This is a genomic window from Actinoplanes sp. NPDC024001 (assembly GCF_040638955.1).
In the GTDB taxonomy this organism is placed as follows: domain Bacteria; phylum Actinomycetota; class Actinomycetes; order Mycobacteriales; family Micromonosporaceae; genus Actinoplanes.
This window is the reverse complement of sequence record NZ_JBEZZB010000082.1, coordinates 1-45,023: the sequence shown is the minus strand read 5'-3', so window position 1 is coordinate 45,023 and position 45,023 is coordinate 1. Positions and strand designations below refer to the sequence as shown.

At 71.4% G+C, this 45,023-nt stretch carries 39 protein-coding genes, 1 pseudogene and 1 riboswitch; of the genes and pseudogenes, 29 read left to right on the top strand and 11 right to left on the bottom strand.

The window, feature by feature from the left end; translation table 11 throughout:
- The 3 genes from AB0F81_RS28805 to AB0F81_RS28795 form a co-directional block, all read left to right on the top strand.
- Positions 1–488: methyltransferase domain-containing protein (locus AB0F81_RS28805; RefSeq protein ID WP_360202189.1), on the top strand; the 488-nt coding region annotated here is incomplete at its 5' end.
- Positions 489–576: 88 nt separating this feature from the next.
- The gene (locus AB0F81_RS28800; protein ID WP_360202188.1) at positions 577–1,755 is read left to right on the top strand and encodes a nucleotide pyrophosphatase/phosphodiesterase family protein; all 1,179 of its coding nucleotides are present in this window, start codon (positions 577–579) and stop codon (positions 1,753–1,755) included.
- A gap of 243 nt (positions 1,756–1,998) precedes the next feature.
- Complete coding sequence (locus tag AB0F81_RS28795) at positions 1,999–2,385, top strand: DUF3040 domain-containing protein (protein ID WP_360202187.1); 387 nt, start codon at positions 1,999–2,001, stop codon at positions 2,383–2,385.
- A gap of 81 nt (positions 2,386–2,466) precedes the next feature.
- Here AB0F81_RS28795 and AB0F81_RS28790 read toward each other — a convergent pair whose 3' ends face one another.
- From AB0F81_RS28790 to AB0F81_RS28780, 3 genes are read right to left on the bottom strand one after another with little or no spacing between them, the layout of a single operon-like run.
- On the bottom strand, positions 2,467–4,917 hold the full coding sequence (locus AB0F81_RS28790) for a DUF3488 and transglutaminase-like domain-containing protein (protein WP_360202185.1): 2,451 nt from the start codon (positions 4,915–4,917) through the stop codon (positions 2,467–2,469).
- Positions 4,914–6,212, bottom strand: a complete 1,299-nt coding sequence (locus tag AB0F81_RS28785) for a DUF58 domain-containing protein (protein WP_360202202.1) — start codon at positions 6,210–6,212, stop codon at positions 4,914–4,916. Before AB0F81_RS28785 ends, AB0F81_RS28790 begins: the two co-directional genes overlap by 4 nt.
- 2 nt (positions 6,213–6,214) lie before the next feature.
- Positions 6,215–7,180, bottom strand: coding sequence for a MoxR family ATPase (locus AB0F81_RS28780; protein WP_360202201.1), 966 nt, complete (start codon positions 7,178–7,180; stop codon positions 6,215–6,217).
- A 448-nt stretch (positions 7,181–7,628) separates the two neighbouring features.
- Between AB0F81_RS28780 and leuS the strand changes: the two genes are divergently transcribed.
- Entirely contained in the window at positions 7,629–10,442 is a 2,814-nt protein-coding gene (gene leuS, locus AB0F81_RS28775; RefSeq protein WP_360202183.1) for a leucine--tRNA ligase, read from the top strand.
- 40 nt (positions 10,443–10,482) lie between these two features.
- Positions 10,483–11,241, top strand: a complete 759-nt coding sequence (locus AB0F81_RS28770; protein ID WP_360202181.1) for a nucleotidyltransferase domain-containing protein — start codon at positions 10,483–10,485, stop codon at positions 11,239–11,241.
- A 190-nt stretch (positions 11,242–11,431) separates the two neighbouring features.
- On the opposite strand, the gene AB0F81_RS28765 is transcribed toward AB0F81_RS28770, so the two are convergent.
- From AB0F81_RS28765 to AB0F81_RS28735, 7 genes are all read right to left on the bottom strand, one after another.
- On the bottom strand, positions 11,432–12,025 hold the full coding sequence (locus AB0F81_RS28765; protein WP_360202179.1) for a DUF6346 domain-containing protein: 594 nt from the start codon (positions 12,023–12,025) through the stop codon (positions 11,432–11,434).
- 14 nt (positions 12,026–12,039) lie between these two features.
- On the bottom strand, positions 12,040–12,942 hold the full coding sequence (locus AB0F81_RS28760; RefSeq protein WP_360202177.1) for a hypothetical protein: 903 nt from the start codon (positions 12,940–12,942) through the stop codon (positions 12,040–12,042).
- A 102-nt stretch (positions 12,943–13,044) separates the two neighbouring features.
- A complete protein-coding gene (locus AB0F81_RS28755) occupies positions 13,045–13,353 on the bottom strand; it encodes a type VII secretion target (protein WP_360202175.1) in 309 nt (102 codons plus the stop codon).
- Complete coding sequence (locus tag AB0F81_RS28750) at positions 13,350–13,733, bottom strand: YbaB/EbfC family nucleoid-associated protein (RefSeq protein ID WP_360202173.1); 384 nt, start codon at positions 13,731–13,733, stop codon at positions 13,350–13,352. Before AB0F81_RS28750 ends, AB0F81_RS28755 begins: the two co-directional genes overlap by 4 nt.
- 160 nt (positions 13,734–13,893) lie before the next feature.
- Positions 13,894–14,625 (bottom strand): VTT domain-containing protein, encoded by a 732-nt coding sequence (locus AB0F81_RS28745; protein ID WP_360202171.1) that lies wholly within the window; start codon positions 14,623–14,625, stop codon positions 13,894–13,896.
- 39 nt (positions 14,626–14,664) lie between these two features.
- On the bottom strand, positions 14,665–15,378 hold the full coding sequence (locus tag AB0F81_RS28740) for a glutamine amidotransferase (protein ID WP_360202169.1): 714 nt from the start codon (positions 15,376–15,378) through the stop codon (positions 14,665–14,667).
- Entirely contained in the window at positions 15,368–16,588 is a 1,221-nt protein-coding gene (locus AB0F81_RS28735; protein ID WP_360202199.1) for a MurT ligase domain-containing protein, read from the bottom strand. Before AB0F81_RS28735 ends, AB0F81_RS28740 begins: the two co-directional genes overlap by 11 nt.
- Positions 16,589–16,968: 380 nt before the next feature.
- Positions 16,969–17,156, top strand: a riboswitch (cyclic di-AMP (ydaO/yuaA leader).
- Between the two features lie 39 nt (positions 17,157–17,195).
- Here AB0F81_RS28735 and AB0F81_RS28730 point away from each other — a divergent pair.
- Entirely contained in the window at positions 17,196–17,978 is a 783-nt protein-coding gene (locus AB0F81_RS28730) for a C40 family peptidase (RefSeq protein ID WP_360202167.1), read from the top strand.
- A gap of 596 nt (positions 17,979–18,574) precedes the next feature.
- On the opposite strand, the gene AB0F81_RS28725 is transcribed toward AB0F81_RS28730, so the two are convergent.
- Entirely contained in the window at positions 18,575–19,837 is a 1,263-nt protein-coding gene (locus tag AB0F81_RS28725) for an IS256 family transposase (RefSeq protein WP_360202197.1), read from the bottom strand.
- A 1,601-nt stretch (positions 19,838–21,438) separates the two neighbouring features.
- On the opposite strand from AB0F81_RS28725, the gene mraZ reads away from it, so the two are divergent.
- The 23 genes and pseudogenes from mraZ to AB0F81_RS28610 form a co-directional block, all read left to right on the top strand.
- The gene (gene mraZ, locus AB0F81_RS28720; RefSeq protein ID WP_360202165.1) at positions 21,439–21,870 is read left to right on the top strand and encodes a division/cell wall cluster transcriptional repressor MraZ; all 432 of its coding nucleotides are present in this window, start codon (positions 21,439–21,441) and stop codon (positions 21,868–21,870) included.
- Between the two features lie 230 nt (positions 21,871–22,100).
- Positions 22,101–23,156 (top strand): 16S rRNA (cytosine(1402)-N(4))-methyltransferase RsmH, encoded by a 1,056-nt coding sequence (rsmH, locus tag AB0F81_RS28715; RefSeq protein WP_360202163.1) that lies wholly within the window; start codon positions 22,101–22,103, stop codon positions 23,154–23,156.
- Between the two features lie 193 nt (positions 23,157–23,349).
- A complete protein-coding gene (locus AB0F81_RS28710; RefSeq protein WP_360202162.1) occupies positions 23,350–24,144 on the top strand; it encodes a hypothetical protein in 795 nt (264 codons plus the stop codon).
- Between the two features lie 5 nt (positions 24,145–24,149).
- Positions 24,150–26,477 (top strand): penicillin-binding transpeptidase domain-containing protein, encoded by a 2,328-nt coding sequence (locus AB0F81_RS28705; RefSeq protein WP_360202160.1) that lies wholly within the window; start codon positions 24,150–24,152, stop codon positions 26,475–26,477.
- A 99-nt stretch (positions 26,478–26,576) separates the two neighbouring features.
- The gene (locus AB0F81_RS28700) at positions 26,577–28,040 is read left to right on the top strand and encodes a UDP-N-acetylmuramoyl-L-alanyl-D-glutamate--2,6-diaminopimelate ligase (RefSeq protein WP_360202195.1); all 1,464 of its coding nucleotides are present in this window, start codon (positions 26,577–26,579) and stop codon (positions 28,038–28,040) included.
- Positions 28,037–29,428 (top strand): UDP-N-acetylmuramoyl-tripeptide--D-alanyl-D-alanine ligase, encoded by a 1,392-nt coding sequence (murF, locus tag AB0F81_RS28695; protein WP_360202158.1) that lies wholly within the window; start codon positions 28,037–28,039, stop codon positions 29,426–29,428. The genes AB0F81_RS28700 and murF overlap by 4 nt, the downstream gene beginning before the upstream one ends.
- A complete protein-coding gene (gene mraY, locus AB0F81_RS28690) occupies positions 29,425–30,543 on the top strand; it encodes a phospho-N-acetylmuramoyl-pentapeptide-transferase (RefSeq protein WP_360202156.1) in 1,119 nt (372 codons plus the stop codon). Before murF ends, mraY begins: the two co-directional genes overlap by 4 nt.
- Before the next feature lie 63 nt (positions 30,544–30,606).
- Positions 30,607–31,986 carry a putative peptidoglycan glycosyltransferase FtsW gene (locus tag AB0F81_RS28685; protein WP_360202155.1) on the top strand — a complete coding sequence of 460 codons (1,380 nt, stop codon included), beginning with the start codon at positions 30,607–30,609 and terminating at the stop codon, positions 31,984–31,986.
- Positions 31,986–33,089, top strand: coding sequence for an undecaprenyldiphospho-muramoylpentapeptide beta-N-acetylglucosaminyltransferase (gene murG / locus AB0F81_RS28680; RefSeq protein ID WP_360202153.1), 1,104 nt, complete (start codon positions 31,986–31,988; stop codon positions 33,087–33,089). Before AB0F81_RS28685 ends, murG begins: the two co-directional genes overlap by 1 nt.
- Before the next feature lie 58 nt (positions 33,090–33,147).
- Positions 33,148–34,551, top strand: a complete 1,404-nt coding sequence (gene murC, locus AB0F81_RS28675) for a UDP-N-acetylmuramate--L-alanine ligase (protein ID WP_360202193.1) — start codon at positions 33,148–33,150, stop codon at positions 34,549–34,551.
- A gap of 5 nt (positions 34,552–34,556) precedes the next feature.
- A complete protein-coding gene (locus AB0F81_RS28670; RefSeq protein WP_360202151.1) occupies positions 34,557–35,327 on the top strand; it encodes an FtsQ-type POTRA domain-containing protein in 771 nt (256 codons plus the stop codon).
- A gap of 297 nt (positions 35,328–35,624) precedes the next feature.
- On the top strand, positions 35,625–36,758 hold the full coding sequence (gene ftsZ / locus AB0F81_RS28665) for a cell division protein FtsZ (RefSeq protein ID WP_360202149.1): 1,134 nt from the start codon (positions 35,625–35,627) through the stop codon (positions 36,756–36,758).
- Between the two features lie 9 nt (positions 36,759–36,767).
- Entirely contained in the window at positions 36,768–37,478 is a 711-nt protein-coding gene (locus tag AB0F81_RS28660; protein ID WP_360202147.1) for a YggS family pyridoxal phosphate-dependent enzyme, read from the top strand.
- 214 nt (positions 37,479–37,692) lie between these two features.
- A complete protein-coding gene (locus tag AB0F81_RS28655) occupies positions 37,693–38,427 on the top strand; it encodes a cell division protein SepF (protein WP_360202145.1) in 735 nt (244 codons plus the stop codon).
- Between the two features lie 42 nt (positions 38,428–38,469).
- Positions 38,470–38,775, top strand: a complete 306-nt coding sequence (locus AB0F81_RS28650) for a YggT family protein (protein ID WP_328467121.1) — start codon at positions 38,470–38,472, stop codon at positions 38,773–38,775.
- A gap of 48 nt (positions 38,776–38,823) precedes the next feature.
- Positions 38,824–39,639, top strand: coding sequence for a DivIVA domain-containing protein (locus AB0F81_RS28645; protein WP_360202143.1), 816 nt, complete (start codon positions 38,824–38,826; stop codon positions 39,637–39,639).
- A 233-nt stretch (positions 39,640–39,872) separates the two neighbouring features.
- The gene (locus AB0F81_RS28640) at positions 39,873–40,562 is read left to right on the top strand and encodes a hypothetical protein (RefSeq protein ID WP_360202191.1); all 690 of its coding nucleotides are present in this window, start codon (positions 39,873–39,875) and stop codon (positions 40,560–40,562) included.
- A gap of 11 nt (positions 40,563–40,573) precedes the next feature.
- On the top strand, positions 40,574–40,861 hold the full coding sequence (locus AB0F81_RS28635) for a DUF167 domain-containing protein (RefSeq protein WP_360202141.1): 288 nt from the start codon (positions 40,574–40,576) through the stop codon (positions 40,859–40,861).
- A gap of 350 nt (positions 40,862–41,211) precedes the next feature.
- The gene (locus AB0F81_RS28630; RefSeq protein WP_360202139.1) at positions 41,212–41,634 is read left to right on the top strand and encodes a TraR/DksA family transcriptional regulator; all 423 of its coding nucleotides are present in this window, start codon (positions 41,212–41,214) and stop codon (positions 41,632–41,634) included.
- A gap of 20 nt (positions 41,635–41,654) precedes the next feature.
- Entirely contained in the window at positions 41,655–42,227 is a 573-nt protein-coding gene (gene lspA, locus AB0F81_RS28625; protein WP_360202137.1) for a signal peptidase II, read from the top strand.
- A 73-nt stretch (positions 42,228–42,300) separates the two neighbouring features.
- A complete protein-coding gene (locus tag AB0F81_RS28620) occupies positions 42,301–43,230 on the top strand; it encodes an RluA family pseudouridine synthase (RefSeq protein ID WP_360202135.1) in 930 nt (309 codons plus the stop codon).
- 16 nt (positions 43,231–43,246) lie between these two features.
- The gene (locus AB0F81_RS28615; RefSeq protein ID WP_360202134.1) at positions 43,247–44,254 is read left to right on the top strand and encodes a hypothetical protein; all 1,008 of its coding nucleotides are present in this window, start codon (positions 43,247–43,249) and stop codon (positions 44,252–44,254) included.
- Between the two features lie 197 nt (positions 44,255–44,451).
- A pseudogene (locus AB0F81_RS28610) lies at positions 44,452–45,023 on the top strand (ATPase); the annotation flags it as partial.

The following is a 45,023-nucleotide window of genomic DNA, read 5'->3' as shown; positions in this document are numbered from 1 at the left end:
GCGCCGTGCAGGGCGACGGCGACGCGCTCGCCAGCCTGGTCGAGCCGGGCAGCGCCGACCTGATCCTGTGCCACTCGGTGCTCGAGGTGGTCGACGAGCCGGCCCGGGTGGTGGCGTCGATCGCGGCCGCCCTGCGGCCGGGCGGCGCGGTCAGCCTGCTGGTGGCGAGCCGCGCGGCCGCGATCCTGGGCCGGGCGATCAACGGCCACCTGCGCGCCGCGGCCGCCCTGGTCACCGACCCGGCGGGCCGCGCCGGGCCGCGCGACACCCTGCTGCGCCGGTATGACGCGGACGGCGCCACCACGCTGCTGCAGGCCGCCGGCCTGACCGTGGAGGAGGTCCACGGGGTGCGCGTGGTCGCCGACCTGCTGCCGGCCGCGGTGCTCGAGGAGGACCCGCAGGCGGCGCTGGAGCTGGAACTTCAGCTGAGCGCCCGCCCGCCGTTCCGGGACATCGCCTCCCAGCTGCACCTGTTCGCCCGGTCATGACCGCCTGCACCGAGCGGCACCCGGCCGCACCGGCGGACGGCCTGGCAGGCGAGGGCCAGAAGGGCATGACCCGGAAAGCTCAGCTCTCATGAGCATGCCCGAGGACGGCCTCCACCCGGACGCGCTGCGGATCCTGCCGCCCGCGTACGGCTCGGGCAGCCTGGCCGACCTGCTGCCCAGCGTGTGTGCCGTGCTCGGCGTGCCCGGCGCGGTGGACGTCCTCGGCCTCGGTGCCCGGCTGGACGGGATCGACCGCATCGGCGTGCTGCTCGTCGACGGGCTCGGCGCCTACCAGCTGCCGCTGGCCGCGCCGCACGCGCCTGTCCTCGCCGACCTCGCGGCCGGCGGCCGGGGGCACGCCGGCACGCTCACCGCCGGCTTTCCCTCGACCACGCCGGTCAGCCTGGTCACCCTCGGCACCGGCGTGCCGCCGGGCGCGCACGGCATTCTCGGTTTCACCGTACGACGGCCGGACGGTCAGGTGCTCACCCACATCTACTGGGGCGACGACCCGGACCCCCGGTTGTGGCAGCCGGTGCCGACCTGGATGGAGACGGCCTCGGCCGCCGGCGTGCGGGTCACCGTGGTCAGCCGGCCCGCCTTCGAGGGCAGTGGTCTCAGCCTGGCGGCGAACCGTGGCGGCGCCTACCACGGCGCCGGTGACGGTCCCGCCGTCGCCGCCGGCATGCTGGCGGCGCTGCGCGAGGCGCCCGGCCCCGCCCTGGTCTACGGCTACCACCCCGACCTCGACCACTTCGGGCACGAGGACGGCGTCGGCTCGGAGACCTGGCGCCGTGCCGCCCGCGGCGTGGACCGGCTGCTCGACGAGGTGGTGCACAACCTCCCGCCGGGCGCCGCGCTGCTGGTGGTCGCCGACCACGGCCAGCTCAACATCCCGGACGGCGGCCGCTACGACATGGCCGACATCCCGGCCCTGCGCGACGGCGTGGTCGCGGTGGCCGGCGAGCCCCGCGCCCGCTACCTGTACGCCGCCGACGGCGCCCTGGACAGCGTCCTGGCGAACTGGCGCGGGGTGTTCGGCGCCGACGCCCGGGTGATGACCCGCGACGAGGCGATCAGCGAGGGCTGGTACGGCCCGGTTCCGCCGGCCCACGCGGACCGGATCGGCGACGTCGTGGTGATCTGTCAGGGCCGGGCCGTGGCGGTCGCCTCCGGGTGGGAGCCGGACAAGGCCGGGCGCCTCGTCGCGTATCACGGTTCCGTCACCGCCGCCGAGATGACCGTGCCGTTGTTGATCGTTCGCTGAACGTGATCAGGGCAACTTCCACGGGTTATGGGGCACCGCAGCACCCGGCCAGCCGGTCTTTTGGGACGAACCGATCTTCCGCGCACTGAAAATCACCCGCACTCGGCCGTCGTCCGGCTTTCCGACCCGCCAACCCGCTCGTAGACTTGCGTGATAAGGCAGCCGACGGCTGCCCCGAATGACCACACCTGCACCACCCCCGACCCCGCCGCGGGGCCGGACATGCGCCCGGGGAGGAATGCCGTGCCGCTCTCGGAGCACGAGCAGCGGCTGTTCGATCAGATCGAGCGGTCGCTTGCCGAGGACCCCAAGTTCGCCTCGGCTGTGCGGGCCAACGACCCGCGTTTCCACGCACGGCGCCGGCTCCTCATCGCCGCGTTCGTGATCGTCCTTGGTCTTGCTCTCGTCGTCTACGGGACCGTGAGTCAGACCACGTGGCTCGGCGTGGCCGGCTTCGTCGTGATGCTCGGCTCGGCCGCCTTCGCGATGCAGTCGCGACGCCGCGGCCAGGCCCCCGATCTGAAATCGGTCGGTGGCACCGCGACGCGGCGCACACGGCAAAGCCGTAAGGGCGGCCTGATCGACCGGCTCGAGGACCGATGGCGGCAGCGCCCGGAAGGGCATCGCTGACCGGCTCGGCCGGCGACAGATCGGCAATGACGACGAAGGCGGCCGGAGATCCGGCCGCCTTCGTGATATTCCGGTCCGCGCTCAGCGCGCCCGGCTGAGCAACCGCCGCGGGCTGAACCGGCTCGCCGAGTCCCGCAGCCGGGTCAGGGTCTCCGCGGTGCGCGTCGACCACTCGGACAGCGACATCCGCCAGTGCAGCAGCACCGACGGCGGCAGGAGCAGCGCCTGCATCCGGGTCCGGAACGAGGCCGAGGCGGCCAGCCCGGAGCGCACCCGGCCCGCCGCCGAGGCGAGTTCCGCACCCTGCAACGGCTGCCGTGCGTACCGCGCCCGTTCCTCGGCCGTGCCCAGCAGGGTCGCGGCCTCGGCGGACTCGCCGGTGAGCAGGGTGTCGTGGATCAGCCGCTGCGCGGTGTGCCGCGGCGTCTCCGTCGGATCGACCGGCACCCGGAAATCGACCATCGTGTCGATCAGCTCGTCCCAGGCGGCGTGCGCGTCCGCGCGGGCGCGCACCGAGTCGCTGGTGACGACGATGTCGGTGACCGTGCCGGCCGGGCCGGGATCGTGCTCGGCGACGGCGGCCGTGGACAGGCCCACGGTTGCCGACTTCCGGCGGCGGCGCAGCAGGATCCGGCGCATCGCCGGGATCAGCAGCAGCGCGATCGCCAGCACCACGCCACCGGCCACCATCGCGCCGGTCCAGGAGCCGTCGTCCGGGACGACCCCGTCACCGGCCAGCGAGCCGCCGCCGTCGTTGCCCTGCTCCGGGCGGTTCGGCACGGTCGGCGCCGCCGAGGAGTCCGCACTCGGGTCGGTGGTGCCGGTCGAGGCGGAGGCGGTCGGCTCGGGACGGTCGACGTCCTGGGCCCACGCGGTCCGGGTGGAGCCGGCCACCCCGGCGGCGGGCGTGGCGTCGAACGGCACCCAGCCGAAGCCGTCGAGGTAGACCTCGGTCCACGCGTGCGCGTTCTTGTTGGTGATCTGGTAGCTGCCGTTGCCGAGCGAGGCGCCCCGGGTGAACCCGAACGCCACCCGGGCCGGGATGTCGGCGGCGCGGACCATCCACGCCATCGCGGCCGCGTACTGCTGGCAGTAGCCGACCTTGTTCTTCAGGAAGGCCGCGATGTCGGTGGCGTTGCCGGTCGACTGGGTCGCCAGGTCGTAGCGGAAGCCGTTCTTCGCCGAGAACGACTCGTAGATCGCCCGGACCTTGTCGTACTCCGAATCCGCGTCGCGGGTCAGCCGGTCCACCAGAGCCTGCACCGACGCGTCCTCGGGCGCCTCGGTGAACTTGCGCAGCGGGTTGTCGCGGCTCAGCGGCTGGGCGGCGCGCAGCTGGTTGCGGGTGTACTTGGCCCGCTGGTAGGTGAACGAGTACTTCTGCTCCCCGGTCGTCGAACGCCCGGAGAACAGCACCTGCTGACTCGGGTCGTACGACCAGTTGCCGGAGAGATCGTCCACCTGGGCCGGGTAGGTGTAGAGCGGCACCATGCTCTGCCGCAGCGCGTCGCTGATCTCCACCTCGGCCCGGAACTGCGCGAACGTCGCCTCCGAGGCCGTCTGGCGCGGATCGGGCAGCCCGGCGGTCAGCGACCGGCCCTTCGGCGCCTCGTTGCTGAAACCGTCGGTGGTCAGCACGTCGGCGACCGCGAACCGCAGGTAGAACGGCTCCGGCTCGTTCGTGGTCACCTTGATGATGTTGACCGTGGCGGTCTGGTTCAGCTGGCCGCTGAGCGCCGCGAACAGGTTGATCCGCCCGCCGCCGGGGCCACCGATGCCGGGGCCGGCGCCGGGACCGCTCTGGGTCAGCCGGGAGAGCAGCCCGCCGCTGACGGTCGGCACGGCGAGCGGCAGCAGCACCGCGACCAGCACGCCGACCACACCGATCCGGCGCCCGGCCGCGGCGAGCGGCGACGGCTCCCAGACGTCCACGTCGCGGCCGTCGCCGGTGAAGCGGCGGCCGAACCGGCGGACCCGGTCGACGTTGTCCGCCACCAGCAGCCACATGTAGCCGGCCGCGCCGATGATGAACGGGACGACCGGCACGCTGTCCAGGTAGACCGCGACCGGGATGGAGTAGATCGCCAGCATCGGCAGGCCGGCCAGCGCCGGGCGGCGGAACACCGCGGTCAGCAGGTCCACCACGATCGCGACGGCGCCGATGCCCAGCACGGTGACGAAGTGCAGGCCGTCCCGGTCGGGGACCGGCACGCCGTACGACCGGGTGTCCTCGCCGGCCTGCCGGATCAGGTCCGCGAAGTGCGCGAACGTGGCCGGCTGCGGGATCAGGATCTCCTTGCCGCTCGGGAAGATCCAGGTGAGCGCCAGCGCGAGCGCCGCGATCATGCACAGGGTCTGCGCCCAGGTGGGGAACCGCAGCGTCCGTGCGCCGACCGCGGCGCCGGCGATCAGCAGCACCGTGAGCAGGCTCTGCAGCAGCCAGGTCCAGGATTCGAAGATCGCCGAGAGCGGGGCGGCGGCCAGCAGTGTGGCGGCCGCCGCGACCAGCCCGAGACGCCGCCGGCCGGTCATCGGGTCACCCCGCTCACGGTCTCGGCCATCGCCGCCCGGTAGGCGAAGCCCTGCGAGCCCCGGCCCACCGAGGGCCAGAGCGCCGGCAGGGTGTCGCCGTGAGCCACCGGCACCGAACGCCAGCCGCTGCGGACCAGCGCCAGCGAGGCGGCCGTGGTCTCCCGGTCGGCCTCCTGCCGGTCCCCGGAGGTCAGCGGCATCCAGGTGGAGCTGTCGATGGCGAACCCGATGCAGCTGGCGCCGTTGCCGCGCAGCCCGCTGAGCAGCTCGGCCTCGGCCACGGTCAGCTCACCGAACAGGCCGATCACCAGCCCGCCGTCGTTACGGCGCCGGACGTGCTCGACGAGGGTCGACAGGTCACCGGTCTGGGACAGCTTGACGTCGGCCAGGGTGTCCAGGATCAGGCCCTCCCCACCGGCCTCGGAGGCGTCGATGTCGACGCCCGTGCCGGTGACCAGCCGCAGCTTGTAACCGGCCTGTCGCAGGTGGACCGCGATGCTGGCGGTCGCCGAGACGGCCCACTCGAAACTGGCGGTCGGGCCCTCGCCGCGGTGGGCGACCAGCCGGGTGTCGAGCACGACCGTGGCCCGGCTCTCCCAGGGCTGTTCCTCGCGGCGGACCATCAGCTCACCGGTCCGCGCGGTCGAGCGCCAGTGCACCCGGCGCAGGTCGTCGCCGCGCCGGTACTCCCGGGTCGCCGCGTCGTCCTCGCCGTGCACCGCCACCGACCGGGCCCGGCTCTCGCCGGTCCCCGCGTACTCCCCGGCGAGCCGGACCCGGGGCAGGCCGACCACCTGCGGGATCACGGTCAGCCGGTCCACGCTGGGGAAGGACCGGGTCAGCTCACACAGCCCGAACGGGTCGGTGAGCCGCACCATCAGCGGGCCGATCGGGTATCGGCCGCGCACGTCGGCCCGCACCGTGTACGCCACCGAGCTGGCCTGGTGCGCGCCGAGCCGCTCCAGCACCACCCGGGGCCGGCTGCCCAGCGCGTAGGGCAGGCGATCCTCCAGCAGCATGGTGCCGGTGGGCAGCCGGGACAGGTTCTGCAGGCGCAGGATCACCCGGGCGCTCGAGCCGACCGGGGTCCGGCCCGGCTCCAGCGACCGGGTGCACGCCAGCTTGTAGCGGGACCGGCCCACGTACCACGCGGCGAGCAGCGGCAGCGCGGCCAGCAGCACCGCGACCCGCAGCAGATCGCGTTCGCCGAGGATCAGCGCGGAGACCGCGGCGGCGATCGCCGCGGCCAGGAACGAGCGGCCGCGCGTGGTGAGTCCCCGCAGCGCCTCCCGCATGGTCACCGCCCCCGGGACTCGTACGAGCTGCGGCCGTCACGGGTGTCGTACGGGTTACGGGCGCGGTCGTGCGGCAACGGCAGCCGGTGCACGATCTCCGCGACGATCGCGTCCGTGGTGCGCCGGTTCAGCTGGGCGTCCGCGGTCGGGATGATCCGGTGGGCGAGCACCGGGACGGCCAGCGCCTGCAGGTCGTCCGGGAGCACGTAGTCGCGGCCCTCGAGCGCGGCCACCGCCTTGGCGGTGCGCAGCAGCTGCAGGGTGGACCGGGGGGACGCGCCGAGCCGGATCTCCGGGGCCTCACGGGTCGCGGTGACCAGGGCGATCGCATACTGCTGGACCGCGTCGGCGGTGTGCACGTGCCGGACCGTCTCGATCAGCCGCCGGACCAGCGCCGCGTCGGCCACCGCCCGCAGGTCGTTGAGCGGGTCGTGGTCGCCGTGCCCGCTGAGCATGGCCATCTCGGCCCGCGGGTCCGGGTAGCCCATCGCGATCCGGGCGGTGAACCGGTCGCGCTGCGCCTCGGGCAGCGGATAGGTCCCCTCCATCTCGATCGGGTTCTGCGTCGCGACCACCATGAACGGCGCCTGCAGCTCATAGGTCGTGCCGTCGACGGTGACCTGCCGCTCCTCCATGCACTCCAGCAGCGCGGACTGCGTCTTCGGCGACGCCCGGTTGATCTCGTCGCCGACCACCAGGTTGGCGAAGACCGCACCGGGCTTGAACTCGAAGTCGCGCGTCTCCTGGTTGTAGACGCTGACCCCGGTCACGTCGCTGGGCAGCAGGTCGGGCGTGAACTGGATGCGGCGCACCGAACAGTCGATGGAACGGGCGAGGGCCTTGGCGAGCTTCGTCTTACCGACGCCCGGCACGTCCTCGATGAGCAGGTGCCCCTCAGCCAGCAGCACCGCGACCGCGAGCCGGACCGTGGCGCTCTTGCCCTCGATGACCTGCTCGATGTTGGTCATGATGGCTTGCGTCGCGGCACCGAACTCGGCGCTCGTCAGCGGGCCTGCCGGCTCGCCCCAGGTCGGCGTTGTCACGGGCCTCCTCCAAGTCGTGTATGCCCCCGTGAGGTGAAACTCACCCCCCGTCGAGGGCACCGAAGGTTGCGGGCGCCCAGCGGTCCGTGGGCCTCCGGCGCTCGCCGCCCGTCCCCACAGGTTATCCCCGGAGGCAACGATCGCCGAAAGGCCGGATCGACGAAGATCCGACTCCAAGCGGGTATACCGGTCGCCGTGCGCAGGGGGTATGCGGGTATCATGCTTGCCATGGCTCGGTCCGTTCTGCTTCTTAGGCGGCCGTGCTGATCCGTCAGTCGGATCAGGCACGGCGACCCCTCCTGCGTGAGGGGCTTTTTTGTGCCCGTAACAGCACCGCCTTCGAGCAGGGCCGCCTTCAAAAAGACGAGACGAGATGGTGAAGATGAGCGAGACCGAGACCCCGCCGTTCCGGTACACCGCGGCGATGGCCGGCGAGATCGAGCTGCGCTGGCAGGCCTACTGGGCCGAGCACGGGACGTTCCACGCTCCCAACCCGGTCGGCGAGCTGGCCGACCCCACGCACCCCCGGGCCGGTGCGCCCAAGCTGCACGTGCAGGACATGTTCCCGTACCCGTCGGGCGCGGGCCTGCACGTCGGGCACCCGCTGGGCTACATCGGCACCGACTGCTACACCCGCTACCAGCGGATGGCCGGCTTCAACGTGCTGCACCCGATGGGCTTCGACGCGTTCGGCCTGCCCGCCGAGCAGTACGCGGTGCAGACCGGCACCCACCCGGCGGTCACCACCGCCGCGAACGTCGAGCGGTACCGGCAGCAGCTGCGCCGGCTGGGCCTGGCGTACGACGAGCGGCGCTCGTTCTCGACGACCGACCCGGAGTACTACCGCTGGACACAGTGGATCTTCCTGCAGGTCTTCAACTCCTGGTTCGACGCCGAGCGCGGCAAGGCCCGCCCGATCAGCGAGCTGATCGACGAGTTCGAGGCCGGCATCCGGCCCGCGCCGGGCACCCCGTGGAAGAACCTGTCGGCGGTCGAGCGGCGCAGGCTGATCGACGACCACCGCCTGGCGTACGTGTCGGAGGCCCCGGTCAACTGGTGCCCCGGCCTGGGCACCGTGCTGGCCAACGAGGAGGTCACGCCGGACGGGCGCAGCGAGCGCGGCAACTACCCGGTCTTCCAGCGCAGCCTGAAGCAGTGGATGATGCGGATCACCGCCTACGGCGACCGCCTGGTCGACGACCTGGACGCGCTGGACTGGCCGGAGCCGGTCAAGCTGATGCAGCGCAACTGGATCGGCCGCTCCCGGGGCGCGCACGTCGACTTCCCGGTCGGCGCCAACGAGCACATCCGCGTCTTCACCACCCGCCCGGACACGCTGTTCGGCGCGACCTACATGGTGCTGGCGCCGGAGCACGAGCTGGTCGAGCGGATCGTGCCGGCCGCCTGGCCGGAGGGGACGAAGGACGTCTGGACCGGCGGGCACGCGACGCCGGCCGAGGCCGTCGCCGCCTACCGCGCGACCGCCGCGGCCAAGACCGAGGAGGAGCGCACCGCCGACGGCAAGGTGAAGACCGGCGTCTTCACCGGCGCCTTCGCCGAGAACCCGGTCAACGGCGTACGCATCCCGGTCTTCATCGCCGACTACGTGCTGGCCGGCTACGGCACCGGCGCGATCATGGCGGTGCCCGGGCAGGACGAGCGCGACTGGGCCTTCGCTGAGGTCTTCCAACTGCCGATCATCCGTACGGTCGAAGCGCCCGAGGGTTTCGAAGGGGCGTTCACCGGTGAGGGACCGGCGATCAACAGCGACTGGCTGAACGGCAAGGGTGTCGCCGAGGCGAAGGCCGCGATGATCACCTGGCTGGAGGAGAACGACAAGGGCTCCGGCGCCACCACCTACCGCCTGCGCGACTGGCTGTTCAGCCGCCAGCGGTACTGGGGCGAGCCGTTCCCGATCGTCTACGACGAGACCGGCCTGCCGATCGCGCTGCCCGAGTCGATGCTGCCGGTCGAGCTGCCCGAGGTCGACGACTTCTCGCCGCGCACCTTCGACCCGGACGACGCGGACACCGAGCCGGAGACCCCGCTGTCCCGCAAGAAGGACTGGGTGCAGGTCGAGCTGGACCTGGGCGACGGCCCGAAGATGTACACCCGCGAGACCAACACCATGCCGCAGTGGGCCGGCTCCTGCTGGTACGAGCTGCGTTACCTGGACCCGCACAACGACAAGGTGCTGGTGGACCCGGAGAACGAGGCCTACTGGATGGGCCCGCGCAGGCCGGGCGACCCGGGCGGCGTCGACCTGTACGTCGGCGGTGTCGAGCACGCCGTGCTGCACCTGCTGTATGCCCGCTTCTGGCACAAGGTGCTGTTCGACCTGGGCCACGTCTCGTCCTTCGAGCCGTTCAAGAAGCTGTTCAACCAGGGCTACATCCAGGCGTACGCGTTCCGGGACGCCCGGGGCGTCGTGGTGCCCGCCGAGGAGGTCGTCGAGCGCGACGGCAAGTACTTCTACGGCGACGCTCCCGTCACGCGTGAGTACGGCAAGATGGGCAAGTCGCTGAAGAACGTCGTCACCCCCGACGAGATGTGCGAGCAGTACGGCGCCGACACCTTCCGGGTCTACGAGATGGCGATGGGCCCGCTGGACGTCTCCCGCCCGTGGGAGACCCGCGCGGTCGTCGGCTCGCAGCGCTTCCTGCAGCGTGCCTGGCGCCTGGTGGTCGACGAGGAGACCGGCGCGGTCCGGGTCACCGACGAGCCGCTGGACCCGAAGACCCGCAAGGTGCTGCACCGGATCATCGCCGGTGTCCGCGAGGACATGGACGAGCTGCGGTTCAACACCGCGATCGCCAAGCTGATCGAGCTGACCAACACGCTGACCCCGCTGCCGACGGTGTCGCGCGAGGCGGTCGAGCCGCTGGTACTGATGATGTCGCCGTTCGCCCCGCACCTGGCCGAGGAGCTGTGGGGCAAGCTGGGCCACGAGGGCACCCTGGCGTACGCGGACTTCCCCGTCGCCGACCCCGCCCAGCTGGTGGCCGACGCGATCACGTACCCGGTGCAGGTCAACGGCAAGGTCCGCGGCCGGGTCGAGGTCTCGCCGGACACGGCCGAGGCCGAGGTCCGCGCGGCCGCGCTGGCGGCCGTGGCCGAGGCCCTGGCCGGCCGCGAGCCCAAGAAGGTCATCGTGGTTCCCGGCCGGCTGGTCAGCGTCGTCGTCTGAGTTCGCGTCCATGGCCCGTCATATGGAAATGTGGCGGGCCATGTCCGTTGATGTGATCGCGACGGAGTACCTGATCCGGGCCGACATCCTCGCCCCCGGCCTGGTCGAGGGCCTCTACCTGCAGGGTTCCGTCGCGCTCGGCGACTACCGGCCGGGCGTCAGCGACATCGACTTCGTCGCGGTGACCGAGGAGCCCGCCGACCCCGGCCTGGTCCGCCGGATCCACCGCGACATGCCCCGCCGGCCCTACTTCGACGGGCTCTACGTCACCTGGGACGACCTGCGCGCGGACCCCGCGACCCGCCCGCCCGGCCCGGCCGTCCACGAGAACCGGGTCCAGCCGGAGTCCCGCTTCGAGCGGAACCTGGTGACCTGGCACGTCCTCGCGCAGGCCGGTGTGGCGATGCGCGGCCCGCAACGCCCGGAGGTCTTCACCGACTGGCCCGCGCTGGCCGCGTCGACCAGAGAGAACCTGGAATCGTACTGGCGGCCGTGGTCGCGCCGGCTCCGCTCGCAGCCGGTGAGTCTCGGCACGTGGGCGGTCTCCTGGGGCGTGCTCGGCGTCTCCCGGCTCCGGCACACCCTGGTGACCGAACGCGTGACGTCCAAGTCCGAGGCCGGCCGGTATGCCCTGCGCAGCTACCCCGGCTGGGAACGGATCATCGAGGAGGCGCTGCGGATCCGCTGCGGCGGCCCGGCACGTTACCGCAACCCGTTCCGGCGCCGCGCCGACCTGCTCGCCTACCTGGACTACGCGCTCGACCCGGACGGCCCACCCGACGCGGCCCTGGTCCGATGATCTCCGAACGGCACTGATCCGGGCCACCCACTCTCATGCGGATCACGTTGCACGCAGTGCACCGTGACGACCATCGGGTGCTGCACAGCGTGGTCCTGCGCGTGCTGCGCGGCGCCCGGCTGGGCGACGCCCGTTTCGTCCGCAGCGGACGAGTCCGTGCGCGAGCTGGTGCGGCGCTATCTGGCCGTGCTCATCGCCGACGGCGGAAACTCAACATCTCCTTGAGAAGCAACACGGTGGGAAGGCCGGGGATGAGGGCGAGGAGACCGACAGCGATGCCGATCCACCGGAGCCATGGCCGTTCCGGCTGGTCGGGGCGGGCCAGTTCGATGCCGGTCCGATGCTGGCCGGTGTCACCGACGCGGACTGTGGCGCCGATGTCGGCGGAGGTGAAGACGTCGGAGCCGAAGACGTATTCGGAACCTCCACCATCCCAGTTCACGGTCGCTGTGCAGCTCGTCCAGTAACCGAAGCCACGGTTGCTGATCGGCCCGTGTTCCTCGCAGGACGCCACCGTGGCCGTGCCGGCGCGTTCGGCGTCGGCGAAGTCGCGGCCGGCCATCCGGCTCAGCGTCACGGCCAGACCGATCAATCCCAGAGTGATCCCGATCAGCGCGATCATGGTGACGGCGCCGCGCAGGGAGCCACCTTTCGGGCGGCGGACCACCGCCGATCCGACGTCCGCAGCGGCCGCCGCGCGCTCGGCGTCCTGACGATCCAGCTCTTCCATTTCGGCCTTGATCTCCGCGCGGCGACTGGCCAGCCGGTCTTCCCAGGGTTCCATGACGGTGCCCTCCATCACGACGGGAGGTTGATGGGGGTCGGCTCCGGGTTGTCTCCGCTGAGCGTAGTTCCGGTCGCCCCCGCGTTCTGCGAGCTGTTCGTGCCGCTTGCGCTGCGTGCCGTCTCCACCAGAACGTGCTCCATCGGGCCGTGTGCCGCGACGTGGCCCTTGCCGAGCACCTCGAGGGCGGTGGTGAAGCCGTTCCAGCCGGACCGCTCGATACCGGCGGCCTCGACACGGGAAGCCTCCAGACGCAGCACGTTCCGGTTGGACTGACCGACTTTCGCCAGGATGCTCCCACACTGCTCGGCGATCCCGCCCAGTTCCTTGAGACGGGTGAGGAGCTGCTCCATGACCCGGAGGATCTTTCTCGACGTGTCGGCGACGAGCATCGCCACCTCGGCGGCGACCTTGGGGATCAACACGACGGTGACGGCCTGGACCGCCTTGGAGATGCACGCGCCCACCACCTCGGCGACGATGTCACGGATCGTGTTGCGGAAGACGCCGATCAGTGCCCCGGCGGTCGTCGTCAGCTTGCTCATCAAGTCCGCGATCTTGCCGATCGCCTGCACCGAATCCGCGTGTCGTAGCGCGCGTTCCCGATAGGCAGCCACGGACTGAGCAGCCCATGCAGTCGTGCTCCGCTGAACCTCGACGACGAAGAAGTCAGTCGCCTCATAAATGCGCCGCTCGATGTTGTACCAGGTTCTGGCGTGCCCCTCGATCGCCTTGGGATCGCCGGCCAGATGGTCCAGCGGCTCACGGAGCAGGCTGACGTGCTCCATGAGCCAGCCGACACCAGCCGCGAAGACCGCCTGCAACGGATCCATGACGGCACCGAGCAACGAGAGGCTGGTCGCCACGAAGTTCCCGGTGCCGCCCAGCCAGTCACGATGAGCGAACCCGTCGACCATGCCGCTCGCCGATTCGAAGATGCCGCCACCCTCGTACGCCTTGGTGGTGCTCTCCGCGGCGATCAGGCCGGGTCGGCCGAGATAGGTCTCTGCGGTCATCGGTCAGTCTCCACGGATCTGCCGGGCGGCGGCCTCGTCGGTGACGGCGACCGTGTCGGCGATCGCCCGGACGAGGTCGGCCAGGTGCTGGGTGGCATCCCGCCCCTGCCGTAACTCCTGCAGCGCCCAGTCCTCCAGCGGGTTCAGCAGCCCGACCACGAATCTTCCGCAGAACTGGCCGTAGACCTCGCCGCGCAGGTCCAGGTACTCCGCGCCGGAAACCGCCTCGTCGCACATCGTCGCGGCTTCGTCCACCAGGCGCGCGTGCGCTCGCAGCCCGTCCGGGGCGAGGTCCAGATGAGGCTGGGTCATCGCCGCTCGCCCTCCTCACCGGCGGCCGCCGGGAACTGCGAGCGATAGGCGTCCGCGATCAATGCGGTGGTCGGCGATCCGGAGCCGTACAGGGTCCGCGCCACCTCGGCCATCTGCTGGGCCATCCGGGCCTGCGCCCGCCGGCTGCTGTTCAGGATGAGGTGGGCCAGATCGTCCGCCGGCAGGTGCATCGCCCGATCGGTGAGCTGGAGGCCGCTGAGGCTGCCGGTGTGGTCGACGGTGAGGTGGACCTCGCCGTCGGGTGAGGTTTCTGAGGCTTCGGCTTCCTGCATCCGGCGGCTCAGCTCGGTGGTGAGCTCCGTCTGCTCGCGCACCCGGCGCTCCCAGTCGCCGAGCAGGTTCTCCGGATCCGGTGACATGGCGTCCCTCCGCGGTCGTCCCCTCGCGATGGGGTACGCCTGGTGGCCCGGGGGCGTTCAACACGGCGTCGGAGGTGGCACGCGCGGCTCGCGTACCGAAATAAAGAACTGAGCCGGCGGCCCTGGAGGGCCGCCGGCTCAGTGGAGTGCCTGGTGTGCGTCAGGCCGCTGCGGCGGCCATGGCGTCGCGGCGCGAGGTGTAGCGCCAGCGCAGGACGATCGCGGTGGAGAGGGCGAAGCCGATCGCGGCGGGGGCCAGGGTGGCGGCGTTCATCTCACCGGGGGCGGCCACCGCGGCGCCGATCACCGCGTAGGTGACGGTGGACGGGATCGCGGCAATCGTGGTGCCGAGCAGGTAGCGCTTGCGGCAGACGCTGGTCGTGCCGTAGGCGTAGCCGACCAGGCCGAACGGGGCCAGCGGGAGGAACCGGACCAGCAGGACCGCGGCGAGGCCCCGGCGGTTCAGCCAGCCGTCGAGGCGAGCCAGGCGGCTGCCGGCGCGGGCCTGCAGGGCGCCGCGGCCGGCCCAGCGGCCCGCGTAGTAGGTGGCGGTCGCCGCGATGATCGCGGCGGCCAGCGCGGCGAGCGCGCCCGTGGCCGCGCCGAGAAGCAGACCGCAGAGCAGCGTGATCGCCGTCCGCGGGACCAGAACGGAGAGCAGCAGGCCACCGACCACCGCGACCGCGGCCGGCGCGCCCGGGCCGAGGGTGTCGACGCTGTTGCCGATCTCCCGCAGCGGGAGCGTGGTGGCGGCCACCGCGAGGGCGCCCACCACGACGCCGAGCGTGCCGAACCGGACGAGACGGCGCTTCCAGCCCGACGGGGCAGCCTGCGCAACGGCCTGAGGGTCCGCGGAGTCAACGCCCCGCGGGGCGATCAGGATGTCGGTCATGCAGGCATACCGCCCCAACGCTCGTCGGTCAAAGACAGGTCATACAGTGCCGGCCGCAGCCAGCCGTTCACCCCGCAGCCGGTCGGCCCAGCTGTCGTCCAGGGGCGCAAGCCTATCCGCGCCGGTGGACCAACGCAGTAGCAGATCGGCTATCGCTGGGTTGCGAGCGAGCGCCGGTCCGTGCGAGTAGGTTCCCAGGATTTTCCCAGCCCAGGCCCCCTCGGTCTGGCCGTCGTTGCCGACGCCCGCGGTCACGCGCGCCAGCGGCGCGGCGTGCGCGCCCAGGTGGGTACGCCCGCCGTGGTTCTCGAATCCGGTCAGCGGCGGCAGGCCGAGCCGGGGGTCGACGTCGCCCCGCAACTCGCCGACCGCACGGGTGACGCCGCGGTCCGAGGAGAGGTCCAGCAGTCCCAGTCCCGCGCACTTCGCTCCCTTGGCGAAAAACGAGTGACCGAGCAACTGGTAACCGGCACAGATGGCAAGAACCGACGCGCCCTGGTTCACCGCGCGGTGCAGACCACCGTCGGTGATCAGCCGCTGCGACGCGAGCGCCTGCGGGCCGTCCTCGCCGCCGCCGATCAGGTAGATGTCGGCCGTCGACGGCATCTGCTGGTCGGAACGGACCTCGTAGGTCTCGACCGGGATGCCACGGGCGGCCGCCCGGTGCGCCAGGATCAGCAGGTTGCCCCGGTCGCCGTACGTCGACAGAAGATCGGGGTAGATCCACACGATCCGCAGGGCCTCAGTTGACACGGTCCAACTCCGCTCGGATGTCCTGGAACGCCGTGTAGTTGGCGATCACTTCGAGGCGGCCGGGCGGTACCGCCCGCAGCGCCTCGTCGAAACTGAGTACGTGCCGGAACGGCACCTGGTTCACCTGGAGCCGGACGGCCAGGTCGTAGGCCCGGTCCCCGGTGATCAGAACCGGACGGGTGCGCAGCGGCGAGAAATCGACGTCCCACAGCCACGACGTGTCCAGGCCGTCGGGGTCCCGCGCGTTGATGGAGAGCAGCGTAGGGGCCATGTCGGCCATGTCGAACGCCTCCAGCCAGCTGGCCGGGTTCTTGGCCAGCAGCAGGCGGATGTTGCGGCCGTCCCGGTCCACCTGGGCGTAGCGGCCGGCGATCGACGTCACCCGGGAGAGGCGGGGGAGCGCCTCTATCGGGCGGACTCCGAACTCGGCGGCGACCGCGAGCGCGGTGGCCGCGTTACCGATGTTGACCCGTCCCGGAAGCTGGAGCTTGACCAGGTGCCAGTCGCCGCGCGGGTCGATCACGCCCTCGTCCTCGACCACCCAGTTCGGGCGGGGACGGCGCAGCGGGCAGCCGGTGCACCACCACTCGCCGCCGGAGCGCTCGATCGGGTGGCCGCTCTCCGGGCAGACGAACGAGTCGTCGAGCCAGCGCTGGCCGGCGCTGAACCAGGTCACCTGCGGGCTGCTGCTGGCGGCCCAGACCACCATCGGGTCGTCCGAGTTCGCCACCACCCGGATCTCGGGGTGGCCGGCGAGCGTGGTCTTCCACAGCTGCGCCATCATCGCCACCTCCTTCGCCCGGTCGAGCTGGTCGCGGGAGAGGTTGAGCAGCGCCACCACCTTGGGCCGGGTGGAGTCGATCACCTGGGCCAGGTAGTGCTCGTCGACCTCGAGCACGGCGAACGGAGTGTGACCTTCCTTCGCCAGCGCCGAGGTGTGGCCGGTCGGCATGTTCGCGCCGAACGAGTTGGTGGCGACCCGGCCGAGCACGCCGACCGCGGCGGCGGTGAGCCGGGTGGTCGTGGTCTTGCCGTTGGTGCCGGAGACGAGCGCCACAGCCCGGCCGGACGAGAGGTGGGCCAGCAGATCCGGGTCGATCTTGAGGCCGATCCAGCCGCCGATCACCGAGCCGTCGCCGCGTCCTGCTGCCCTGGAGAGCGCTGCCGCGGTCTTCGACGCGGTGGTCGCGACCTTGGCGATGAGAGGCATCTTCCCGTCCGTCACGCCAGCGAGGGTACCGGACGCAATTGTTACGTCGAGTTGCCAGACCATCAAGATCAGCACACGGCCGCATTGTCCCCGGTCCGGGCGTTTCCGGCGAGGAACCGGGGTTGCGCCGGACTTTTTCTGTGTTCTGGTTCACCCGTAACCCTAGACGCTGCGTGTTTGGCTCATCGCTTTGCGTCGCGGCATTTGTCTCGCTGAGCTAACAAACTGGACAGTCCCCAGTGTGCCAATTACGTAGCGTGATTGTCCCCACGCTGACGATCAAGCCGGAATTCAGGTAGCAAGGTTCCGCCGGCAGCAAACGCTCGCCGGTCGCGACGAACCGGTTCACGCCGAGCCCTGCCCCGGACCGGACGACGCGACCGCCTTAAGCACCGAAAGACACAAGGCATCAGGGGGCAGGGACGGGGGACCCATTACCGGTCCGTCCCGCACCGCAGCAGTCAGGCGGCGCATTCGGGACAACCTTGGGGTGAAGCCGCTCCGGCGGCCGGGCAACCTTCCCGCCCGAACCCGACAGCTAACCTCGCAGGCGTGCCGGAGGGAATTCTCTACCGTGCACGAACACAGTTCGCGCCGGGGCCGTCGCATGTCCGTCGGTACCGGCACTGTCGCACTGTCTCTGGGTCTCTGCCTCTGCGCCGGCCAGCTGGTCGCCGCATCGCCCGCCGCGGCGTCGACGCCGACCAGCGTCGTCCCGGTCGCCGCCAGCTCGGCGGCAGCGAAGGTCAAGCCCAAGCTGAGCGCCTCGCTCAGCACCCGGAAGCTCTCCAAGGGCTCCACCCTCAAGGTCACCGCCAAGGTCATCAACCCGCGTACGGGCAAGGTCGCCAAGGGCACCGTACGGCTCCAGAGCTGGAGCAAGGGCGCGTGGCGGACCGTCGACAAGGCCACCGTCAAGAGTGGTGCGGTCAGCCTCACCATGAGGCCCAGCACGGCGGTGACCATCCGGACCTACTTCAGTGGCACCGGCTACAGCCCGGTCTCCACCAAGAAGGTCAAGGTCTCGGTCCGGCCCGGCGGCGCCGCGGTCCTCGCCGAGGCCAAGAAGCACACCGGGGCGCTGTACCTGTTCGGTGCGGCCGGCCCCAAGCGGTTCGACTGCTCCGGCTTCACGAAGTACGTCTACAAGAAGGCGGTCGGCAAGAGCCTTCCGCACAAGGCGAACTCGCAGCAGAAGTACGGCAAGGCCGTCTCCAAGGGCAACAAGCAGATCGGCGACCTGATCGTCTTCCGCAAGGGTTCGTACGGGTACCACGCCGGCATCTACGCCGGTAACGGCTACATCTACGACTCCCCGCACAGTGGTGCGCGGGTCGGCAAGCACAAGATGTGGAGCAAGAACTACGTGGTGCGCCGTCTCGTTGCGTGAGCGGTGCGCGGTCCCGCGGCTGGTTCAGCGTGCGGGACAGTAGTAAGTAAGGAAGAGGAACTACGCCTGTGGGGCACGACCCGGTTCGGGTCGTGCCCCACAGGCGTTCCCGGGGTTGATCCGTCGTCGCTTGTTCCGGCCGGGCCGCTGTCCCTCTGCTGAGCGCTGCCGGCCAGCCGCGTCGCGGCTCCGCCCGCCGCCGGGGTGGGCGGCGGCGCCGTCCAGGAGCAGATCCGCAAGGACGCCCGACCGCGGACCCCGCTCCGGGCTCCTGCCATCACATCGGCTGCCGGTCACCCGATCACCTTCCCCGCTCCTCTTACCTCTTACCGCCGCCTCGCTCGCGTCCCCGCGACCATCTACGACCACCTGCCTTCCCCCTGCCTCCGGCCGACAGCAGCACCGCTCCGAGCAACGGTGGATCCCGCTTGGCTGACAGCCAGCGTCGTCTCCGGCCGGCCGAGGCAACTCTCAGGCGCAGCCGGGCGGACCGGCTGGCGGTCAGCGTCGTTTCCGGCTGGCCGGGGCGACTCTTGGGCGCGGCTGGGTGGGCCGGCGGGATTGTCAAGATAACGGTGTAACTCGATCTATATGGGTTAGTTGCGGCCTGCGGTGAGGCGGCCGTCGAAGGCGAGGTCGAAGGCGTTGAGGGCGGGTTTCCAACGGGTGATCCAGCGGCGGCGGCCGGCGCCGGTCGGGTCCAAGGCCATCACGGCGAGGTAGACGCATTTCAACGCGGCCTGTTCGTTCGGGAAGTGCCCGCGGGCCCGCACGGCCCGCCGGATCCGGGCGTTCACGCTCTCGATCGCGTTCGTCGAGCAGACGACTTTGCGGATCTCGGTGTCGAAGGCCAGGAACGGCACGAACTCGGCCCAGGCGTTCTCCCACAGCCTGACGATCGCCGGATACTTCTCGCCCCAGACCTCGGCGAACTCCAGAAACCGCTGTTCGGCAGCGGCCTCGGTGGGTGCGGTGTAGATCGGCTTCAACGCCTTGGCGATCGCGTCCCGGTGCTGACGCGACGCGTATTTGAACGAGTTCCTGAGCAGGTGCACCACGCAGGTTTGCACCACCGTCCGTGGCCAGACGGTGTTGATCGCATCGGGCAGGCCGGTCAGGCCGTCGCAGACAGCCATCAGCACGTCCTCGGCGCCGCGGTTCTTCAACTCGGTGCACACGCTCAGCCAGAACTTGGCGCCCTCACCGCCGTCGCCGGCCCACAACCCGAGGATGTCGCGGGTGCCTTCGGCGGTCACGGCCAGGGCCACGTAGATCGGCCGGTTGGCGACCTTGCCGTCACGGACCTTGACGTTGATCGCGTCCAGGAACACCACCGGATACACGCGGTCCAGGGGCCGGTTCTGCCACTCGGCCATGCCGTCCATCACCTTGTCGGTGATCGTGGAGATCGTCTGCCGCGACACCTCGGCGCCATACACCTCGGCCAGATGCGCGCTGATCTCCCCGGTCGTCAGACCCTTCGCCGACAGCGACAGCACCATGTCCTCGACACCGGTCAGCCGGCGCTGCCGCTTGCGGACGATCTGCGGCTCGAACGAGCCGTCCCGGTCGCGGGGCACGGTGATCTCGACCGGGCCGACATCGGTCAGCACCGTCTTGGCCCGCACACCGTTACGCGAGTTCCCGCCGTCCTTGCCGGCCGGATCGTGTTTGTCATAGCCGAGGTGATCGGTGATCTCCCCGTCCAGGGCGGCCTCGATCACCCGTTTGGTCAGGTGCTGCAGCAGACCGCCTTCGCCGGTCAGCTGCAAGCCCGCAGCGCGGGCCTGCTCCACCAGCCGGCCGACCAACTCGGCGTCCACACCCTCCGGCGCCGCCGGATCCTTCTTCTTGGCCACCGCCGAAGTATCCACGGCGGCATCGATCGTCATGGTCATCAGGTGTCTCCTTGATCAGGAGTTACACCGTTATTCGTACAGTCCCGGGCCGGCTGGCGGTCAGTGTCGTTTCCGGCTGGCCGGGGCGACTCTTGGGCGCGGCTGGGTGGGCCGGCTGGCGGTCAGTGTCGTTTCCGGCTGGCCGGGGCGACTCTTGGGCGCGGCTGGGTGGGCCGGCTGGCGGTCAGCGTCGTCTCAGGCCGGCCGGGGCAACTCTCAGGCGCGGCCGGGTGGACCGGCTGGCGGGCTGACGGTCAGTGTCGGTTCGGATTGGCCGAAGCTAGTCCCGGGTGCAGCTGGAGGAATCGGCTGGCCGCCAGGGCTGTCTGCAGGCGTTCGAACAGCGCTGAGAGCCAGCTGACCAAGATCGGCATGCGCTCACGAGCGGGCGCTCCCCGGCAGTATCGGCGAGCGTCCTTGTCGCTGGCGATCATTCCTTCCACAGGCTGAGGGTGCGATCATGCCGCCTGCTCCGGGGCCGGCGGGCACCTGCCGAACCACCATGAGCGGCACCTAGGGAGTTGATCTCGACACTCGGCGAACGGCTGGGCGCGCTCGGCCGTCGGTGAGGCGGGTATTGAGCTGCTGGTTGGGTGGGTGAGCGACGGCTGGGTGTGCTCGGCCGTCGGCGAGGTAGGTGTTGGGGCGCTGGTTGGAGGTGGGGGCGACGGCCGGGCCTGATCGGCCGTCGGCGAGGCACCTGACGGAAGCGGGGTTCGGCCGGCTGGTGGTTGCGTGGCCGGGGGCGAGAGAACAGGCGTAAGCGTCGGCCGGGTTGTGGCAGGCGCGCGCGGTGCGCTGTGGGCGGGCTCGTTGGTTTGGGCGATCGGCTGAGCGAGGGGCGATGGTGGTCCCTGCCGTGCGGTGCCTCCGTGGGGGGAGGTGCGGGCCCTCCATGCCGGGAAGACGTGTGGTGCCTCCTGTTAGGGAAGCGCTGTACCTTCCTGCCGGAAGAGCGGGCTGTGCCTTCCTGCCGGAAGAGCGGGCTGTGCCTTCCTGCGGGGAAGAGCGGGCTGTGCCTTCCTGCGGGGAAGAGCGGGCTGTGCCTTCCTGCGGGGAAGAGCGGGCTGTGCCTTCCTGCGGGGAAGAGCGAGCGGTGCCTTCCTGGAGGGAAGAGCGGGCTGTGCCTTCCTGCCGGGGAGAGCTGAGCGGACAGGAGAGAGGCGGGCGCGCGGCCGACGCGCAACAGGACAGCGTCACTCGCTGCAGCGCTCCACTTTCCTCCCCCGGAGCGCTCCACTTCCCTCCCCGCAAGCGCGCGAACGGCTGTGAGCAGCCTCGGAACGGGGACATTTCCGCCCGGCCGAGCTCGATGTCGGAAACCGGACCGGGTCGATCATGGCTGGGCCCTCCACTCAGCGCCACCCTCCGTGAACTGCGGTTTCGTGCGCGAAAACGGCTCGTGAGCGGGCCCATTCGGGTTGCAGGTGGAGGGAAGTGGAGTAGAGTGGGGCTCAGTGGCAGGACCGAGGAATTTTGCACCGAAGCCTGCCGGCCCGAGTTGAGAGGCGGACCGACTCCACCGCGAAGGAGCGGACGCCACGGCAAGGGGGGAAGGGCCGATGTTCCTCGGCACGCACACCCCGCGCCTGGACGAGAAGGGCCGGCTGATCCTTCCGGCGAAGTTCCGTGATGAGCTGGCGGGAGGTGTCGTGATCACGAAGGGGCAGGAGCGCTGTCTTTACGTGTTCCCGATGCCGGAGTTCCAGCGCATCGCCGGTCAGCTGCGCGAGGCGCCGGTGACGAACAAGGCCGCCCGGGCTTACGGCCGGGTGTTCTTCGCCAGCGCGCACGACGAGGTGCCCGACAAGCAGGGCCGGGTGACGATCCCGGCGCACCTGCGGGAGTACGCGAGTCTCGGGCGCGACCTCGTCGTGATCGGGGCCAGCACACGGGTCGAGATCTGGGACAAGCAGTCCTGGGACGACTACCTCTCGGCGAGCGAGGAAGAGTTCGCCGACATCGAGGAGGGGGTGCTGCCCGGCGGACTGTAAGGCGTGGCACTCGGTGGGCCGCTGGAAATCCGGCCCGGACGCCACTGCCGCCGTACTGCGAGATCTCCAGCCGCTCCCGCTCCTGGCGCCTCTTCCCCGGCGCCAGGCGCGTGTCCGGGGCCGGGTGACACCGGCACGGGACATGAGCGGATGGGGATCTGGCGGTACGGATGGGCGACCGGGCCGGAACGGCAACTGTAGAACCGGGTGAAACGCGGGCGGGTAAGGCAATGGGGGTCGACATGGGGGAGCCGCGGGGCGTACACGTTCCGGTGCTGCTCGAGCGGTGCCTCGAGCTGCTCGCTCCCGCGCTGGAGCTGCCGGGCGCCGTCCATGTCGATTTCACGCTGGGTCTCGGCGGGCACGCCGAGGCGGTGCTCGAGCGTCACCCTGACGTGATCCTGATCGGACTCGACCGGGACACCGAGGCTCTCGCACACGCACGCCGCAGGCTGGAGCGCTTCGCCGGCCGTACGCATCTGGTCCACGCCGTCTACCACGAGCTGCCGCGGGTTCTCGACGAGCTGGAGATCCCGGCGATCCACAGCGGACTGTTCGATCTCGGGGTTTCCTCGCTGCAGTTGGACGAGGCGGATCGCGGGTTCGCCTACGCACAGGACGCTCCGCTGGACATGCGGATGGACCAGTCGCGCGGGATGACCGCCGAGGAGATCGTCAACACGTACGAGCCGGGCGAGCTGGTGCGGGTGCTCCGGCAGTACGGCGAGGAGAAGTTCGCGCCCCGGATCGTCTCGGCGATCGTGCGGGAGCGGGCGAAGGCCCGGATCACCTCGACGGCCCGGCTCGCCGAGCTGGTGAAGGACGCGATCCCGGCCGCCGCGCGCCGAACGGGTGGAAATCCCGCAAAAAGGACTTTTCAGGCACTACGTATTGAGGTGAACGGCGAGCTCGACGTCCTCGAGTCGGCGGTTCCTCATGCTTTGGACGCGTTGGCGCCCAAGGGGCGTCTTGTGGTGATGAGTTATCAATCACTGGAGGACAGGATCGTCAAGCGCGCACTCACCGCGAGGTCGCGCAGCACCGGGCCGATCGACCTGCCGGTCGAGCTTCCCGGGACCGGTCCGACGCTGCGGCTGCTGACCAGGGGGTCGGAGCCGCCCAGCGAGGAGGAGGTGGCGGCGAACCCGAGGGCGGCCTCGGTCAAGCTGCGCGCCGTGGAACGGATCGACGAGCAGGAGCAGGGACGTAGGCACAACCAGGCACCGGGGACCGGCCGCGAACGGCCCCGGATGGCCGGGCCGGCCCGCGGTCGGAAACCCGAGTAACCCGGGGAGACAACGCGCGGGAGACGAGGGCGGTTACGCCCGGGGGCGAAACAGAGGGGGAGGGACGAGCATGAGCGAGCGGGACGACGCGCCGCGGTCGGGGGGCCGGTCGGCGCAGTCGCGCACCACGGCGGGACGGCGTGACCGTGAGGACAGCCGCGATGCGGCGACCCGGGGAACTGGCGTCCGGGGGGTGCGCCAGTTCTCCGTTCGGTCCGACACGCGCCGGTCCGGGATCCAGGACGGCAAGCTCGGACCGGACAAGCCGGGCACGCCCGGCAACCAGACGACAACCAGCCGGGGTACGCGGGGCAGCGCGCCCGCGAGCCAGGCGTCGGCCGGCCGGGGTACGCGCGGCGGAGCGTCCGGGAGCCAGGCGTCGGCGGGCCGGGGTACGCGCGGCGGGGCGCTCGGCGGGGGCAGGCAGGGCGCGTCCGGGAGCCAGGTGACGGCGGGCCGGGGTACGCGGGGCGTGCTCGGCTCGGGCAAGCAGGGCAAGACCGGAGCGGTGGAGGGAACCGCCGCGCTGGCGCTGGAGGTCACCGAGCTGGAGGTCACCGCCGCCGCGCCGCAGCCTGCGGGCCGGCCGCGGCTCTGGGTCGCGCCGCCGGCGCCGATCCGGGCGCCGCGGGCGACGTTCGCCGCCGCGGTGATCGCCGTGGTGCTGGTCGGCGTGCTCGGCATCCTGCTGATCAACACCAAGACGATGGAGCAGTCCTTCCGCCTCGACGCGCTGCGCAAGGAGAAGGTCGCCCTGGACAAGCAGCAGCAGGGGCTGGAGCAGCAGCTGATCCAGGCGTCCAACCCGGGCAACCTGCAGGCCGCGGCCCGCCGGCTGGGCCTGGTGCCGGCCGACGCGCCCGCCATGATCCGGCTGCCGGACGGGAAGATCATCCGTACGCCGACGCCCGGCCGGGGCCAGCCCGCGGTGACCGCCCAGGACGGGCTGACCAACGCCGGCACGCCGACCACGGGCACCGGGAGGTAGGCGCCGTGGCGCCGCGAGACGACGACGAGACACCGCGCCGGGGTACACCTCCCCGGCGCGGTTCGTCGCGTGAGGTTCCGGCTCCCGACGAGCGCGAGGAGGGCGCCGGGCGGCGCGGGCGCTCCGCGATCGGGGACGCCCGGGCCTACACCCCGCGCGGGCGGACCGTGGCCGAGCGGGGCCGGGCGCCGCGTTCCGGGCGCACCACCGACCCGTTCCGGCCGGCGCTGCAGGTGCTCGACGGCGGCGAGACCGGTCAGCGGGCGCGCGGGCGCAACGGGCGTCCCACGAGCCCTCCCGAGGAGCGCGAGCAGCCCCAGCGCGGCCGCCCCGCCCCCGAGCAGGACGATCGGCGGGCTCCCAGCCGTACGCAGAAGGCGCCGGAGAAGGACGACCGGCGCGCACCCAGCCGTACGCAGAAGGCGCTGGAGAAGGACGATCGGCGCGCACCCAGCCGTACCCCGAAGAGGCCTGAGAAAGACGATCGGCGCGCGGCCGAGCGTATGAAGAAGGAGCGCACGCGAGGGCCGGAGAACGGCCGGCCACCGCGCCGGCCGAGGCCGGTGCCGGCCGAGCCGCCGAAGCTCGCCAACAGCACCCGCCGCCTGCGGCTCGGCACCGTGCTGGCGCTGAGCCTGTTCGTGGCGATCGGCGTGCGGCTGGTCGTGCTGCAGGTGGCGACCTCGCCGGCCGAGGCGAAGAGCCTGCTGGACGCCCGGGCGGACCGGCTGACCACGGTCGAGCTGCCGGCGCCGCGCGGGCGCATCCTGGACCGCTCCGGCAAGGTGCTGGCGCACAGCGTCGAGGCGCGCTATGTCTACGCCGACCCGGAGAACCCGGGGCTGCAGCAGAGCATCCCGGCGACCGCCGCGCAGCTGTCGCCGCTGCTGGGCATCTCGCGCTCCGAGCTGATGGCGGACATGCAGCGCAAGAAGGTGCTCGGCGGCTGGACGCAGTTCCGCTACCTGGCGCGCGGTGTGGACATGGCCGTCGCGGACCGGATCGACGCGATGAAGCTGCCCGGCATCTACACGCACAGCGACGAGCGGCGGGACCTGCCCGGCCGGGACCTGGCGGCGAACCTGATCGGCTTCACCGGCGACGACCACCACGGTCTGGCCGGGCTGGAGGCGCGTTACGACGACCTGCTGCACGGCACCGACGGCAAACGGGTCTTCGAGACCGGCAAGGGCAACCTGAACATCCCGATCGCCGGCGGCTACGAGCAGACCACCGCCGCCAAGCCCGGCAGTTCGCTGCAGCTGACCATCGACCGTGACCTGCAGTACCGGGTGCAGCAGATCCTCGGCGCCGAGGCGAAGCAGCGCAACGCCACGGTGGCCGGCGCGGTCGTGCTGGACGCGCGCACCGGGGAGGTGCTGGCGCAGGCGAGCTACCCGCCGTACAACGCGGCCAAGCCGCTGGAGTACCAGCCGGAGGACCGGGTCGACGTGCCGACCAGCGTGGTCACCGACCCGGGGTCGACGCACAAGGCGTTCATCTTCGGCGCCGCGCTGCAGGAGGGCCTGATCACGCCCGAGTCGACCCTGAAGATCGGCCCGGCGATCGACCGGGGTGGCGAGCGGTTCGAGGACACCCACGAGATGCCCAAGAACACCCTGATGACGATGCCGGGGCTGCTCGCCTACTCGTCCAACGTCGGCACGATCCTGATCGGCGAGATGCTCGGCAAGGAGAAGATCTACGAGTACCAGCAGAAGTTCGGGCTGGGTAAGGCGACCGGCGTGGGCATGCCGGGCGAGGCCGAGGGGCAGCTGCTGAAGCCGGAGGACTGGAGCGGCTCAGCGGCCGGTTCGGTGCCGATCGGGCACAGCGTGTCGGCCACGCTGATGCAGATGGCGGCCGGTTACGGCGCGATCGCCAACAACGGCACCTGGATCCAGCCGCACCTGATCAAGGCGACCATCTCCGGCAAGGACGGCAAGGTCAGCGAGGCGGCCGCGCCGGAGACCCGCAAGGTGCTCGATCCGGACGTGGCCGCCGAGCTGCGGACGATGATGGAGGCCGTGGTCGACGTGAAGGGCGGCACCGGCAAGGCCGCGGCGGTGACCGGCTACCGGGTGGCGGGCAAGACCGGCACCGGCAAGATGCTCATCGACGGGCAGTACACCAGCCACAACGCCAGCTCGTTCGTCGGGATGGCGCCGGCCGAGGACCCGCGGTACGTGATCGCGGTGTCGATGGACGTCTCCTCCGGCGGTGGTGGCGACGTGGCTGCCCCGGCGTTCAGCCAGATGATGTCCTTCGCGTTGCTCCGTAACCATGTGCCACCGTCCGGTACGAAGCCGCCGACCTTCAAGATCCATCCATGAGCCCTGGCCGCATGGCGTTGACAGGAACCAGTGCGGCACGGGGTAGGGTCTGACGCCGTGTCCGGCATTCCCCGACCCGAGACCGTCGCGCCGTACCCGTTGCAGCAGCTCGCCGAGCTGCTGCCGGCGGCGCTGACCGGTGGTGACACTGAGGTCACCGGGGTCACGCACAGTAGTGGTTCAGTCCGTCCCGGCGATCTTTACGCCGCGCTGCCCGGTGCGAACCGGCACGGCGCGGAGTTCATCGCCGATGCCGCGCGATCGGGCGCGGTGGCCGTCCTGACGAATCCGGCCGGGCGGGACGCCGCGCTCGCCGCCGGGCTGCCGGTGCTGGTCGCCGACGACCCGCGGGCGGTGCTCGGCGCGGCCTCGGCGGCGATCTACGGCGAGCCGTCCCGGCGGCTCACCATGATCGGCGTGACCGGGACGGCCGGCAAGACGTCGACGTCGTACCTGGTGGAGGCCGGCCTGCGGGCCGCCGGGCTGGTGACCGGCCTGGTCGGCACGGTGGAGACCCGGATCGGCGAGCTCGTGGTGAAGAGCGTGCGGACCACCCCGGAGGCCACCGACCTGCAGGCGATCCTGGCCGCCGGCCTGGAACGCGGCGTGCAGGCCGTGGTCATGGAGGTCTCCAGCCACGCCCTGGTGATGGGCCGGGCCGACGGGATCCGGTTCGCGGCCGGCGGCTACACCAACTTCGGCCAGGACCACCTGGACTTCCACCCGACGTCGGAGGAGTACTTCGCGGCCAAGGCGCGGCTCTTCGACGGCCGGTCCGCGGTCGCGGTGCTCAACCACGACGACCCGGCGCTGCGGCCGCTCTACCAGCCGGAGACGGTCACCTACTCCGCGGCCGGCGACCGGTCCGCGACCTGGTGGGCCTCGGACATCGCGCCCTCGGCTTTCGGCCAGCGGTTCCTCGCGCACGGCCCGGACGGTCTCGTGGTGGAGACCGGCGTGGCGCTGCCCGGCCTGCACAACGTGGCGAACGCGCTGCTCGCGCTGGCGCTGCTGGTCGCGGTGGGTGTCGATCCGGCGGTCGCCGGCCGGGGCATCGCCGACTGCCGGGGCGTCCCCGGCCGGCTGGAGCAGGTCGCGGCCCCCGGCGAGGTGCTCGGCGTGGTCGACTACGCGCACAAGCCCAACGCGATCGTCGCCGCGCTCGCCGCGCTGCGCGAGCTGGCCACGACGCGAGGCGGCAGGCTGATCTGCGTGATCGGCGCCGGCGGTGACCGGGACAAGGGCAAGCGGCCGCTGATGGGCGAGGCCGCGGCGCAGGGCGCCGACCTGGTGATCATCACGGACGACAACCCCAGGACCGAGGACCCCGCATCCGTACGCGCTGCCGTGCGCGCCGGGGCGGAGGGCGCGGCGACGGCTGCCAAGGTCGTCGAGGTGGCCGGCCGTCGTGCGGCGATCGACGAGGCGGTCCGGATGGCCGCGGCCGGCGACGTGATCGCGGTGCTGGGCAAGGGCAACGAGCAGGGCCAGGAGGTCAACGGCGAGGTGCTGCCGTTCGACGACCGCATCGAGCTGGCCGCCGCGCTGGAGGGCCGACCATGATTACCATGACCTTCGCCGAGATCGCTGAGATCACCGGCGGCCGGCTGGTCAACGCCGCGGAGACGGTGACCGTGACCGGGCCCGTCGAGTACGACTCCCGCAAGGTCGGCCCGGGTGGCCTGTTCGTCGCGTTCGCCGGCGAGAAGGTGGACGGGCACGACTTCGCCGCCGCCGTGGTCGAGGCCGGCGCGGCCGGGGTGCTCGGCACCCGGGACACCGGTGCGCCGGGCGTCGTCGTCGCCGACCCCCTCGCCGCGCTGGCCGCCCTGGCCCGGGTGGTGGTGTCCCGGCTGGACAAGCTGACCGTGGTCGGGCTGACCGGGTCGTCCGGGAAGACCACGACCAAGGACTACATCGGGCAGCTGCTCGGCCGGCTCGGGCCGACCGTGGCGCCGGCCGGGTCGCTCAACAACGAGCTGGGCTTTCCGTACACGGTGCTGCAGGCGACCACCGAGACCCGGTTCCTGGTGCTGGAGATGGGCGCCCGGGGGATCGGCCACATCCGGTACCTGACCGAGATCGCCCAGCCGCGGATCGGCGTCGTCCTGAACGTCGGCGCGGCGCACATCGGCGAGTTCGGCTCGGTCGAGGGGACCGCCCTGGCGAAGGGCGAGCTGGTCGAGGCGCTGCCGTCGTCCGGTGTCGCGATCCTGAACGCTGATGATCCGCTGGTGTCCGCCATGGCGTCCCGCACCTCCGCTGCCGTCGTGGCTGTGGGCGAGGATTCCTCGGCGGCATTGCGGGCGACCGAGGTGGCCGTGGACTCCACGGGGCGCGCCTCGTACCAGCTTGTTTCCGGCGACAAATCGGGGAATGTCCGGTTGGCGGTCGCCGGGCGGCACCAGGTGGCGAACACCCTGGCCGCCGCCGCGGTGGCGCTCGCCGCGGGCATGGACTTCGACGAGCTGACCGCCGCGCTCGGCGAGGTCGGCATCGTCTCCGGCCGCCGGATGGACGTCTTCGACCGGCCGGACGGCGTGCGGGTCATCGACGACTCGTACAACGCCAACCCGTCGTCGACCGCGGCCGCGCTGCGGGCGCTGGCCGCGATGGGCGAGGGCCGGCGCACCACCGCCGTGCTGGGCTACATGGCCGAGCTCGGCGAGTTCGAGGTGTCCGGGCACGCCGAGGTGGGGCGGCTCGCCGCCGAGCTCGGGGTGGACCGGCTGATCGCGGTGGCCGGCAACGCCCGGCCGATCCTGGACGGTGCCGCCGGCTTCACGGGGTGGCCGGGCACGGCGTATCTCGCCGCCGACCAGGACGCCGCAATCGAGATCTTGAAGGAGGACCTGCGCGCCGACGATGTCGTGCTGGTCAAGGGTTCCCGGTACCGCACATGGGACGTCGCCGACTGGCTGCGGCGTTCCGAGGAGGTTCAGCCCACGTGAGGGCAGTCATCGTCGCGGCCGCGGTCGCCTTTCTCATCTCGCTGTTCGGCACCCCGATCGCCATCCGGGTCTTCTCGGCCCTCAAGGCCGGACAGCCGATCCGCTCCATCGGCCCCGCCACCCACATGGGCAAGAAGGGCACCCCGACGATGGGCGGGGTGGCGTTCATCATCGCCACGGTCTTCGCGTACGTCGCCGGGCACCTGGCCCTGACCACGCTCCCGGAGCGGCAGATCGCCCAGGAGAAGCCGACCATGACCGCGCTGGTCCTGCTCGGCATCTTCGTCTTCTGCGGCGCGGTCGGCTTTCTGGACGACTTCCTGAAGGTCCGCAAGCGCAACTCGGACGGTCTCAGCGCCAAGGGCAAGCTGCTCGGCCAGCTGATCATCGGTACCGGCTTCGGCATCGCCGCGCTCTACTTCCCGAGCACCAACGGGCAGACGGTGGCCAGCGAGCGGATCTCGTTCATCCGGGACGTGGACTGGCTGGACGTCGGCAAGGTCGGCTCGGTCATGGTCTTCGTCTTCGTGATCATGGCGATGTCCAACGGCGTGAACCTCACCGACGGTCTGGACGGTCTCGCCACCGGCGCGTCGATCCTGGTGCTCGGTGCGTACTCGCTGATCGGTTTCTGGCAGTACCGGCACTGGTGCGGTGACGACGACTACGTCGGCGAGGCGGGCTCGCTCACCGCGCAGCACTGTTATCAGGTCCGAGATCCGCTGGAGATCGCGATGATCGCGGCCGCCGCGGCGGCGGCGTGTGTCGGCTTCCTCTGGTGGAACACCAACCCCGCGCGGATCTTCATGGGCGACACCGGCGCGCTGGCGCTGGGCGGCCTGATCGGCGGTCTCGCGGTGGCCACCCGGACCACCCTGCTGTCGGTCATCATCGGCGGCCTCTTCGTGATCATCACGATGTCCGTGGTCATCCAGATCATCTCGTTCAAGACCACCGGTAAACGTGTCTTCCGGATGTCGCCACTGCAGCACCACTTCGAACTGGCGGGCTGGAGCGAGGTCAACATCGTGGTCCGGTTCTGGATCATCGCGGGCATCTGCGCCGCGATCGGCCTGGGCCTGTTCTACAGCGAGCACCTGGCGGTCATGGGATAGATCTCGCGCGACACGCCCGAGACGTGACGGCCCCCGATGTGGACACCGGACGATGATGAGGGAATGGCGGACGACCGTACTCCGATGGCCCGCCCGTCGCTGAGCCGGCAGCTGCTGCCCGCGGTGCACGGGCTGCTGGCTCGACCCCTGTCGTCGTACTACCTGCTGATCGCCAGCTCGGGTCTGCTGCTGCTGATCGGGCTGACCATGGTCTTCTCGGCGACCAGCGTGAAGGCGTACGCGGAGAACGGTGACGCGTTCTCCGCGCTCAGCAGCCAGGCGGTCTACGCGCTGCTCGGCCTGGTGGCGTTCTGGGTCTGCCAGCGGCTGCCCGCGCTCACCCTGCGCACCCTCGGCAAGTACATCCTCGGGGCGGCGATCGTGCTGCTGGTGATGCTCGCCGTGCTCAACGCGCTGGCCTCGGCGGGGATCGGCAAGGGCCAGCTGGGCCCGATCCGCGCCGACCTGAACTGGCTGTACTTCGGGCCGGTCAGCATGCAGCCGGGCGAGTTCGCCAAGGTCGGCATGGTGCTCTGGGGCGCCGACGTGATCGCCCGCAAGGGCCGGGCGCTCGGGCACTGGCGGGAGCTGGCGATGCCGCTGTTCCCGGTGGTCGGCCTGCTCTTCGTCCTGGTCGGCTACAACGACCTCGGCACCATGCTGGTGCTGCTGGCGCTCATCGTCGGCCTGCTCTGGGCGGCCGGCGTACGGATGCGGTTCTTCGCCGCCCTGGGCGTGCTCGGCCTGGCCGGCATCAGCCTGCTGATCGCCGCGGCGTCGCGGGGCGCCGGCTCCGGCGCCCAGGACGCCGAGAACTACCGGCTGGCGCGGCTCACCAGCTTCCTCACCCCGCTGGAGAAGTGCGACCTGGAGGGCATCTGCTACCAGATCCTGCAGGGCCGCTCGGCGATCTTCGAGGGCGGCTGGTTCGGAGTCGGGCTCGGCAAGAGCGCGCTGAAGTGGGGCTGGGTCCCGGAGGCCGACAACGACTTCATCTTCTCGATCCTCGCCGAGGAGCTCGGCGTGGTCGGCTGCGCGGTGGTGCTGGCGCTGCTCTCGGTGCTGGCCTACACCGGCTTCCGGATCGCGCGCCGCTCGACCGACCCGTTCCGCCGGCTCGCCGCCTCCGCGATCACCACCTGGCTGGTCGCCCAGGCCGTGATCAACATGGGCGGCGTGGTCGGCCTGCTGCCCATCACCGGCCTCCCGCTGCCGTTCATCTCCGCAGGTGGCAGCGCCCTCGTGGTGACCCTGGCGGCGATCGGCATGCTGGCCTCGTTCGCCCGCGCCGAACCCGAGGCGGCCCGAGCCCTGAACGCCCGTCCGACGCCGAGATGGGTGCGACTAGTCTGGGCCCCGCTGCCGCCGGTCCCCCCGCCGCGGCGGCCGGGCAAGCCGGGCAATCGGGCACCCGCTGACTCGGGGAGCGGAAGGAGACGGTGATGGGTCCGCTGCGGTCGGTCGTCCTCGCCGGAGGAGGCACCGGCGGTCACATCTATCCGCTGCTCGCCTTCGCCGATGCTCTGCGGCGCCACTTCCCGGAGATCCGGATCACCACGCTGGGCAGCCCGAAGGGCATGGAGAACCAGCTGATCCCGGCGGCCGGCTACGACCTGCGGGTCATCCCGGCGTTCCAGCTGCCCCGCACGCTGAACATGGACCTGCTGCGCACCCCGGACCGGATGTACCGGTCGGCGGCCGCGGCCGGCGAGATCATCGACGAGGTGCGGGCCGAGGTCGTGGTCGGCTTCGGCGGTTACGTCTCGGTGCCGGCCTATCTGGCTGCCTGGCGGCGCGAGCTGCCGATCGTGATCCACGAGGTCAACGTGCCGCCGGGCGTCGCCAACCGGATGGGCATGAAATTCACCAAGCGCCTCGCCGTCGGCTTCCCGCACCAGCTGGAGCAGGCCGAGTCGCTGCGCAACGCCCGGCTGGTCGGCGTGCCGCTGCGCACCGGGATCACCCGGATGGACCGGCCGGCGCTGCGCCCGCAGGCGCTCTACCACTTCGGCCTGCGGCCCGACCTGCCGGTGCTCTTCGTCTCCGGCGGCTCGTCCGGCGCCCGCACCATCAACCTGGCGGTCGCCGCGGCGGCCAAGCGGCTGGCCCACGCCGGCATCCAGGTGCTGCACGTGCAGGGCGGGCGCAACGACCCGTTCGAGGTGCCGAAAGACCTGCCGGTGCCCTATGTCGTCGTGCCCTACCTGTCGAACATGGAGCTCGGATACGCTGCCGCCGACCTGATGCTCTGCCGGGGCGGGGCGATCACGGTCGCCGAGACCACCGCGCTGGGCATGCCGGCCATCTACGTGCCGTACCCGTTCAGCAATCAGGAGCAGCGGCGCAACGCGCTGCCGGTGGTGGAGGCGGGTGGCGGCCTGCTGGTCGACAACAGCGAGCTGACCCCGGACTGGATCGAACGCAACATCATCCCGCTGGCGCGGGACCGGCAGCGGCTGGCCGCCATGGGTCACTCCGCCGCCGGGTACGGGCGCCGCGACGGTGACGAGCAGCTGCTGCGCTTCGTTCTGGAAGCGGTGAGCTGATGAGCCTGATTGAGGGAGTGGATCTGTGAACACGGCGGAGCTGACGCCGGCCGGCGAGATGACCGCCGAGGACCTGGGCAGCGTGCACCTGATCGGGATCGGCGGGGTCGGCATGGCCGGCCTGGCCCGGCTCCTGCTGACCCGCGGCGTGCCGGTCTCCGGCAGCGAGCTGCGGGAGTGGCCCGCGCTGGCCGCGCTGCGCGCGCTCGGCGGCACGGTGCACATGACGCACGTGGAGTCGAACCTCGACGGCGTCGACACGGTCGTCTACTCGACCGCGATCCCGCAGGACCACATCGAGCTCGCCGAGGCGCGCCGCCGCGGCCTGCGGGTGCTGCACCGCTCCGAGGCCCTCAAGGCCGCCATGACCAACCGGCAGAGCGTCGCCGTCGCCGGTACCCACGGCAAGACCACCACCACCTCGATCATGACGGTGATCCTGCAGCACGCGGGACACGACCCGTCGTTCGTGATCGGTGGCGAGATCTCCGAGGCGGGCGCGGCCGGCCACCACGGCACCGGCCCGCACTTCGTGGTCGAGGCCGACGAGAGCGACAAGTCCTTCCTGATCTACCGGCCGCACGTCGCGATCATCACGAACATCGAGGGCGACCACCTCAACAACTGGGGTGACCTGGACTCGCTGAAGGCGGGCTTCCTGGAGTTCGGCTCGCTCGCCGACGGCTTCGTGGTCACCTGCGCGGACGGGCCGGGCACCGAGGAGCTGATCACCGGGCTGCGGGCGGCGGGCAAGACCGTCTACACCTACGGCGAGTCGGCCGACGCGGACCTGCGGATCAGCGACGTGGTCTCCTCGGTCAGCGGCGTGCGCTACCAGGCCGAGCTGGAGGGCAAGCCGCTCGGCGAGATCAAGCTGGCGCTGCCCGGCAAGCACATGGGCCTGAACAGCGCGGCCACCGTGCTGACCGCGCTCAAGCTGGGCCTGCCGCTGGAGAAGGTGGTCGAGGCCCTGGAGTCCTTCCCGGGGGTCCGGCGCCGGTTCGAGCGCAAGGGCATCGCCGCCGGCGTGCGGGTCTACGACGAGTACGCCTACCACCCGACCTCGGTCAAGGCGGCCCTGCGCACGCTGCGCGAGGTGGCCGGGGACGGCCGGCTGCTCGTGGTCTTCCAGCCGTACCGGGTCTACCGCACCCGGGACCTGCAGGCCGAGCTCGCCGACGCGCTCCAGGTCGCCGACGAGGTGATCTGCATGGAGGTGTTCGGGCCGGGCGAGACCCGCAACCCGGGCGAGGGCGGCCGGGCGCTGACCGCGGCGATCGACCTGCCCGCCGAGCACAAGGTCTTCGTGCCGGACTGGGAGGACGTCCCGGACGAGGTGGTCCGGCGCAGCCGTCCCGGTGACGTGGTGGTGACCATGGGCGCGCCGCCGATCTCGCTGATGGGCGACGAGCTGCTGGCCGCGCTCGCCGAGGCGGACCAGCAGCCGGACCTGGCGAGGTAGCACCGGTGGCGGGCGGGGGCACGCGCAACTGGCGGCTGGTACGGGCCGACACGGACGCCGTACCGCCATCGGCGCGCCGGTTCATGGCCCGGGCCCGCCAGCGGCGGATGCGTGCCGCGCTGCCCTGGGCGGTCGGCCTGGCCGTGCTGCTCGTCGCCGGCGCGCTGGTCTGGGTCGTCTACGGCACCTCGGCGCTGGGTGTCCGGCGGGTCCAGGTGGTCGGCGCCGAGCTGCTCAGCCAGGACCAGGTGCGGGAGGCCGCGGCCGTTCCCGCCGAGCAGCCGCTGGCCCGGGTGGACCTGGACGAGGTCGGCGCCCGGGTGCGCGGCCTGCCCGCGGTGGACCGGGTGGTGATCAGCCGCAGCTGGCCGTCGACGCTGGTGGTCGAGGTGGTGGAGCGCACCCCGGTGGCGGCCGTGCCGGCCCGGGGTGGGCAGTTCCTGCTGATCGACGACGAGGGCGTGCCGTTCCGGGCGGTGGCGAAGCAGCCGCGCGGGCTGCCGCTGGCCCGGCTCGCCACACCGGGCCCGGCGGACGCGAACACCGGGTCGGCGCTGACCGTGCTCGGCGAGCTCAGTGACGATCTGCGCGAGCAGCTGGTGGCGGTGGTCGTCGCCTCGCCGGTGCAGATCCGGCTGGAGTTGCGCAAGGGCCGCGTCGTGATCTGGGGCGACGACACCAAGAGCGACGAGAAGAGCAAGGTGGCCACCGCGCTGCTGCGGCAGAAGGGCGACGAGATCGACGTCAGCGCCCCGTCGGTGGTGACTATCAGGTAGCTACTCGACTAAACGGACAACTAGCCACGAACGGAATATAACGTTCGAGGTTACGGGTGAGTCGGATACTCACCACGTAAGCGGACGCGACACGCCGCTCCGGGTCTTTGGCTGCGGCGGGATGTCCGCATACGTTGCGTCGAGAGGTTCGAGTGGTTGACATAACTCTAAACCTCTAGTAGAGGGTGAGGGTTTCCTCGCCCTCCCTTGTACGGCAGCGGATGTCGAAGTGCGGTTCCTCCTCGAACCGCAGGGGCCCTTGACATCCGCCAACCCCGGAAGGGAAGGCTGAGCCCGATGACACCTCCGCACAACTACCTTGCGGTCATCAAGGTCGTCGGCATCGGCGGCGGCGGCGTGAATGCCGTGAACCGCATGATCGAGGTTGGGCTCAAAGGCGTCGAGTTCATCGCGATCAACACCGATGCCCAGGCCCTCTTGATGAGCGACGCCGACGTGAAACTCGATGTCGGCCGGGAGCTGACCCGTGGTCTGGGCGCCGGCGCTCAGCCCGAGGTCGGCAAGAACGCCGCCGAGGACCACCGGGACGAGATCGAAGAGGTGCTCAAGGGCGCCGACATGGTCTTCGTCACCTGTGGCGAGGGCGGCGGCACCGGCACCGGCGGCGCTCCCGTGGTGGCGAACATCGCCCGCAAGCTCGGGGCGCTCACCATCGGCGTGGTCACCCGGCCGTTCTCGTTCGAGGGCAAGCGGCGCCAGGTGCAGGCCGAGGCCGGCATCGACGAACTGCGCAACCAGTGCGACACGTTGATCGTGATCCCGAACGACCGGCTCCTGGCGCTCGGCGACCGCGGCATCAGCATGATGGACGCGTTCCGCCAGGCCGACCAGGTGCTGCTCTCCGGTGTGCAGGGCATCACCGACCTGATCACCACGCCGGGTCTGATCAACCTGGACTTCGCCGACGTCAAGAGCGTCATGTCCGGCGCGGGCAGCGCGCTGATGGGCATCGGCAGCGCCCGCGGCGACAACCGAGCGGTCGAGGCGGCCGAGAAGGCGATCTCCAGCCCGCTGCTGGAGCAGAGCATGGACGGCGCGCGCGGCGTGCTGCTCTCCATCGCCGGCGGTTCCGACCTCGGCCTGTTCGAGATCAACGACGCGGCGCAGCTGGTCACTGACGCGGCGCACCCGGACGCGAACATCATCTTCGGCGCGGTCATCGACGACGCGCTCGGCGACGAGGTGCGGGTCACGGTGATCGCGGCGGGCTTCGACGGGGGTGCGCCCTCGTACAAGCCGGCCGAGCCGGTCCGCAAGGTTCCGGCGCCCGCGCCCGGCGGCACCACCACGCCGGCGACTCCGCCGGTCCCGGTGAGCACCACGCCGTCCACGACGACCCCGCCGCCGGCCCCGCGCCGGATGCTCTTCGACGACGTGGACGTGCCGGACTTCCTGAAGAACGGCTCCTAGTCTTCATCGATGGGCGACGACAACGGGCGGCGGGCCGAGCTCGCCGCCAATCTTCAGCGGGTCCGGGAGCGGATCGACCGCGCCTGTGAGGCGGCCGGGCGGCCGCCGGGGGCGGTCACGCTGACCGCGGTGACCAAGACGTACCCGGCGAGTGACGTGCTGTTGCTCGCCGGGCTCGGCGTCACCGACGTCGGGGAGAACAAGGACCAGGAGGCGGCCGCCAAGGCGGCCGAGGTCCGCGCCGCCGGCGCGGAGCTGCGCTGGCACTTCGTCGGCCGGCTGCAGCGCAACAAGGCCAGGTCGGTCGTACGGTACGCCGACGTGATCGAGTCCGTGGACTCCGAGCGCCTGGCCGTGGCCCTGGGCCGGGCCGCCGCCGACCGGCCGGTCCCGCTCGACGTGCTGATCCAGGTCAGCATCGACGGCGACCCCGAGCGCGGCGGCGTGATTGAAAATGATCTTTGGCGGGTATCCGACTCGGTGGCCTCATCGGACGGTCTGCGGCTCGGTGGCGTGATGGCTGTCGCGCCACTGGGCTGGGACCCCGACCGGGCGTTCGAGAAGCTGGCTGTCCTCGCTGGACAACTGGCCGAACGGCACCCGGGCGCCACGACGGTCTCGGCGGGCATGAGTGGTGATCTCGAAGCGGCCGTCCGGCACGGAGCGACACACGTACGGATCGGTACTTCTTTACTCGGGATGCGAAACTCGCTGCGGTAGCCTTGCGGCGGGCAGCAAACTACACAGGTGTTGTTTTACGCGACGAGCCTCTCCGACCGGCCGGCGCGTCCGACGACGCAGCGTCGCAGCGGGTCGTGGGTCCGAATCGGATTCGCAACGTCGGCCCGCACAAGGGGGGACGCGGCACGCCGAGGGGCGCGGGCCGCACGGCTGACGGAGGTGGGGGCATGGACTCTTCCCAGGGAGGGGCGGCATGAGCGGGGCGTTTCGCAAGGCGGGCGTCTGGCTCGGCCTCGTCGAGGAGGACGACGACCGGGGGTACGACGACCGTAACTACCGGGAGAGCTCCTACCGCGGCCGGGACCGCGACCGTGATCGTGACCGGGACCGCTACTCCAGCGACCACCGTTACTCGGACGACTTCGCCGACGAGGACGAGGTCGAGGAGGAGCGCCCGGTTCCGCGGACGCGGCCGGAGCGCTCCAGCCACAGCCGGCTCGGTGAGCGGGTCTCGTCGGCCCGGGCCGACCTGGACCGGGAGGAGAACGAGCGGCTCGATCGGGCGAGCGTGCGTTCCATCACCCGGTCCACCGTCGCCCCGGAGCAGTCCGACGCGTTCACCTACTCCACCCGGGAGAACGCGGCGCTCAAGCCGCAGCCCGTGGTGCACCAGCCGCCGGTGCCGCAGCGGCCGGTGGAGGAGGAGCAGCGTTACCAGATCACCACGCTGCACCCGACCACCTACCGGGAGGCGCGCACCATCGGCGAGCACTTCCGCGACGGTGTGCCCGTGATCATCAATCTCACCGAGATGGATGAGTCGGACGCCCGCCGGCTGGTGGACTTCGCCGCCGGGCTGGCCTTCGGCCTGCGGGGTACGATCGAGCGCGTGACCAACCGGGTTTTCCTGCTCTCACCGGCAAATGTCCAGGTCACCGCGGAGGACAAGGCCAAGATCGCTGAGGGCGGCTTCTTCACCCAGAGTTGATTGAGTCGAAGCTGACTGACCCGAACGAGGGATCCGCCTGACGTGCTGTCGATCGTGTTCCAGAGCCTCTACGTGCTGCTGTACCTCTTCTTCATCGTGCTGCTGGCCAGGTTCGTCCTGGGTGCGGTGCTCCAGTACGGACGGCGGTGGCAGCCCAGCCGGGGCGCCTCCGCCGGACTCGAATCGGTGTGGAGCGTCACGGATCCGCCCCTCAAGGCGTTGAGGCGTGTGATCCCACCGCTGCGCATTGGTAACGTGAGTTTGGACCTGGCTTCCATCGTGCTGCTGGTTATCCTGTTCGTGCTCATGAACTTCGTGCTGGCCCCACTGATCCGTACCTACAGCTAGACAGCAGCCCCGCCCCAACCGCGGCCGCGACTGACCCGAGGAGTTTCGATGCCGCTGACCCCGGCCGACGTGCACAACGTCGCCTTCAAGAAGCCCCCGATCGGCAAGCGGGGGTATGACGAGGAGGAGGTCGACGCCTTCCTTGACGAGGTGGAGCGCGAGCTCGCCCGTCTGATCGAGGAGAACAACGAGCTGCGCGCCCAGGTGGAGCGCGGCGGTCGGGGTGGCGCACCAGCCGGCCCGGGTGCCGACCCCCGCATGGCTGCCGAGCTCAACGACCTCAAGGCCCAGCTCGACCGGGTGCAGCGGGACAAGACTGCGGCCGAGCAGGCCGCCCGGCAGATGCAGGCCGAGCTGGAGCAGGTGCGGGCTCAGGGCCCCGGCCCCAGCAGCGGCCCCACCGGCGCCGACGGCGAGCAGCAGGCCCTGCGCGTGCTGATGATGGCCCAGCGCACCGCCGACGACCACGTGTCCGACGCCCGGCGCGAGGCCGACAAGCTTCTCTCCGACGCCCGTTCCAAGGCGGAGGAGGTCACCCGCGAGGCCCGGGCCAAGGCCGACGCCCTCGAGCGCGACGCCCGCCAGCGGCACCAGGAGGCCATGGGCGGCCTGGACGCCAAGCGGACCGCGCTGCAGAAGCACATCGAGGAGCTCAAGCAGTTCGAGCGGGAGTACCGCACCCGCCTGAAGGCTTACCTCGAGAGCCAGCTGCGTGACCTGGACGGTCGTGGCCAGGGCCTGGAGGCCGAGATGGCGCGGGCCGACGCCAGTCGCGCGGTCGGTGGCTCCGGTGGTCTCGCCGCGGCCGGCCTCGCCGGGTCGTACGGCGGGAGCCGCACCAACTCCATCGAATCGGGTCGCTGACCGCACGCCCTGACACACCGCGACGAGGATGAGCCATGATCGTTGCTAGTCTCCTGCTCATCCCCGTCGCGGTGTTGTTTCTCGCGCTCGGTCTGATCAATGGTTCGAGCAGTCTTCTCATAGCTTCGATCGTGGTCAGTCTGCTGGCCGCGGTCGCTCTGGTGATCGGCGCCCGGCAGGCCGCGGTCGCCCGCCGCCTCGCCGCCACCGACGGCGCCAAGCGTGCCGCTCCGATGCCGGAGGCACCCACCCGAGGGGGCCGGCCGGAGCCGTACGGCGCTGAGCCCGTCGATGCCGATTCTGCCTCTGTGGCGGCGGCGTCCGCAGGCGATTCGATGACCTACGACGACGATGCGGTTCTCGCCGATCAGGCCGGCGCCGCGACGGTCGAGGACGACGACGCCGACCGGGCCCGCGCCGCCGGCGCCCGGGACACGTCGGCCCATCTGGGTGACGAGGACGACGCCGTTCCGTCCGCTGCCGCAGACTATGCCCAATCTGACTCCGCGCCCGAAACGCCCGCTCCCGCCGGCGCCCCCGAGCCCGCGGCCGAGGACTACGAGCGCGCCTCCTCGACGATCGGCGCGGCCCGCAGCACCGAGCCGGAGGACCGGTCCTGGCGCCGGCCGGCCGAGGCGGCCGATTCCCCCGCCGACGAGTTCGACGAGCCGGACGACGACGACCCGGACGACGAGCCGCTGCCCCAGTCCGTGCGCCCCGCCGACGCGGTGCTGATCGCCCGGCTGGACCTCGAGGTGCTGGTGGTCGACGGGCGCCCGCGCTATCACATGGCGGACTGCCCGCACCTGGTCGGCCGGCTGACCGAGCCGCTGCCGGCGAACGAGGCGGTGGAGCTGGGGTTCAGCCCGTGCGGTCTGTGCCGCCCGGTGGACCGGCTGGTCGCCGCCGTGGCGCACCGCTGACCGGAGCGGGCATGACGGACTCGGTTCCGGTGCGGGTGCGGCCCGGAGCGGGCCGGACCCGGGTGGGCGGGCGCTATGACGGCCCGCACGGGCCGGCGCTGATCGTCGCGGTGGGTGCCCCGCCGGTCGACGGCAAGGCCACCGAAGCGGTCCGGCGGGCGCTGGCCGACGCCCTGGGTGTCCGCCCGGCGCAGGTGGCTCTCCGGCTCGGGGCGACCAGCCGGGACAAGGTCTTCACCGTCTCGGCGCCCGCGGACCGGTGGGCGCAGCGGCTCGCCGAACTCCGGGACGGCGTCTGATGACTGCATGTGAGGGTGGCGTCACCTAAGGTGTATCGTCGGTTATCCGACGAGCCGGTGACCTCTTCGTACCGTTTTGTCGGGCCCGAGGGGAATGGCGGGTTGTCGGGGTACTTCACCTTCCGTATCCTTGCCACCCTCACCGAGTGCGCGGCCTGCTTTCCCGCCGCGCCATTTGTGCACGTGGGGGAAGATCTACGGCGGCGATCGCCCCCTGACCGGGGGCGAGATCGCGCACCGCCGACAGGAAAACGGGGACAGACAGGGGACAGGCGGCACGGCCCCGGGCCCGCCGCCGGTGATCCCGGAGACCGCTGATCGCCGCGCCCGGCGCGGCCGAGGGAGCGACGATGGCCAAGGCAACCGACATCCGGACCGGTTCCACCGGTGGGTCCGCCGCGGAGCGCAACCGTTCCGAGGGAGAGACCGAACAGATCCGGCAGGCTCTGGTCGCGCGGCTAACCGAGCTTCAGGCCGAGTACGATCAGGCGCTCAGCGAGATCACCGAGTTGCAGCGCGAGCGGCTCGCCGACTCGGCCGGGGACGACCAGGCCGACACCGGCACCAAGACGTTCGAGCGGGAGCAGGAGATCACGCTGGCCAACAACCTGCTCGAGCGGATCACACAGGTGGAACGCGCCATCGATCGGCTCGGCGCGGGCAACTACGGTTGGTGTGAGCGGTGCGGCAACCAGATCCCGGTCGAGCGACTGGCTGCGTTCCCGTCCGCCACGCTGTGTGTCTCCTGTAAGCAGTTGGAGGAACGACGCTGAACGCCGACGAGCCGGCGCCCGTGGACAAGCGTCCACGGTTCGCCCCCCGTGCCGTGGCCATCCTGGCCGTCACCGCGGTCATCGCCGTGGCGGTCGACCAGTGGACCAAGCACCTGTCCACCGAGAACCTGGAGCCCGGCGAGCCGGTCCGGATCCTCGGCGGCCTGATCCACCTCTCGCTGCTGCGCAACAGCGGGGCGGCGTTCAGCTTCGGCAGTTCGTACACCTGGGTCTTCCCGATCATCACCACGGTGGTGGTCGGCTGGATCGCGTGGATGGCGACCCGGCTGCGCTCGGTGCCGTGGGCGATCGCGCTCGGCCTGGTGCTCGGCGGCGCGCTGGGCAACCTGACCGACCGGCTGTTCCGGGCGCCCGGTTTCCTGCACGGCCACGTGGTCGACATGATCAGCGTCTTCGGGCCGTACGGGGAGTACTTCGCGGTCTTCAACATCGCCGACAGCTGCCTGAGCGTCGGCGTGGTGCTCGCCGTGCTGCTGGAGCTCACCGGGCGCCAGCGCGACGGCAGCCGCATCCCGAGCAAGAAGAACGCACCCCAGCCGGCCGCCGGCACCGGGACGGAGGAGAGGGCATGAGCGAGCTTGCGAGCGAATCATCCAGCTCAGTCGTGAACTCATGCCGACGCCGGAGCGCAGCGGAGGTGGCGGCATGAGCGGACAGCGTTCCCTGCCGGTGCCGGACGGTCTCGACGGGATGCGGCTGGACCAGGCCGTGTCCCGGCTCTTCGGCCTCTCCCGGACCGCCGCCGCCACCCTGGTCGAGTCCGGCGACGCCCTGGTGGACGGGGTGGCCCGGAACAAGTCGGAGAAGGTCGCCGCCGGCTCCTGGCTGGAGGTCACCCTGCCCGCGCCGGTCGCGGCGCCGGCCGTGGTGGCCGAGCCGGTGCACGGCCTCGGCATCATCTACAGCGACGACGACATCGTGGTGGTGGACAAGCCGGTCGGTGTCGCCGCCCACCCGAGCCCCGGCTGGACCGGCCCGACCGTGGTCGGCGGCCTGGCCGCGATGGGGCAGAACGTCGCGACCAGCGGCGCCGCCGAGCGGCAGGGCGTGGTGCACCGGCTCGACGTCGGCACCACCGGCCTGATGGTGGTGGCCAAGAGCGAGTCGGCGTACAGCTTCCTGAAGCGGGCCTTCAAGGAGCGCGAGGTGGAGAAGCGCTACCACGCGGTGGTCCAGGGCCACCTCGACCCGCTGCGCGGCACCATCGACGCCCCGATCGACCGGCACCCCACCGCTGACTACAAGTTCGCGGTGATGTCCGGTGGCAAGCCCAGCGTCACCCACTACGACACGCTCGAGGCGTTCCGCTCGGCCAGTCTGGTCGACGTGCGGCTGGAGACCGGGCGCACCCACCAGATCCGGGTGCACTTCTCGGCGATGCGCCACCCGTGTGCCGGTGACCTGACGTACGGGGCGGACCCCACCCTGGCGGCCCGGCTGAAGCTGACCCGTCAGTGGCTGCACGCCCGCGAACTGGCGTTCCTGCACCCCCGAACGCACGAGGAGGTGCGGTTCGTCAGCGATTACCCTGACGACCTGAAGTACGCGCTGGACGTCCTGGAGGACGCCGGCTGACCGTCGGGAGTATCAGGTGGGCCCCGCGCACCGACTGCGGGCGGTCCTCGTCCGGTTCGGGGGCGGCTCGCTCCGGTTGCAGATCATGACCGGAGTGGCGCTGGCGGCTACCGTCGCGCTGGTTCTCGGCGTGCTCTGGGCCGACCGTGACCTGCCCTCCGGCGACGAGCCGGGCGACGTGGTCCGGGTCGGCGTCGTCGAGGGCCAGTCGGTCTCCGGCTATCTGCGGGCCTCGCAGGACGAACTCGACCGGCTCACCGACCCCTCGGCCCCGGTGGCCGGGGACACCTGGGCGCTGGTCAGCCTCCGGGCGTACGCGGTGCCGGCCCGCCTGGCCGGACTGCTGGGCGGGGTGGCGGTGGCGCAGGTGTACGCGCGGGTGCCGCTGCCGGAGGCGCGGACCCAGGTGACCCGGATCCCGGTCTACCGGATGCCCGACGACGTGACCAGCGGGATGCTGAACGCGGCGCTGACCCGGGATCAGGAGCAGGCCGACTATCTGCGGCTGAGCCGGGCGCTGAAGGCCGACGGCGCCAAGGAGGCCCGGCTGCGGACGACCTACGAGTCGGCGGCCCGCGTCGCCGCCGCGGAGGCGGCCGCCTACCGGGCCGGGTGCGAGTGCCTTTTCGCCGCGGTGGTCCGGGCCACCCCGGCGACGCTCAGCGAGCTGGCCGGCCAGAGGGCGGTGCGGTCGGTGGACCCGGCGCCGGAGGTGCGCCGCCTGGACCGCACCGAGTTCCGGCCGCCGTTGCCCGAGGACGCCGGGACGGTCGAGCCGCAGCCGTCGGCGCCCACCGTCCCGGGCACCGCGGTGCCCGATGCGACGCCGGCCGTTGCCCCGGTCACGCCCACGCCGATACCGTCGTCGATCGGGACACCTGTGACATCCGCCTCACCGGAGATTTCGGGTCGGGAGTCGATCCCAGCCGTATTGCCTTCCGAGCAAGGCGTTGCCGTACCCTCTGCACCGGACGCGAGTCCTGTTCGGGAAGGGTCCGGTCCGTCCTCGGCAGCATCGTCGTGACGGATCCGGCCGTTAGGTTTTCCGTCTGCGAAACGCTCGGGTGGATGCACGTGCACGACCAGCGTGCCGCTATGTGATCAAGAACGACCGGGGGATGGGCAGTCGGTCGGTGGCCCGAATAGGGTTCTCGTCCGTAGCCTGTCAGGGGCGAGAACGTCGCCGAGGACCAAAACGGGTAGGCGCAGAGAGGACGAGCCGTGGACGGGACCGAGACCGGCTGGGGCCGGCCTGCGGAACCAGCCCCGCGCTGGCGGGCGCTGCTCGACCGTGCCCGGCATGGGAGCCGCAGCGAGGAGCCGGAACCGGCTCAGCCGGAGCCTGAGCAGCCGCAACCGCAGCAGTGGGGTCAGCAGCAGCCGGCGGCCGGCCGCGGCGCGGCCCCGGTGGAGCGCCGCCCCTACAACCCGCTGGACCCGCGATCGGCCGAGCGCCGTGGCGCCGAGCCGCCGGCCGAGCCGCGCCCGATGCCGCAGCGGCCGATCAACCCGCTCGACCCGCGCTGGCAGTCGCGCCGCGAGCCCGAGCAGCAGCAGAACAGCTTCTTCGAGCCGGCGCCGCGGTCCGCCCAGCCTCCGGCCCCCCGGGAGTACGGCGCGGGCGCCGGTTACGCGGCCCCCGCCCGGGAGTACCCACCGAACGGCTACGCCCCCGGCGCCGGCTACGCGCAGCCGGTGAACGGGTATGCGCCGGCACCGGCGCCGGCCTATCCGCCGCCGGCCGCACCCGCCCCGGCCTATCCGCCGGCGCCGGCTGTCGCGCGTACGCCTGC

Excerpts from the sequence above, each read along its gene's own strand:
- AB0F81_RS28800 (WP_360202188.1), top strand. The coding sequence starts at position 577 with ATGAGCATGCCCGAGGACGGCCTCCACCCGGACGCGCTGCGGATCCTG.
- AB0F81_RS28790 (WP_360202185.1), bottom strand. The coding sequence starts at position 4,917 with ATGACCGGCCGGCGGCGTCTCGGGCTGGTCGCGGCGGCCGCCACACTG.
- AB0F81_RS28785 (WP_360202202.1), bottom strand. The coding sequence starts at position 6,212 with ATGCGGGAGGCGCTGCGGGGACTCACCACGCGCGGCCGCTCGTTCCTG.
- AB0F81_RS28780 (WP_360202201.1), bottom strand. The coding sequence starts at position 7,180 with ATGACCAACATCGAGCAGGTCATCGAGGGCAAGAGCGCCACGGTCCGG.
- leuS (WP_360202183.1), top strand. The coding sequence starts at position 7,629 with ATGGTGAAGATGAGCGAGACCGAGACCCCGCCGTTCCGGTACACCGCG.
- AB0F81_RS28770 (WP_360202181.1), top strand. The coding sequence starts at position 10,483 with ATGTCCGTTGATGTGATCGCGACGGAGTACCTGATCCGGGCCGACATC.
- AB0F81_RS28765 (WP_360202179.1), bottom strand. The coding sequence starts at position 12,025 with ATGGAACCCTGGGAAGACCGGCTGGCCAGTCGCCGCGCGGAGATCAAG.
- AB0F81_RS28760 (WP_360202177.1), bottom strand. The coding sequence starts at position 12,942 with ATGGTCGACGGGTTCGCTCATCGTGACTGGCTGGGCGGCACCGGGAAC.
- AB0F81_RS28755 (WP_360202175.1), bottom strand. The coding sequence starts at position 13,353 with ATGACCCAGCCTCATCTGGACCTCGCCCCGGACGGGCTGCGAGCGCAC.
- AB0F81_RS28750 (WP_360202173.1), bottom strand. The coding sequence starts at position 13,733 with ATGTCACCGGATCCGGAGAACCTGCTCGGCGACTGGGAGCGCCGGGTG.
- AB0F81_RS28745 (WP_360202171.1), bottom strand. The coding sequence starts at position 14,625 with ATGACCGACATCCTGATCGCCCCGCGGGGCGTTGACTCCGCGGACCCT.
- AB0F81_RS28735 (WP_360202199.1), bottom strand. The coding sequence starts at position 16,588 with ATGCCTCTCATCGCCAAGGTCGCGACCACCGCGTCGAAGACCGCGGCA.
- AB0F81_RS28730 (WP_360202167.1), top strand. The coding sequence starts at position 17,196 with ATGTCCGTCGGTACCGGCACTGTCGCACTGTCTCTGGGTCTCTGCCTC.
- mraZ (WP_360202165.1), top strand. The coding sequence starts at position 21,439 with ATGTTCCTCGGCACGCACACCCCGCGCCTGGACGAGAAGGGCCGGCTG.
- rsmH (WP_360202163.1), top strand. The coding sequence starts at position 22,101 with ATGGGGGTCGACATGGGGGAGCCGCGGGGCGTACACGTTCCGGTGCTG.
- murF (WP_360202158.1), top strand. The coding sequence starts at position 28,037 with ATGATTACCATGACCTTCGCCGAGATCGCTGAGATCACCGGCGGCCGG.
- AB0F81_RS28685 (WP_360202155.1), top strand. The coding sequence starts at position 30,607 with ATGGCGGACGACCGTACTCCGATGGCCCGCCCGTCGCTGAGCCGGCAG.
- murG (WP_360202153.1), top strand. The coding sequence starts at position 31,986 with ATGGGTCCGCTGCGGTCGGTCGTCCTCGCCGGAGGAGGCACCGGCGGT.
- murC (WP_360202193.1), top strand. The coding sequence starts at position 33,148 with ATGACCGCCGAGGACCTGGGCAGCGTGCACCTGATCGGGATCGGCGGG.
- ftsZ (WP_360202149.1), top strand. The coding sequence starts at position 35,625 with ATGACACCTCCGCACAACTACCTTGCGGTCATCAAGGTCGTCGGCATC.
- AB0F81_RS28660 (WP_360202147.1), top strand. The coding sequence starts at position 36,768 with ATGGGCGACGACAACGGGCGGCGGGCCGAGCTCGCCGCCAATCTTCAG.
- AB0F81_RS28655 (WP_360202145.1), top strand. The coding sequence starts at position 37,693 with ATGAGCGGGGCGTTTCGCAAGGCGGGCGTCTGGCTCGGCCTCGTCGAG.
- AB0F81_RS28645 (WP_360202143.1), top strand. The coding sequence starts at position 38,824 with ATGCCGCTGACCCCGGCCGACGTGCACAACGTCGCCTTCAAGAAGCCC.
- AB0F81_RS28640 (WP_360202191.1), top strand. The coding sequence starts at position 39,873 with ATGCCGGAGGCACCCACCCGAGGGGGCCGGCCGGAGCCGTACGGCGCT.
- AB0F81_RS28635 (WP_360202141.1), top strand. The coding sequence starts at position 40,574 with ATGACGGACTCGGTTCCGGTGCGGGTGCGGCCCGGAGCGGGCCGGACC.
- AB0F81_RS28630 (WP_360202139.1), top strand. The coding sequence starts at position 41,212 with ATGGCCAAGGCAACCGACATCCGGACCGGTTCCACCGGTGGGTCCGCC.
- AB0F81_RS28620 (WP_360202135.1), top strand. The coding sequence starts at position 42,301 with ATGAGCGGACAGCGTTCCCTGCCGGTGCCGGACGGTCTCGACGGGATG.